The organism is Bacillus sp. BD48 (assembly GCF_046566805.1).
Lineage (GTDB): Bacteria > Bacillota > Bacilli > Bacillales > Bacillaceae > Bacillus > Bacillus safensis.
The window spans coordinates 114,372-172,042 of the sequence record NZ_JANGFM010000004.1; the positions used below are offsets into that span (position 1 = coordinate 114,372).

The window sequence follows — 57,671 nt, forward strand, 5'->3', positions numbered from 1 at the left end:
CTTTTTCATGTCAAAATGGCAGTCATCTACACAGAAACGCTACATAAAATAAAAGAGAAACGAACTGGAGGTGGATGTATGGCAGTGGTAAGAGCGACAAGCTCTGATATTGATTTAATGGCCAGACTGCTGAGAGCGGAGGCAGAAGGTGAAGGGAGGCGAGGGATGCTGCTCGTAGGAAACGTGGGCATCAATCGTTTGCGTGCCAACTGCTCTGACTTTAAAGGGCTGCGTACGATTCCACAAATGATTTATCAGGAGCATGCATTCGAAGCGGTCACGCATGGGTACTTTTATCAACGAGCACGAGAAACTGAAAAAACACTTGCGCGGAGAAATATTAATGGAGAACGTTTTTGGCCGGCAAAATTCAGCCTTTGGTATTTTAAACCGCCTGGCGATTGTCCGGCGACTTGGTACAATCAGCCGTTTGTGGCAAGGTATAAGTCGCATTGCTTTTATCAGCCAACCGCCGAAACGTGTGAAAATGTTTATAACACCTTTTAGCTTGATGAAACGCACAATCCTCTTAGGGTACGAATACAGAGGATTGTGTTTTTGTTTTTTCCAAAATGGGTAACCATTGTGTATCAACAAGATGAAGCACGTGAATGGAGGAAATGATGATGTATCAAGATTTAAAAGGGAAAACAGCCATTGTCACAGGCTCTTCAAAAGGAATTGGACAAGCGATCGCATTGCGGTTTGGACAAGAGGAAATGAATGTGGTTGTGAACTATAAAGGCGATGAAGATGGAGCTGAAGAGACGGTACAAGCCATTCAGAAGCACGGAGGTGGGGCGGTGAAAGTACACGCAGATGTCTCCAAAGAGGAAGGCATCCAAGCCATCATGGATACAGCACTGGAGCATTTCGGTACAGTAGATGTATTCGTCAATAATTCAGGCTTCAACGGCGAAGAAGCGCTGCCGCATGAGATGACGCTGGAGCAATGGCAAAACGTCATCGATGTGAACATAACAGGTGCATTTTTAGGCGCAAAGGCTGCGCTTGCCTATATGATGGAGCATGACATCAAAGGGTCCATTTTAAACATTTCCAGTGTCCATCAGGAAATTCCGCGCCCGTTCAATGTTCATTATTCCACTTCAAAGGGCGGAATGAATATGATGACGAAGACGCTGGCTCTTGATTATGCCGAAGCAGGTATTCGAATCAATGCGATTGCGCCAGGTACCATGGCGACCGAATCAAATGATGATTTGCAGGATGAACAGAAAAAACAAAAGCAGCTTGAGAAAATTCCGATGAGAACCTTTGGTGAACCGAAGGAGATTGGGTCCGCTGCTGCATTCCTCGTTTCTAAGGAAGCGGCATATATCACAGGCACCACCTTATTTGTAGATGGCGGAATGACACTTTATCCTTCTCAAATCAATGATTAATCCGAAAAACATCCGCCTGTTCAGCCGGCGGATGTTTTTTGTTCGTAGCGTTGTGTAGCTTTGGCTGGTTTGCCGAGCAGCATCGGATACTTGCTCAGGAAGGAGATACATGGCACCATGAGCAGCAATGTGCCGATCGTGTAAAAAAGTGTCCAAGAGAGCTGCGCTGTATCTGCAATATTGATACCAAGTCCATAATAAACAAATGCTTTCATGATATCGATGCCGGCAAACTGCAAGACAAGAATGACAATAGAATTTCGTCCTAGATACGTCAAAATAGGGGATGTTTTCAATTTAAAGCTTAAATAAATCACGGCAGCTGAACCGAGCAGAGCACATGCATAGAAAATAAAGAGATCACCGTAGTCGTTGACGCGCATATCGATCCGTGAATTAAAGCTCTGCATGTAAGCCGTCAGTACAAGCAGACCTGTACATAAAAGCAGGGTTGGATCTGTTTTTAATTCCATAAACCACTGCTTTGCTAAAAATCCAATTGAATAAAACACAACAGCCGTCAAGGCAACATTGGCATTCCAAGGAAGACTTTGATCTAAAAGCAAGGTAGTAGCATATCCAGCACCGCCGCAAAGAACAGTCAGCAAGATCACGGCAGCGGGTTTTCCTTTTGTCAGTCGATGCATAAAGAAAAATAAAATCTCCACTAAAAAGAGCGTCGTTAAAAACCAAATTGCAGGGTTATGTGTGAGTCTTGCTTCATCTGCATTGGATATGAAAATACCTGTAAACGGAACGAAAGGGTCAATATCCGTTTGTCCCTTGAATGCGAAAAAACGAGTAACGGAGAACCAAAATACATACGTAATGATGGAGAAATAGAGATAGGGCAAGAGTAAGCTTTTGGCTTTTTTCTGAATAAATGACAGAGCAGGGGATGAGGATGATCGAAACATCATACCTGATAGTAAAAAGAAAAGCGGCATATGAAAAGAGTAAATGAATTGCTTGAGCGAATCTGGAATGGGCACATGCGCCATGACCACGAGCAGAATGCCGATTCCTTTAGCTGCATCTACCCAATCGAGTCTCTTTTTCATGTCCTGTCATCTCCTTCTTTCTCAGCATCGTAAACCGTTCATTGAATATGTACCTCTACTATATAAAAGGTACACCTCTTATGCGTTTACAGTTCGCTAACGATTAGAAGACACATTTGCGATCAGATGACAGACGGAAGGATTTTGACATCTCTATGTTACATTTCCCATTTTTTATGACAATGTAAAAAAGAAGCCTAGAAAGCTGGCTTCAAAATAATTCTGCTATTCGCTTGAAGGAACGTTGTTTTTCGATTGGATCAAAGGAATTGTTGAGAATCATGATGTCATCCGTTTGATAGCGGTCTATCAAGGTCTGTAATTGCTCTTTTACCGTTTCCTTTGAGCCAACAATCATCCGCTGGCGGTTTTGCAGCACTTTTTTCTTTTCCTGTGTGGTGTAGTGATAGGCATTTGCTTCTTCTATAGAAGGAACGCGGCTGTCCAGTCCTTTTTCAACACGCAGCAGCCATAAATCTGTACTGCTAGCGATCCGGTCTGCTTCGTCATCTGTTTCACCGCAGATGACAAAGACCGCAAACATAGATTGTGGCTGCCTAGAAAAGACAGATGGAGAAAAGTGTGATCGATACGTCTCAAATGCTTGTTTGCCGCGTGCAGGATGGATAAAGTGGCCAAAAATATAGTTGATTCCAAGCTCCGCCGCCTGCATGGCACTATTTTCTCCCAGTCCAAGCAGCCAAACCGGCGGATGAGCATCAACAAGCGGAGCAGCTTTCACGCCTGTATGCGGATGATTAGAAGGCAGGCTGTCTGATAAGTAAAAAAGAAGGTCCTTCAGCTGGCGGTCAAACTGAGACAGGTCTTTATGCACACCGTCCGTCAAAGCGAGTCTCGTCCTTTCAATCCCGCCCGGAGATTTGCCGACTCCGATCTCAATCCGTCCAGGATAAAGGGCTTCAAGCTGCCGCGTGACCTCTGCTACTTTAAAAGGACTGTACTGAGGAAGTAAAATGCCGCCAGATCCGGTACGCAAGGTCGATGTATGAGCCGCAATATGAGCCATTAATATTTCAGGTGCTGTACTAGCGAGCCCTCTTGTGCTGTGGTGTTCAGCGAACCAATAGCGCTCATATCCAAGCGTCTCAGCCAGCTGAGCCAGCTGAGTCGTATGAATCAATGTCTCCTGCGCTGTCTGACCTTTAGGAATGGCGACTTGATCTAATATATGAAGTGATGGCATCATCAACATCCTTTCATCAACATGCTGAATATAAGTATAAAGAAATCCATGAATGGAAGGAAACGAAAGGGTTTATCCTTTGATCAGATGCTTTTATCTTTTCTATATCAACATATGAAACCACATCAATACGCTTCTTTTCAGCAAGAGCTGCTCATCGGGAACTTTCGACAATGTTTCACATGAAACAATTCATTTACGACATGAACCATTTTTAATATGCATCTTTCGTTAAAAAAATATGAAGTGTTTGAAACCTATCTTGAACATAGATCGTATATACTAGTAAATAGAAAAAAGAGTAAGAGGCTCCAATGTCATTTCATGAATTTTGTCGAATTTTCATGTATGATGATTTTAATAGGGTCCATCGCTTAATAAATAGATTTTTATTATGCTGGAGGAGTGATTGATTTGGCGATTACATTAGAAAAAGGTCAACGTATTGATTTAACAAAAGGGAAAACAGGGCTAACGAATATTCTTGTTGGACTTGGCTGGGACCCTGTATCACAAGGCGGCGGATTTTTAGGAAAGCTGTTTGGCGGCGGAGGCGGCGCTGATGTTGATTGTGATGCTTCAGTGCTCATGCTGAAAAATGATAAGTTTACGGAAAATAAAGATTTGATTTATTTTGGCAACTTAAAAAGCAAATGCGGCAGTGTTGAGCATACAGGTGACAACCTGACTGGTGAAGGAGACGGAGATGATGAACAAGTCCTCGTCAACTTGAGCAAGGTGCCGGGTAATGTGAATAAATTGGTGTTTGTCGTGAACATTTATGATGCCCTTAGAAGAAACCAACACTTTGGTATGATTCAAAATGCTTACATTCGCATCGTTGATCGTTCAAACAATCAAGAGTTAGTGAAATATAATTTAAAAGATGATTATGCAGGAAAAACATCGTTAATCGTCGGAGAACTTTATCGTCACGAGAATGAGTGGAAGTTTGCGGCTCTTGGAAATGGTACAAATGATGCGAAGCTTGCCGATATTACGAGAAACTATATTTAAACAGAAGGGAGAGGTTCCTAGTGGGAATTTCTTTAGCGAAAGGTCAAAAAATTGATTTAACAAAAACGAATCCGGGTTTAACAAAAGTAGTCGTCGGTCTTGGCTGGGACGTCAATAAGTATGACGGCGGACATGACTTTGATCTAGACGCAAGTGTATTCCTCTTAGATGCGGCAGGTAAAGCAAGCTCTCCATCTGACTTTGTCTTTTACAATCAAACAACTGGCGGAGGCGGCAGTGTCGTACATACCGGCGATAACCGCACTGGCGAAGGGGACGGAGATGACGAGCAGGTCAATGTTGATCTTGCAGCTGTACCAGCAAGTGTGGAGAAGATTTCATTTGTCATTACGATTCATGATGCAGAAGCACGCAGTCAAAATTTCGGACAAGTGTCTAACGCATATGTACGTATTTTAAATGCGGCATCAAATGAAGAACTCATTCGCTATGATTTGGCAGAGGATTTCTCAATTGAGACAGCCATTATTGTAGGTGAATTATACCGTCATGGCGGGGAATGGAAATTCTCAGCTGTCGGATCAGGCTATCAAGGAGGCCTTGCACGTATTGCAACGGACTTCGGCTTAGATATCGGATAACGATCATTTCCTAATATCAAAGACAGGAGAGATACGAATATGGCGATTCAGCTTTCAAAAGGACAACGTGTCGATTTAACAAAAACCAACCCTGGGCTGACGAAAGTGATGATCGGTCTTGGCTGGGATACGAATAAATATTCAGGCGGAGCCGAATTTGATTTGGACGCTTCGGCTTTCTTGGTGGATGCAAACAATCGTTGTCAGCAAGATACAGATTTTGTGTTCTACAATAACCTTCAGCATCCGAGCGGCAGTGTCACTCATACAGGTGATAACCGGACGGGTGAAGGAGATGGAGACGACGAGCAAATTCTCGTTGATTTCTCGAAAATTCCTGCTAACATTGATCGTATCGGAATTACAGTTACGATTCATGATGCAGAGACGCGCAGTCAGAATTTTGGACAAGTCTCTAATGCATTTGTTCGTGTTGTAAATGAAGAGGGCGGGGAAGAATTGATCCGCTTCGATTTAGGGGAAGACTTCTCAATTGAAACAGCTGTTGTGGTATGTGAATTATACCGGCACGGAAGTGATTGGAAGTTTAACGCGATCGGAAGCGGATTCTCTGGCGGCCTTGCAGCTCTTTGTCAAAATTATGGGTTAGAAGTGTAAATAAGAGAAAGAAATCAATTCAAGAGGCGCTGTCAAAAACTCATAAGAGGGTCTTTTCCAAAGTGAGAAAGAAACAGCGATCAAGAATAACAGCAGGCGAAAGCCTGCTGATGCTTCTACACTTATAGGAGGAAAACCAAGTTGGAGATTTTGAAACATATGTTGGATACGTACGCCTCGTTTTTTGATTGGCATATGTGGGCAGAGGTATTAACAGACCCTGTCTCTTGGGGGCTTATTGGGACGCTTGTCGTGCTTGAAGGATTGTTATCAGCAGATAACGCACTTGTATTAGCTGTCATGGTGAAACATTTACCTGAAAAGCAGCGTAAAAAGGCATTAACCTACGGATTAATTGGCGCTTATTTCTTCCGTTTTCTATTTATTGGCGTAGGGATGCTGCTTATTAAGTTCTGGTGGATTAAGGTTCTCGGAGCTGCTTACTTAGCATGGCTTGTTATTAAGCACTTCTGGTTAGGTGACGGCGATGATGAAGCGAAGGAACTGAAAAAAGAAGGCTGGTTGATTCGAGTCTTTGGTGTGTTCTGGGCAACTGTTATTTCTGTTGAAATTATGGACCTTGCCTTCTCGGTTGATAGTATTCTTGCAGCATTCGCTGTATCTGAGGAAGTATGGATTCTACTATTAGGCGGAATGCTTGGAATTCTCATGATGCGTACAGTCGCACAGTTATTCCTTGTTCTCATTGACCGTATCCCTGAGCTCGAGAATACAGCGTTTATTCTCATTGGGATCATTGCCATCAAGATGGGCTTGAGTGCTGCTCACATTGAAATTCCGCATCTTGTATTCTTTGCGATTATTATCCTAGCATTTATCGGAACGTTTATTGTTCATAAAATCAATAAGAAGAAACATCAAGAAGTAACAAACGAAGCTGCGGCTTCAAAAGAAGAATAGGACGATCAAAAAGGAATGGAGTTGATTAGCGGCTCCATCCTTTTTTGAATCATCAAGTCATTTGTTCGATTTTCTCTCAACAACAGGAGGTGGCACAGCATGCGGTATTTTCAGTTTTTATCAGAGGCGAGGCAGCACGATATTTTTTTCAAACGGCCCGGGGCGATGCATTTGATGACCCCAAGGCACATACTTGCGCATGCATTAGGTGCTACTTTGTATATGCCTGCGACAAGACAGGATATAGCAGACATGCTGCTGTCGCAGAAATATGAAGCGCTTTGCTCTGTTGTATTTTGTTTAGAGGATGCTATCGGTGATCAAGAAGTGGACATGGCTGAACAGAATCTAGTAGTACAACTCGCCAAACTGTCGGATAAATTGACGCATACACCTGAAATGGCTGAACAAATGCCGTTTTTATTTATTCGGGTTCGTTCGCCGAAGCAGCTGCTCAAAATGGCAGATTTGCTTGGTTCATCTCTTCATTTATTGACGGGTTTTGTATTTCCGAAGTGTTCTATTCATAATGCGGAGGATTATTTGGACAGCTTGAAACAGGCGTCAGCACAAACGAAGACAACGCTGTACGGTATGCCCATTTTGGAAACACCCGATTTATTAGAAAAAGAAACGAGATATACGGTGCTGTCTAAGTTAAAGCAGATCATGCTGAATGATGAAGAGTATATTTTGAATATTCGTATTGGGGCAACCGATCTTTGCGGCTTATATGGCATTCGCCGTGATCGCGACACCACCATCTATGAAATCAGATTGATTGCTGATTTGATTACAGATATTATCAATTATTTTGGCCGTTCCTTTGTTGTATCAGGTGCTGTATGGGAGCATTTTGGCCCTGCACGAAAGGAACAAAAACCATTCATCCGTGCGCTTTCTAAGGGCGGTGAGCTGTCCTTATCTGAATTCGATGACGTGCAAGGTTTACTCAAGGAAACAAGACTCGATGTAGCCAATGGCATACATGGAAAGACAGTGATCCATCCAACACATCTCAAGCCAGTGCAAAGCATGTACGTTGTGACAAAGGAAGAGTACTTGGATGCATTAAGCATTTTGGAACATGCTGACGGCACAGTTGGTGTGATGAAGAGTGCCTTCTCTAATAAGATGAATGAAACGAAGCCTCATTACAGGTGGGCAGAGCACATTTTAATTAAGTCAGACATTTACGGGGTGTTTCATGAAAATAGAAGCTATATCGACATACTCACAGAATCAGAAGCGGCATACACTGAACATCTTGGAACATATGGAGGTTGAGCTTGACCTCAAAGAAGGTGCGCTCCAGCTTGAAAAAGAGCATCTTTTTGAGATGGCAGCAAGGGTGAACAAAAAAAGAGCCTTTTTATTCGTTAGTAAGGTGCTTGGAAAGCATATTCCTGTTCATCCAGTGAAACCGCTCCTTGTCTCGTGTCTTTTAGCGATGGCATATGCCAAAGAGCAAACGGGAAAGACGCCCCCGCACCAAGATCTTATCGTAGAGGCACTCAAGACGGAAGATCACACGGTGTTAACGGCAGCCTATGAAACACTCAAAAAAGAAAAGCTTTCAGCTGGCAATGAGCCTGTCGTCATCGGCTTTGCGGAAACGGCAACAGCCCTTGGTCATGGTGTGTATGATGTGATAGAAGGCGCATCTTACATTCATACGACACGTGAACAGCTGCTGGATCTTGATCCTTCGTTGGTGTTTGAAGAAGAACATTCGCATGCAACAGATCAGCTTTGTTATGCAGACGAAGCATTACTTCGCACAGACCGCCCCATCGTGTTAGTAGATGATGAAGTCACGACAGGCCGTACAAATATCAACATCATTCGTGACCTTCATGCAAAGTACCCGAGGCATTCTTATACCATTCTTTCCATTTTGGACTGGCGGACGGAGGAGCATGAGAAAGCCATGTGCCAGCTTGAAGAAGAGCTTGGAATTCACATTACATCTTTGTCTTTATTAAAAGGGCAGATGGTCTTTCGAGGCAAAACGCTCGATGAGCCAGCTTATTCGTATGAGATTGCGGAGCAAGAGAAGCGGCCAAGTCTCTCTTTTCACTCTCTTCAATCTTTCTTTAAGCAAGTGCCGTATTCACTTTCTCATGCAGCAAATTCTGCTGGTCATTCGCCATATATACATGAAACGGGTCGTTTTGGTTTAAATGCGATAGATACGGTAGCGCTTGACCAAGCAGCTGCTGAAGCGGGATTGAGGCTGCGGCAGGAACGCAAAGGAGAACAAACACTCTGCTTAGGGACAGGTGAGCTGATGTATGTGCCGATGAGATTGGCTGCACATATGGGGGAAGGCGTTCTCTTTCATTCGACGACGAGAAGCCCCATTCACCCAGTCGAAGAGGATGGGTACGCTGTTCAAAATGGGTTTACCTTTATGAATCCAGAGGATGCCCGAATTCAGCACTACGTGTACAACATTCCAAAAGGTGAATATGATGATGTATTTCTCTTTTTTGAGAAAAAGGTTTCTCAGGAGGCATTGCTTCCACTTGTTCACTTATTTGCTGAGCGGCATGTGAAGCATGTGCATATTGTGACTTTATCAGACGAGGTGAAGGTGAATGGCTAATGTGTATACAAAGATGGGGAGCTATCCAGAGCAGGATGTAACCTTCTTACTCAAAGATTTATCCTCTATTGAGATGGAGAAAAGTACAGAAGAGCGGGAGCGTTCGATTCAGAGCGGTGCGCATTATTCAGAAATGCTGCCAATTGAGTACAAACCAACGGCATCTTATATGAATTTATTCTATCAATCTCTTGAAGAAAGTAAGGAAAAGGTAGCAGAAGCAGTAGCTGTTGTAGCAGAACAGATTGTGAAGAAGCGAGGCTTCCAAACCGTGCTTTGCAGTTTGGCGCGTGCGGGAACACCGATCGGGGTGCTGATCAAACGATATATTCGAAAGACATATGATGTCGATCTACCCCATTACAGTATCTCTATTATTCGCGACCGCGGAATAGACGAGAATGCACTGCATTATATGCTGAAAGAACATCCAGGCTTTGAAATTGCTTTTATCGATGGATGGACTGGAAAAGGTGCGATTTCGAAAGAGCTCCAAAAAGCTGTGCTTGATTTTGAAAAAAAGTATGGTGTACGTCTCTCGAGTGAGTTGGCTGTACTGGCTGACCCTGGCTATTGTACACATGTATACGGAACGAGAGAGGACTTTCTCATTCCGAGTGCCTGCCTGAATTCGACGGTGTCTGGACTTGTCAGTCGTACGGTACTAAACAACCGCTGGATCAATGCCGATGATTTCCATGGGGCCAAGTATTATAAAGAGCTGCTTGATGAGGATGTGTCCAATCTGTATGTGGATACAATTGAAGAAGCATTTTCCAGCCTTGAACCAAATGTACAAGAGAAAGCAGAAACCATACTTACGCAAGGGACGCCGGCAGATTGGCGGGGAATGGCATCCATTGAAGCGATTGGTCGGGAGTTTCAAATTGAAAATACCCATTTGATTAAGCCGGGAGTTGGTGAGACGACCCGCGTGCTGCTTAGAAGAATCCCTTGGAAAATCTTGATTCAGCCGGGATCTCAGGAAAAGCTGAAGCATATTTTGCTTTTGGCTGAGGACAGAGGAGTTCCTGTCATTGAATATGCCAATATGTCCTACACGTGCTGTGGGTTAATTCGCCCGCTGGAGCAAACGTCATGAAGACATATGCATTTGCTAGTGATTTAGACCGGACACTGATTTACTCACATCGAGTGCTTGAGCAGTATGCGTATGAGGGAGAGTACGATTTAGTTGAGGTGCTGGATGAACGGCCACTTTCCTATATGTCTGTTGAAACGAAAAAATCCTTGCAGACGATTCATCAATCAGGCTGGTTCATTCCAGTGACGACAAGAACAACTGCACAGTATGAACGAATCACCTTCTTTGAGCAAGAGCTTAAACCGGAGTATGCCGTCACAACAAACGGGGGCTGTATTCTTCATCATGGCAAGCCGCTTGAGGATTGGCAGGCTATTGTTGATGAGAGACTTAGAGAGTGTATGCCAGTCAGAGAGATGCTGAGGGCGATCTCCGAGCTTCCAGTTGCGGCATGGGTGAAGCGTACCCGTACAGCAGAGGGAAGATTCCTTTATTTGATTATGAAAGAGGAGTATCTATCTCACATTCCGCTTGCTGAATTGAAGCTGTGGGGTGAGGAGAGAGGCTGGCAGGTTTCTCTTCAGGGACGGAAGCTTTATTTTATTCCACAGCCGCTTAATAAGTGGGATGCTGTTGCTTTTCTAAAGGACAGGCTGCAGCTTGAATACGTCTATGGTGCGGGTGATTCCCTGTTAGATGCTGGGCTCATTCGGCAGTCAGACATGGGCTTTGCCCCAAGGCATGGAGAAGTTCTCGACTTTGACCCATCACTTGAGCCGACATCGGCATCTGGCATGGCCGCAGCGGATGAAATCTCCGCTTGTGTCATCGAGCAGATGACGAACGCAAAAAAGACTTCGATTCGATAGCAGAAGTAGAAGGCTGAATGATATGATAGTAGTAGCTTTAGAGAAAATATAGGAGAAAGGAAGGAGCGGCGTGAGTTATAAAGAAATCAATGTCACCCATACACGGGCGGAGCAGGAAGCCTGGAAAAACGTGCTGAAAAAGCCGCTCCCTGAAAGAGACGGTTATGTAAAGGACGAGCATACGTTGTCCTTGCCGCGTCTCGCCGCCCGAGTCCTTGGAACTCCGCATGATGCAACCGATTATTTTATTTATTTACATGAATTATACGAAACAGACGGCATGCATATTTTAAGTGAAACACTCAATCGTCATATTGAGCCGGAGCATTTTCAGGCGCTTCAGCGTATTCATTTGATTAACCAAGAAGAAAAGGGATTGTCCGTGAATCGCTTTGTGGCTTTTTTAGATGGTGAACAGCTGATTGTACGCCATCCAAACCCTGTAATGAACCGGCATATTCGTCTTTCATTGATCAAGGTGTTTGAGCATTTCAAGCAGCTGCATGAAGGTGGATTTCAGCATCCTGATTTCCGCCGGGTCCTCCTAGATGTCGTGAAGTTTTCAAATAATCATTTAGGTCCATGGCTGAAGGAAGTCAATATAGAAGAAAAAATGCCGGCTGTCATTTGGTATGGAGAGGCGAATAAAAGTCAGCTTTATTTTCTTTACTATGTCATGCTGATTGGCTGTGATGTTGTGCTATTTCATCCAGAAGGCGAGGATTCGTTCCGCGAATTAGATCCAGAAGAAAAGCTGACTTTTATTGATCAGTACCCGGGAACTTCAAAGCTTGAGCCGTTCCCTACTGAAAAGCCCGAGAGGAAATCAACGGTGGCGTACCGCTCGACAAGAGAGCTTGAAGAGGTGCTTCACACGGAAGATTCAATGCTGTATAAGCCGTGGCAATTCAGAGATCATACTCCTCATTCCATTACGCTGAAGACAACGTATGATGAGCTGTTTTTAATTGCAAAGGAACGGTCCTTTATCCGCCCGAATTTCAAAGCAGACCGGGACACGATACAGATTCCAAATCTTTTTGCGAAAATGATGGGTGTCACACGAGACAAGCGTGAATACTGGGATCGTATCCATACGTTAATGGAAGGGAAAGAGACGAAGACCATTCGCCATTTTCCTTTTACGAAAGAAGTGACTTCGAATTATCAATTTCATTATCAGCATGCACTTTCTTCTGCTGGAGAGATTGACCCTGAATTATTAATGAAAAGCAATGTGTGGCAGTTTTCTCATCTATATGAGGGCGCGCAGCGTGCGATAGCAGAGGCGATATCTCGAATTTGTCAGCATCCGAAGCTATTAAAAGAAGGCAATGAGACCGAATTAGATGTACGCATTTATTTATTCAAGCAGGTTCTGCATTTGAGCCAGGACCTCGTTGAACTAATTCAAACCTTTGATTATGCACAAACCGTGCCGAAAGTGATTTTATACCATACGGAATATAATGGTGAGCTGACACGTTCTGATGCGGCCGCCCTGATTTTCCTAAATGAAATGGGTGTGGATCTCTTCGTCTATCATCCCGCCGGCTATCAGTGTATAGAGCGGTATATAGACGATCAATCATTTGATACACATTGGCTTGATGAAATGGTCATGAACCAAGAGTTTAAAGAGCCGTCGATTGTGAGAAAGTTATTTCAATCCATTAAAAACCGATAAGGAGATCAAAGCTTATGACAAATACAAACGGAAATGACATCATTTCAATTGATAAAGAGGAAATCACGATTGAAAAGGCAGACGATATTCGCGTTCAGCTGCGCAATGAACCAGAAGTCCAAAACATTGCGAGACAGATTGATGCCAAAAATCAGCTTGAACTGCTTGAATACGGAAAACAGCCGGCCGTTGAAATCTCTAAGTTCTCTGATCGTATCCTTTCAATGATGCGTTCAACAAGCGTCACTGACTCAGGAACAATGCTGACGCAGCTTGGCAAGATTATGGATCGCTTTGATAAAAATGATTTTGACGAACCGAAGGGTGGTTTGTTGTCAAAAATCTTTAAGCGCGGCGGCAGCATGATTGAAAAGATTTTTAGTAAATATCAAACCCTCGGTGCAGAGATTGAAAAAATTAATGTAGAAATTAGTAAATATAAAGATGAAATGACCAAATCGACTGTGACGCTTGAAGAAATGTATGAGCATAACATTCAATACTATATGGAGCTTGAAAAGTATGTCGTAGCTGGTCAAATGAAAATCGAAGAATTAAAGCAATTGGTTCCTTCATATGAAGAAAAAGCAGCTAGTGGAAACCAGCTGGCACAAATGGAGCTTGATACACTTCGTAATGGCATTCAAGCGCTTGAAGAGCGTGTATATGACCTTGATATGGCAAGAATGGTGGCGCTTCAAACAGCACCGCAAATCCGTTTGCTTCAGCGTGGGAATACGAAATTAATCGGGAAGATCAACTCTGCCTTCATCATCACCATTCCAATTTTCAAAAATGGGATCATTCAAGCTGTTACAGCGAAGAGACAAAAGCTTGTGGCTGATTCTATGAGTGAGCTGGATAGAAGAACAAATGAAATGCTGAAACGAAATGCTGAAAACATTTCAAGTCAAAGTGTGGAGATTGCCAAATTATCGGGCCGTCCAAGCATCGACATTGAAACGATTGAATCTTCCTTTAATACAATTGTACAAGGGATGAAAGAGACGAAACAGATCGAAGAAGAGAATAAGCGATTACGCGAAGATGGAACAAAACGTATGCTTGAGCTTCAAGATAATATTAAGCGGGCTGCCCTGGAGTCCTAAAACACAAGCTGTCTGTAACTAAAGTTGCAGACAGTTTTTTTATGAATTTAATTTAAATTTAAGAAAAAAGGTTTTTATGTGACCATTTTCGGGTAAATCCTGTTCAGGGGAATGGTTCGCCCATGATTCAAAAAATCCGCTATGACGAGGATTCGGTTTATTTTTTAGCACAATTAGGAATTTCCAGTAAAATATTGTCTGATGAGAGGAAATACCCCGTAAAATATGTAGTTTATGAAGCATTCTATAGGATTTACGAGTAATACGGCGTATAAACTCTAATGACCAGACCTCTATATGGAATTCATACATATTGTGGGGAAATAAGCGAATTCTAAAGATTGTTCGCATCATAACGCTTATGTTACGGTTATAAAGATGCTAATTTGGAGGGAAAATATGAATTCTGAAGAGAGAAATATCAAAATCAAGATAAATAATGTATCTAAAATTTTCGGTAAAAATGCTAAAAAAGCATCTCAAATGCTTGAAAAAGGGAAAACAAAAAGAGAAATCCTAAAAGAGACCGGCGCAACTGTTGGTGTCAATCGAGCAAATTTTGATGTTTATGACGGCGAGATATTTGTCATCATGGGGCTATCAGGGAGCGGAAAGTCCACACTTGTGCGGATGCTAAACAGGTTAATCGAACCAACCTCCGGTGAAATATATATTGATGGGGATATGATAACAAATATGTCAAAGGATCAATTGCGTGAAGTCAGACGGAAAAAGATCAGCATGGTTTTCCAAAACTTCGCATTGTTCCCGCACCGTACAATTCTTGAGAACACAGAGTATGGTCTTGAATTGCAGGGTGTAGATAAAGAAGAGCGCAGATCAAAAGCACTTGAATCTTTAAAGCTTGTTGGACTTGAAGGCTTTGAAGAGCAATACCCAAATCAATTAAGTGGTGGTATGCAGCAGCGCGTTGGATTGGCACGTGCTTTAGCAAATGACCCTGACATTTTATTAATGGATGAAGCATTCAGCGCACTAGATCCATTAATTCGTAAAGATATGCAGGATGAATTGCTTGAGCTTCATACATCTGTAGGAAAAACGATCATTTTCATTACCCATGATTTAGATGAGGCGCTTCGTATTGGTGACCGCATTGTACTCATGAAGGACGGAAATATCGTTCAAATCGGAACACCAGAAGAAATTCTGATGAATCCATCGAATGAATATGTTGAACGCTTCGTTGAAGATGTTGACCTTTCTAAAGTATTAACCGCTGGTCATATTATGAAACGTGCAGAAACAGTTCAGATCGATAAAGGGGCACGTGTTGCGCTCACGCTCATGAAAAACCTTGGGATTTCATCTATCTATGCAGTAGATAAGAAAAAGCATTTATTAGGTGTCATTTCTGCCCAAGCAGCGAAAAAGGCAGCAGAAACGGGAGCGTCGCTTGAAACTGTTCTTGATAAAGAATTTACCACAGTATTGGAATCAACGTATTTAACAGAAATCTTTGATGCAGTGTCTGATGCGGCAAACATTCCAATTGCAGTTGTAGATGAGAAAAACAGAATGAAGGGCATTGTGGTCAGAGGTGCATTGATTGGTGCATTATCAGGGAATGATGAATATATCAACATGTCTTCTAACAAGCTAGAGGAAATTAAGACACAAGAGCCTTCTGCACAGGAGGTAGAATAAGATGTTTAGTATGAGTGATTTACCTAGAATTCCGTTCGCGGATTATATCGATCGATTTGTTGACTGGTTAACATTAACGTTTGGTGGTTTCTTTGATGGCATCACAAATGGATTAGCTGGAACAGTAAATGGAATTGTAGCTGCACTTGGCGTCATTCCATCCATTATTTTAACCCTTATCTTTGCCGGCATTGCTTGGTGGATCAGTACAAGAGGAGTTGCTCTTTTCACACTTATTGGATTTTTACTGATCGACTATTTAGGCTACTGGCAGCCAATGCTTCAAACACTTGCGCTCGTTCTGACCGCTGTGGTCATTTCTATCGTGATCGGGGTTCCGATCGGTATTTGGGCATCACAGAAGGAAACGGTGCGTAAAATTGTGACACCTATTTTAGATTTAATGCAGACAATGCCTGCATTCGTTTATCTATTACCAGCGATCTTCTTCTTTAACATTGGGGTTGTTCCTGGGGTTGTGGCATCGGTTATTTTCTCCATGCCGCCAACGATTCGTATGACCATTCTCGGTATTAAACAAGTACCAGCGGATTTAATTGAAGCAACAGAAGCTTTTGGTTCAACGACATTCCAGCGTTTGTTCAAAGTTCAGCTTCCACTTGCAACAAAAACCATCTTAGCTGGTATTAACCAAAGTATCATGCTGGCTCTATCCATGGTCGTTATTGCGGCAATGGTAGGTGCACCAGGACTTGGTTCAGAAGTATATAGTGCGGTAACGCAGCTGAAAACAGGTATTGGTTTTGAAGCAGGTATTGCCATTGTTATCGTGGCGATTACACTTGACCGTATTACACAAAACATTAAAACGAAAAAAACCAGGGGGAATGCTTAATGTGGAAAAAGTCTCTCTACATTGGGATGACCGCCCTGCTTGTCTTTTTACTAGCCGCTTGCGGCGCTCAGACAGATTCAAATGCGAGTGCAGCACAGCAGGTCAATAAAACGATTATTGGGATTGATCCGGGTTCAGGTATTATGGCCTTAACCGATCAGGCCAAAAAGGATTATGGCTTAGAGGATTGGACGGTTGTGTCTGCATCAAGTGCAGCCATGACTGCAACGCTTAAAAAATCTTACGACCGTAAAAAGCCAATCATCATCACTGGCTGGAATCCACACTGGATGTTTTCCCGCTATGATTTAAAATATTTAGATGATCCAAAAAAATCTTATGGTGAAGCGGAAGAAATTCATACGATTTCACGTAAAGGATTTGCAAAGGATCAGCCGGAAGCAGCCAAAATGCTTAGTCAGTTTAAATGGTCTCAAGATGACATGGGCGAAGTCATGATTGATATCCAAGATGGTGTGAAACCAAAGGATGCCGCCATAAAATATGTGAAAAAACATAAAGACCAAGTGGCGAAATGGACAAAAGGCGTGAAAAAGTCGAATGGTGACAAAATCAATCTTGCCTACGTTGCCTGGGATAGTGAGATTGCAAGTACCAATGTCGCGGCAGAAGTATTGCGTGAACTCGGGTTTAAAGTGACTTTGACTCAAGTTGAAGCAGGTCCAATGTGGACAGCAATTGCAACCGGAAGTTCGGATGCATCTTTATCCGCGTGGCTACCAAATACGCATAAAACGTATGCAGCAAAGTTTAAAGGAAAATATGATGACCTTGGTACAAGTATGAAAGGTCTTCGAATGGGGCTGGTCGTTCCAACATATATGAAGAACGTAAACTCCATTGAGGATTTGAAAAAATAGCCAATGATGTAGTGGTTCCCTTATAATAGAAGGGAGCATGTTGAAAAAGCAGTCTGCTCAAAAAGCGGCTGCTTTTTTCTTATATAGAAGGATGGAGTTGTCGGGCGATGGATAAATCAATCATGATTTTTCTGCATGGTGGAGGAGTAAGCAGCTGGATGTGGCAGGAGCAGGTTGAAATATTTAAGGACACGTATGAATGCTTTGCCCCTGATCTCATTGGACACGGGACAAGAGCAAAAGAACAGATATTTTCAATGAATGAAAGCACCCAAGAAGTTATCTCATGGATCAAGGAAAACGCGAATGGCCGTCAAGTGATTCTGATTGGATTTTCTTTAGGTGCGCAGATTGCTGTTGATGTGTTATCAAGAGAGCCAGATATCGTAGACATAGCAGTTATCAATAGCGCTCTTGTGATGCCTTTGCCATGGCTGCACTTCATGGTGAGACCCCTCTTGCCACTGACGTATCCATTATTAAAGAAAGATTGGTTTATCCAGCTCCAAGCCGAAAAGATGGGGCTCCCGCAACATGTACTGCATCATTATGCGGCGGAATCGAAACATCTGCAAAAGAAAACCCTTCTTACGATGTTTCAAGAAAACCTCCATTACAAGCTCCCAGACACGTTTCAGCAAGCGAAGGCACGCATTCTTGTCACAGTGGGAGAAAAAGAAAAAGGCATCATGAAACGGTCAGCCAAAAAAATAACGAATTCACATCCGAAGACAGCAGGCGTCATCGTTCCCGGTATTGGACATACATTTACTTTTGAGAAGAAAGAACTTTTTACAGAAATGATCAAATGCTTTATAGAGGCACGTGCATTACCAGCCGAATTAAAGGAAATCCAGTAGCCGTTCCAATTATTAAGTGAAGACGAGCATAAAAGGGGCGGTGGTCTCTTAAAATCTGTATGATATAGGTATCAAACGCTTTCAGTTTGTGTGCCATAGAAGGAGGAGCTATGAGTAAAAACTATATCATATTCGGTGCAAGTCAAGGATTAGGAGATGCTTTTGTAAAGGGTCTTCCTTCAAGTGGAGATACAGTTTGGATTGTGTCGCGAAGTGAACCAAGCAGTTTGAACATAGATGACGGTGTACATAGAATTTGGCTGAAAATCGACTTATCAAGCCAAACGCATATCCCTTATATGCTCGAAGCTCTGGAGAACAAGACGATTGATGTACTCATCTATAACGTCGGTTTATGGGAAAAACGAGGTTTTGAAGACGATTATTCCTTTGATCACGATCAGCCAGAGGATATTGCACATCTAATCAATGTGAATGTCACTTCAACCATTACGTACATCCAGGCACTGCTTCCGCACGTAAGGAAATCGGAGAATGGAAAAATCATCGTCATTGGCTCAACGGCGGGTCTGGATCATACAAACCTGCCGCAAGTCTCGTTTGTTGCATCTAAATTTGGCCTGCGCGGAATTGTGAATGCACTGAGAGAGCATGTGAGAAAGGATAAAATATCTGTCACCTGTATCAATCCAGGAGAGCTGGCGGCGGAGGTCCCGTATGAAGATGGAGCCGAAAAGGCCATCACTCTATATGATGAAACGAGAATCCCTGTCCAGGATATTGTGGAGCTTGCCAGATGTGTGATTCATTTATCTAGGGTATCTTGCGTGAAAGAAATCAATGTTCCAGCTATGACAGATCTGAATGCATAATATAAAGCAGACCACCCGCCCTGAAGAGAAGGCGGGTGGCTTTTTTATTTTATGATGAATGCTGATCGAGTGTTTGATAGACAGCCTCAGTCAAAATCTCAATGCCGGTAAAGATGGCAGAGCGGTCGAAGGTCATATACGGATGATGAAGACCGGGCTTTAAATCACAGCCTAATCCGAGCATCGTGGATTTGATATGCGGAAGCTTTGCTGCATAAAAGTGAAAGTCCTCTCCACCGGTTGTGACGATCGGGGGATCAAGCTGCTCTTTGCCTAAAACCTGTTCAATCGCATGTGACATGATCTGGACAGCTTCTTCATTTAAGGTGGCGGCAGGCAGGCGATGGTCTGTTGAAAGTGTAATGGAAGCGCCAAAGGCATCCGCTACAGCATGAACGGCTCTTTCAATTTCTTTTTCTAGTTCATCCATCACTTCGTTTGTTTGTGCCCGTACATCTAATGTAAAAGAGGCTTTGCCTGGGATGATGTTTGAGCTGCCCCCGCCAGCATGTAAATTGGTCATTTTGACAGAATGAGCGACTCTTGGATCGACATGGATATGCGCGAGTCTCTGCACGAGGGTTGAAGCCACTTCTATGACGTTGACGCCAAGGTGTGGACGTGCACCGTGCGCTTCCTCGCCAATAATGGTGCCGACGTAATGATTACTTGATCCGTGCAATATAGCAGGAGCGCAGCGTCCATTTAATGTTTCTTGGATTGGGCGCACATGTACGCCATATAAGTAATCGACATCTGCGAGCACACCTTTTTCAATCATTTTCAGCGCACCGCCGCCTCTTTCCTCGGCAGGCTGAAAGATGAAACGAATTGTGCCGTTCGGGCGTTCTTTTTCCTTTAATGCCATGAAGGTGCCGAGAGCCATTGTCATGTGTGCATCGTGGCCGCATGAATGATTGGCTTGAAACTCACCATCTACTTCCTGCCAAAGTGCATCAATATCGGCTCTCACAGCGACCACTGGTGCGCCTTCTCCAATCTCACCGATCACCCCTGTACAGTCGTCAAATGTTTGAGTTTTGCAGCCCAATTTTTTCAATATATCTTCAATATAAGCAGTCGTTTCTGTTTCTTCCCAGCTTATTTCTGGGTGGGCATGCAAGTGTTCAAAGATGTCTGTCACGGTTTGTTTCATTTCGTTTGTCAAAGTTGTCATGAGAAGCCTCCTTGCTGACAGATAATCTGCCAAAACATTATTTTAGTGAAATAATATTGATCTTAAATATCAACAGTGTTTATAATATAACACATCATTTGATTATTCTGAAAATTAAGTGAAATTCCGATCGGGACAAAGGGGTTTTGGCACATGAAAACAGCGACAGTATCAGCACCAGAGAAACAAAAACGAAAACTTCAAATGCCGGATGCGTATGTTCTCTTATTTATGATTGCACTGATTTGTACGATAGCAACGTATTTTGTACCAGCGGGTGAGTTTGACCGAAAAACATCTGGGGAGATCACAACAGCCGTTCCTGGCAGTTATCACCGCATTGATCAATCACCAGTGAGTCCAGTTGGATTTTTCACAGCGATACAAGAAGGAATGGTAGGGTCCTCTTCTATCATTTTTCTGATTTTATTTACGGGCGGTACCATTGCTATTTTGGAGAAGACAGGTGCTATTAACGGGATGATTCACCATGTCATCAGCCGGTTTCAAACGAAGCAATTATTGTTTATTTGTATTGTTGGGGGATTATTTTCAATCCTTGGAACGACCGGAATTGTCGTGAACTCTGTCATTGGGTTTATCCCAATCGGCATCATTGTGGCACGATCCTTGAAATGGGATGCTGTGGCAGGAGCGGCGGTCATTTACATAGGCTGTTATGCAGGGTTTAACGCAACGATTTTATCTCCATCTCCATTAGGTTTATCACAAACGATTGCAGAGCTGCCGATCTTTTCTGGCATTGGCCTTCGTGTCATTATTTATCTTTGTTTTCTTATTTCTAGTATTGTGTACATCTATTTCTATACAAGGCGGCTGAAGAATAAAGAAAAGGGAAGCATTCTTGGCGATCAATGGTTTCCTGCTAAGGGGCTTGGCGGAGCCGATGCGGAATCTGTGGACAAGCCTGCATTTACTGGGAGACATAAGCTGATTTTAGCGGTGTGCGGATTGTCACTTGGAGGTTTCTTATATGGCGCACTTCAGCTTGGCTGGACCGATAAGGAAATGGCGGGCGTGTTCATTTTTATGGCTATCGTTGCTGGACTGCTCGGCGGATTAGCGGCCAATGATATTGCGAAAACGTTTATTATCGGGTGCCAAAGCCTTGTATACGGCGCACTTATTGTTGGGATGGCACGCTGTATTTCGGTCATTTTAGAAAACGGGAAGCTGCTTGATACAGTGGTCAATGGCTTGGCGAGTATGCTGACAGGCTTTAGTCCAATCGCTGGTGCGATCGGGATGTATATTGCAAGTGCGCTTCTTCACTTTTTGATTTCATCAGGATCAGGAGAAGCCGTTGTCTTTATCCCGATTCTTGCGCCGCTCGCTGATTTAATGGGCATCACAAGACAGGTAGCTGTAGAAGCGGTAATGCTTGGCGAAGGGGTGGTCAACTGTATCAATCCGACTTCCGGTGTGTTGATGGCTGTGCTTGCTGCAAGTGGTATTCCTTATGTAAAGTGGCTGCGTTTTATGGTGCCGCTTGCCCTCATTTGGTTTGTCATCGGTCTTGTGTTTATTTGTATCGGGGTCATGATCAATTGGGGACCTTACTAATGATGTATGAAGCTGCCGAAGAGCGTTTGGCAGCTTTTTTCTTGTGGAAATATGTATGGAGGCATTGCTTTGAAAGCACAATAAATGTGTTCACAAATTCGCTACATATATTTTTTGAGCAACCCCCTTGCGAAAGTTTGTGAAGTATTGCACAATAAGAATGTGAAATACTTCACATAAGAAAAACAGCCTAGTTTTACTCAGGAGGATGAGATAAATGACAAACGAAAAAGTAAACAAAGTAGCCCTTATTGGAGCAGGTTTCGTCGGCAGCAGTTATGCCTTTACATTAATAAATCAAGCGATCACAGATGAATTGGTTGTCATCGATTTGAATCAAGACAAAGCAATGGGTGACGTGATGGATTTAAACCACGGAAAAGCATTTGCCCCGCATCCTGTGAATACATGGTATGGAGATTATGAGGATTGTAAGGATGCAGATATCGTCTGTATCTGTGCTGGTGCAAACCAAAAGCCAGGTGAAACAAGACTTGACCTTGTTGAGAAAAATTTAAATATATTTAAAGGCATTGTAGAAAACGTAATGAAAAGTGGATTCGACGGTATTTTCTTAGTTGCTACTAACCCAGTGGATATTTTGACATATGCGACTTGGAAATTCAGTGGTCTTCCAAAAGAACGAGTGATTGGCAGTGGTACGACGCTTGATACGGCAAGATTTAGATACATGCTCAGTGAGTATTTTGAAGCAGCGGCACACAACGTGCATGCGTACATCATTGGAGAGCATGGAGATACAGAGCTTGCTGTTTGGAGTCATGCGAATATCGGAAGTGTACCAATTACAGAATTAATGAAGAGAAATGATCAATACAAACAAGAAGATTTAGATGAAATCATGGAAAATGTCCGTCATGCCGCTTACCAAATCATTGAGAAAAAAGGTGCCACTTATTACGGCGTAGCAATGAGTTTAGCCCGCATTACAAGAGCGATCCTGCACAATGAAAACAGCATTTTAACTGTCAGCACTTACTTAGATGGAGAGTACGGAGCAGAAGATGTCTACATTGGTGTACCTGCCCTTGTGAATCGAAATGGCGCAACAGAAGTGATGGAGCTCACACTGAACGACACGGAGAAAGAAAAATTTGCACACAGTGTGAATGTGTTAAAAGAGATTTTGGCTCCTCATTTTTAATCAATCAAAAGCAACCTATCTGAGCAGAAAAGGATGAATCACTATGTGGCAGCAAATATATGATCCGTTTGGTAATGAATTCGTCAGTGCATTGGTGGCAATGCTCCCAATCTTGTTTTTCCTTCTTGCATTAACCGTTTTTAAGCTAAAAGGTGTTTTAGCCGCTTGTTTTACCTTAATCGTCAGTTTTGTAACAGCTGTTTTCTTCTTTCATATGCCAGTTGAAAAGGCATTATCTGCTGTGCTGCTCGGTATATCTAATGGGCTGTGGCCGATTGGATATATCGTCATCATGGCGGTATGGCTCTATAAAATTGCAGTGAAATCTGGTAAGTTCGATGTCATTCGTTCTAGTATAGCAGGAATTTCTCAAGATCAACGTCTTCAGCTCTTATTAATTGGTTTTAGCTTTAATGCATTTTTAGAAGGAGCTGCTGGGTTTGGTGTACCGATTGCGATCAGTGCTGCTCTCTTAACAGAGCTTGGGTTTAAACCGCTGAAAGCTGCGATGCTCTGCTTAATTGCCAATGCTGCATCTGGTGCATTTGGTGCTGTAGGCATCCCAGTGATTACAGGGGCGCAAATGGGCAATATGACGCCGCTTGCGTTATCTCAAACCCTTGTATATACGATCCCGTTTATTTCATTCTGTATACCGTTCCTCCTCATTCTGATTGTAGATGGCTTCAAAGGAATCAAAGAAACTCTGCCAGCCTTGCTGGTTGTGAGTGGAACCTATGCCATTTTGCAAGCTGTCACAATGGTGACGATGGGTCCTGAGCTTGCCAATATTATTTCTGCCTTGGCAAGTATGGGAATTTTGGCTTTATTTCTTCGGAAATGGCAGCCAAAACACATTTATCGTGAAGAAGGAGCGCCAGATATTGAACAGAAACAAACGTATCGCGGTGTTGAAATACTGAAAGCATGGTCTCCGTTCTATATTTTAACTGCTGTTATTACGGTATGGAGTCTGCCAGCATTTAAAGCGTTGTTTGCTGTAGGAGGACCGCTTAACTGGACGACCATTTTAGTGAAAATGCCGTTTTTACATCAGCAAATTGTGAAATTACCACCAATTGCCCAAACGGAAACACCAATTGATGCGATCTTTAAAATTGATGTCATCAGTGCAACGGGTACTGCCATTCTGATTGCGGTCATGCTGACTGGACTGTTTAGCAGACATATTACATTAACAGAAGGCGCTGTCTGCTTAAAAGCAGCGGTGAAAGAGCTTTGGGTTCCTGTTCTTACTATTTGTTTTGTCATGGGCTTTGCCAACCTGGCAAACTTTGCTGGACTAAGTTCAGCCATTGGACTTGCTCTTGCCAAAACAGGCGATTTGTTCCCGCTTGTCAGCCCGGTGCTTGGCTGGATCGGCGTGTTTATTACGGGATCTGTCGTGAGTAACAACGCCTTATTCGGTAACCTTCAAGCGGTCACTGCTTCTCAAATCGGCTCACAAGCAGGTTTGTTAATTGGGGCGAATACGACCGGTGGTGTGATGGCAAAATTAATTTCTCCACAATCTATCGCTATCGCTACAGCCGCTGTTGGAGAAACAGGGAAAGAATCTGAGCTCTTCAAAAAGACCGTGAAGTACAGCTTCATTCTGCTCGGTATTGTATGTATATGGACATTCATTCTTGCTCAATTTGTATAGGTTGATAGACTAAAAAAGACTGAGAGAGATCTCAGTCTTTCAGCGTGTAGACAAACCCTCGCATTCTTTGTCAGTCCTGCGCGCTGGTGCTCACGAATGTCAAATTCGCTCCGCAAAAGTAGCCGTCCTTCCTAGACTGCAAAGGTTTTCTATCACGCTGAAAAGAAGACAAAGAGCTAAAATAAAGATCATTTTAGCCCTTTGTCAACAACAATCTGAAAGACTGAGAGAGATCTCAGTCTTTTTCTTTATGTAGATTCTCTTGTCACGAGCCGGGTAGGCAGCTGGATATGTTCACGCTGCAATGGTTTTTGGTCTTGCAGGAGTGCGATCATTTGCTGTAAAGACCGCTGGCCAAGCTCTACGATCGGTATGTCAATCGTGGTGATCGTTGGAGCTGTCACCTCACATATGTCTTGGTTGTCATAGCCGATGACCGCTAGATCCTTGGGGATTTGATAGCCATATGAAATGGCCTGTTTAATGAGCCCAGCTGCGACTTGATCATTGCCGGTGAAAATGGCATCAGGCGCATTCGTCATGTGATGGATGACATCCATTAAGCGAAAGCCGTCTTCAATGGTAAATGCCTCTCCAAACAGCCAATCGTCTTGCAGCGGCAAACCGTGAGCAGAGAGTGCATCAAGATAGCCCTGTTTCCTTTGTTTCTGCGCTTCACTGCTTTCTGTATCAAAGCAAAACCCAATCGATTTTCGCCCCGACCGAATCAAGTAGTCCACCGCTTTATAGGCGGCTTCCCGTTCATCGTAACCAATAATCGGGATGTTTGCTGTTTGATGATATTCATTAGCCATGACAATGGGGCCGTTTGTTAAAAATGGCTCGATCTTTTCCCACTGATTTTCTAATGCCCCCAATATGACCCCATCTACTTCTTTTCTTTTTAATAATTGAAGCCCTTCAAGCTCCAATGCTTCTTGATAAAACGTCTGAAGCACGATGGCTTTATATCCTTGATCCAATGCTTCCTTTGAAATGCCTTTAATCAATTGTGCAAAAAAAGGATGGTCCACAGCTGGAACGGACACAGCAATGGTTTTTGTCTGATGTGATCTTAGTGTGCGAGCTGCTGAACTCGGTGTATATTCCATTTCCTCCATCACCTGTAAAATGAGCTGCCGCTTTTCTTCTGACACATATGGGTGATGGTTTAGCACTCTGGAAACGGTGGTGGTTGAAACCCCGCAGCGTTTGGCAATTTCATAAATTGTACACATATTAACAAATCCTTTACACAAAGTTATTGTTCTGAAATCGATAACATCATTTACAATGTGAAACAAGTTAAATATTAACAAAAGGAATTGATTAATTGGAGGGAATGGAATGCAAATATTGACGAAGATATCAGGTAAAAGCAAGGATTATCTTCCTTTGCTGGATATGATCAATCAAGGTGTTCAAGTAAAGGCCGATTCAGTTGAAAAGCATCTAGCAAATGAAAAGCTGGTGACGTTCCTTGAGCAAGATATAGAGCGCACAGGTTTGGAAAAAATTCTCTTCCATTATAAACAAAATAAGGAAAAAAAGATACCGTTTCTGCCAGTTGACAAACTGATTTCAGAGGATGAAATCGATGATATTATGCTGGTGCTGAAGGAAGTATTGAGCTCTGGCCGTTTTACTTCAGGGCCATATATTCCGACGTTTGAAAAGGCGATTGCTGAGTACTTAGGGAAAAAATATGTCATTGCCACGTCAAGTGGAACAGATGCATTGATGATCAGTCTCATATCAGCAGGTGTCCATCCAGGAGACGAGGTGATTTTGCCGGCCAATAGCTTTGCTGCAACAGAAAATGCAGTGCTTGCCATTGGGGCTGTTCCTGTTTATGCCGATATCGATCCAGAAACCTACTGCTTGGCACCAAGTGAAATAGAGAAGCATATCACAGATAAAACGGTATGCATTCTACCGGTTCATTTATATGGAAAGCAAGCGGATATGAAGGCGATTTCGGCGATTGCGAAACAGCATGGGTTGAAAATCATTGAAGATGGCTGTCAAGCGATTGGCAGCAGCGGACTTGGTGCTTATGGAGATGGACTTGTTCTCAGCTTTAATCCATACAAAAATCTTGGGGTCTGCGGAAAGGCAGGAGCCATCGCTACAAATGATGAGGCCCTAGCGGAAAAATGCATGGAGATCAGCTATCACGGATTTGAAGCTGGAAAGAAAAATGTCAAACGCAGTGACTACGGCTTTAATTCCAAAATTGATAATTTGCAGGCAGCGATCGGACTCGAACGAATGAAGTATTTAGGATTGCAAAACTTTAAACGTTTTTACTTAGCCAAGCGATACATTGACCAGCTGCAAACGCTTGAGGATGAAGGATACATGAGGCTTCCGAAGCTGACGGATGATCATGTATGGCATCTATTCCCGATCAGAGTACTGAAGGGAGACCGCGATGAACTGGCAGCGAAATTGCTGGAAATGGGCATAGAGACGGATGTTTATTACCCGATTCTATCTCATCAGCATCAAACCAATCTTGTTTCTCAAAAATATAGACAAACGACACTTCCACACACGGAAAAAGCAGCGCAGCAATTACTTCACTTGCCGCTTTATCCAGGAATGCCGCTGCAAGATCAGGAGAAGGTCATCGAGGGGGTTCAACATGTTATCAAGTCTTCCATTCAATAAAAAACTGCTGAATCAGCCGAAGAATCCGCAGTGGATCGTCTTCTGTGACTTTGATGAAACCTATTATTCTCACGGAATGACAGAGGAGCAGAGAGAGGATATCAAGCGGCTGGAAACCTTTGTAGCAGAAAAGAGTGAAGCGGGACAGCTCTTGCTGGGCTGGGTGACGGGAAGCAGTCTTGATTCTGTCACGAGCAAAATGGAAAAGGGTGGTTTTCATCAATTCCCGCATTTCATTGCGTCGAACTTAGGGACTGAGATTGTATATACGTCGGATGCTCATTTTGGACAGCCAGATGCAGAGTGGATGAAGAGGCTGGATGCGCAGGGCTTTTCAGATGAAAAAATCGAAGACATCCTGAAAACAATCCGAGAAAAGGGAATTTCCCTTAGGCCGCAAACGCAGCTGGGCAGCTCAGGGTATAAGAAGAATTTCTATTATCAGGAGCAGGATGAGCGGACGGATCTTCATCATCTATCATTTATCCAAACACTGGCTAAAGAGCGAGGCGTGGCGGTCAACATCAACAAATGCAACCCGCTTGCAGGAGATCCTGCGGATTGCTATGATGTCGATTTTTTACCAGTCGGAACAGGGAAGGATGAAATTGTCCGCTTTATGCTGAACCAATATGATTTATCGAAAGATCAAGGCTTTGCCTTTGGTGATAGCGGGAACGATTTGCGGATGCTTCAATCCGTCACACACGGTTTCCTTGTCCAAAATGCGACAGCCGAAGCCAAACGGCACCATCACCAAATTTGTCATCATGGGTATGCAAAAGGAATCTATGAAACACTGAAAACAGTGATGTATAAACATGAGGAGGCACATTCATGAAGAAAATTGGAATTGTTGGAGCAGGGAATATTGCAAAAGCACATGCAAGAGCATTATCAACGATTAAAGGTGCAGAATTATCCGGTGTCTATGATTTGCATGAGTCGGTCGCACAGGGATTCATTAAACAGTACGGCGGACGTGTGTATTCAAGTATTGAGACACTGGCAGATGCATCTGATGGGTTGATTATTGCTTCTCCTAATTTTTGTCACAAAGACCATGCCCTTCAGTCACTAAGAGCAGGACAGCCGATTTTATGTGAAAAACCGATGGCTGTGTCGCTGAAGGAAGCGAAGGAAATGGTGGAGACAGCCAAACAGTTCCAAGTTCAAGCCAGTATGGGCTTTAACTATCGTTATTTATCCTTTGTGAATATATTGAAGAACTTGATTGCTAACGGTGAATTAGGACGCATTTTGACCGTCAGAACTCATTTTAAGAAAAACAGTGCCCTCAGAAGAAAGACATTTTCATGGAGAGACAGCGGCGAAAGTCTGCGTACGAGCGGTGCGCTAGGGGATCTTGGCATTCATTTGATTGATATGCTGTGGTACTTGTTTGGCAGTGAAATGAAGAAAGAATCTCTTAACACCAAGATGCTGACACATGTAAAAGAAAAAGAAGAGAAAAAGGTTCAGGTGGATGATCATACCGAAATTTTCGGGCAGATGGAGAATCAAGTGTTCTTTCATTTGGTGACATCCAAAAGCACGCAGCCTGAAGAATGTGGATTTAGTGTAGAAGTCGTTGGTCATGACAAGGTATTCAAATACCATACGAACATGAAAAACGAATATGAGATCAGTGATGGATTGTGTGTGGAACGTCATCAAATGCCGCAAACTTTGCTGACAGATCCGCCAAATGAATTTTACGGATGGTCCGATACATTCCGCGATCAGCTGATGCATTGGGTGAATACTGATCCATACCCATCTCATATGAAGGTCGCTGATTTTGAAGATGGTTATCGCGCACAGGCTGCGCTCAATACATGCTTTGAGAGGGAAGAGGCAGTCGTCTCTGCCCAGGCATATTAAAGAGGTGGAGCGGAGGATGTCATGACTCCGCTCCTTTTTAGAGGAAGTGAAAAGATGAAAAAGGTATTTTATTTTGGCTGTGTCTTTTATTTTTTTATTGGGACCATTCATGTGTTTTTTGGCAGCTTAACGCCTTATTTGCTGTCGAGTTACGATAAGGGTCCCGGGGAATTATCATGTTTAATTTTTTTTCAGTTTATTGGTTTTTTGAAAGGTGTTCTGCTATCTCCCATTCTAGTGAGAAAAAAAGGCTATGGCGCTGTTCTGACCATGGGTCTTTTGCTGATGATCGGCTCACTTCTGCTGGGGCTATTGGTGCCCGGATGGACAACGCTTGTGCTGGCAGGTTTTTTTCTTGGGAGCGGCGCAGGCAGTCTTGAGACAACAGCCGGAGCGTATGTCATTTCGATGGCTAATAGTGCAAAGCGAATCAGTATCATGGAGGTCTTTTTTGGATTAGGTGCGCTGTTATTCCCGCTAGTGATTCTGCTGACTGTCACAGAACAGACATGGCAGTATGTGTTTTTATTTCAGGTGGGTGCGCTGACATTTTTCCTTATGCTTTGGCTTGTTTTTATGAACAAGCTGCCTCATGGGCAGATGGATGCTCCTTTAACAGGAGGGACGAGGAAACCGTCCTTGCTTGTTGATCGAAATAATCGAATGATTGTGGTGATCATGATTTGCTTTGCCTTTTTCTACGCAGGGATTGAAACGAATTTTGCGAACTTTTTGCCGTCGATCATGCTGGAAAAAGGGGGAGAAAATTGGGGCCTCTTTGCGGTCTCTACTTTCTGGACAGCGATCGTCATCGGCAGAACCGTGATTGCGAGAAAAGCCGATCAACTGCATCCGCTGCGTTTTTTAAAGCTAAGCGCATCTCTGATGATTCTGCTGCTTGTGATATTTGCTCTGACAACCCACATCGCCGCGCAGCTGATCCTCATCTTTTTCATCGGCCTTTGTGCAGCTGGCATGTTCCCAATCGCACTGACAGCATCTGCTTTAATGATTGAAAATGCCATCGATGAGGCGACGAGTTATTTTATTGCAGCCGCAAGCTTAGGCGGAGCCTGCTTGTCCTTTTTGATTGGATTTAGTCTAGAATGGGCAGGAGCTGCAAGTGCCGTCTTTGTATTTGCCTTCTTAGCTGTTCTTCTGTTTACAGCTGCGATTCAAATGAATCGTTCTAAGAAAAAAGAAACGGTACATGCGCAGCAGTCGGCACTGAAAGCAGATCGCTAAGCGGCTCCCCGTGGTCCACCTGAAATGATGACAAAGGACTTGTACTAAAACGCAGAAAGTTTGAATAACATGTACAAGTCAGCATCAAAAGGAGGACGTCTATGTGGCAGTGTTTTTTGGTTATATCTTTTTAGGGTTGTCACTTTCAGCGCCTGTTGGGCCAGTCAATGCAGCCCAAATCGACAGAGGGATTAAAAGTGGATTTTGGCATGCGTGGATATTTGGTGTGGGGGCTATGGCTGCGGATATTGTCTATATGCTTCTCATCTATTTTGGTGTCGCCCAGCTTTTGACTGCACCTCTTGTAAAGACCTTTTTGTGGCTGTTCGGCTTTTTCGTTCTGACCTATACCGGCATTGAAAGTCTGCGTAAAATCAATTTGCAGGAGAGTCCGAAAAAGCATAGCGGAAACACTTCATTTGGCCAGTCGTTCATGAGCGGATTTATCATTTCTTTATCTAATCCGCTCAGTATTTTGTTTTGGCTTGGCATCTATGGCAGCATTTTAGCCAATACGATCGAAAAGTATGGAGCTTCCCAAATGCTCATGTACAGTATGGCTATTTTTATCGGCATGCTGATCTGGGATTTCAGCATGGCGCTGCTTGCTAGTTCGTTTAGGCGTTATTTAAGTGAACGTGTTTTACATGGCTTATCTGTTCTGGCAGGTCTATCTTTACTTGGTTTCGGCGCCTATTTTGGGTATCAAGGGATCATGGCGTTGATTGGATAGAAAAACAGACTGACACATTCAGTCTGTTTTTTGTAAGGATTGACAGACATAACACATTCTTGAATAATGGTGGAATATTAAATGGTTTGAAGGAGCTTCTGCTATGCGTATGTTTCTGCCAGTATTCAACTATGTGTGTATGCTGATTTTATCAGTCATCACTGCAACATTCGTTTATATGTTATTATTCATGCAGCCTGAAGTGGGCTTTAGTTATGTGGAGATGACCAGTCTGTTCATTTTGCTCGCTTATGTCATTTTTGCTGCACCGATTCAGTTTGTTTTACACCGGCATCCTAAGAGGTTTCGAAGCCGTGACTTACTGATTTATTTTATTGCGGCATGGGTGGTGTGTTCGGCTTTGGCTTTATGGATTGATTATGGGCTTGTTGTGTTCATGAGCTATAAAGTCTATCTGTTTAGCTTCTCAGCCGCCCTTATTTATTGGGTGCTGGATTCCGTCTTTTTGATGAAGAACCGATCATAGGATGACGAAAGGCGTTCTATTAACTTTCACTAGTTTGTTCATACATAATAGAATTAAAGAAACAAATACCTGCTCAATTTGAACGGAACCCCCATCCTGACATGCACAAGGAAAGTCGTGGAAGGACAGTCACCACAGCCATTTCCACCTCATAGGCTATGAAGAAGACGCTAAAACGAGGTGGAAGGAAATGGCCCAGCTGTATGCAAAAAGTTGCCTTGATCAAAATCTACGATCACTAGAAGAATGGAAGCAGGACGCTTTCACAAAATTTGGCGAGATGGTAGGAGATGAAGCAGATACATTCCCTTGTGTACCCGGAAGACAGGGATTTTTTCTCGATCATTTACGCTATGGGTTTGTCGGTGACCCTAGGAAAGAGGAAGCGGTTGATGAATTAGCCCATCTGCTGAGAGAATATCAAGGCTGTGCGAAAGAAACCGGTCAATATGCTTCATTTATCTGTTTTTTTGAAACACCGCAGGACTTAAAGGAAAGTTCGCTTGAAGAGTTTGAGCAGCAGTTTTGGTCGCTGCTTCAACGGCTGCATCATAAAGATGAAGAACCGTGGCCTGAGGAAATCCCGCTAGATACTCATCATCATGAGTGGGAGTATTGCTTCCATGGAGAGGCGTATTTTATTTTGTGTTCCACACCTGCTCACAAGCTTAGAAAAAGCCGCCACTTCCCTTATCTCTTGATGGCGTTTCAGCCTAGATGGGTGTTTGAGAAATTGAATGGGTCGACCAAGTTTGGACAAAAAATGAGCCAGCTCGTTCGCAAGCGGCTCAAAGCATATGATGAGGTCAGTGTTCATTCATCATTAAAATGGTACGGTGACCCGGCCAATCATGAATGGAAGCAATACTTTCTCCCAGATGAAGAGGCGGAGAAACCAGCCTCCGCCAAATGTCCATTTACTGCATTAAAAAACATGATGAAATTATGATGCGGTCTGATCCTGCTTCCACTTTTTCCTCATAAATAGCACCATGATGGCAATCACTGCAATGATCCCTAGGCTGATAAAAAAGCCAGGTCGTCCGCTTGCCTCTGTTAATGTGCCTGAAACGGCGGCTCCAATTAAGAGCAGCGCAAGAATCATTTCGCACGTTTGGCGAGTGGATGGCTTGGATAACTTTTTACTTGAGAACAGAATAAAGATCCATGTGTACAGCAGGGTAAGACCAGCTGCTGTTGTGAGATGCTCGTAGATGTGTTTTGACAAAAAGAGTGCAAGCAAAATTGAGACAATTAAGCCAGCAGCAGTTAAGATAATCGAAGACCACCTCACATGAGATGGGTCTTTTTGTTTAAAGCAAGCAGGTGCATCTTGATGCTCTGACATTGTGCCGAGCAGTGTTGTGACCGCATAGAGAGAGGCAACCAATGTCGAAAAACCGGCAATGATGAAAATGCCATTAAAGATATGAAGAAAGATTGATAAATGAAACGGCTCTAATGATGTAATAAATGGACTGCTGTTCTCATTAAAGGCTGTCACTGGGACAAGCAAGAGAGCAAGTCCGATTGAGACGATATAGATGACCGCTAGAATGATCAGCATGACACGTCCAGCTTTTGCCGCATCCTTCGGGTCTTTTAAATGAACCGCCATCAGCCCCATGACTTCAATTCCTCCAAATGCATAAAACGCGTAAATCAATCCATTCCAAAGACCAAGCGGCCCAAGCGGCATCCATTCGTGATCCTTGTTAGGCAGATGCAGGGTCGGTTTATGTTCTGTCAAAATGCCGAATAACACAAGCACCGCAAGAATCATAAACAGAAAAATCGCCGCTGTTTTCAGTACCGCAAGAACATTTTCTGTCTTTTGAAAAGAAGAAAGCCCGATGATAATGACGAGCAGGGCAAGAGCGGAATAAATCGCAGAAAACACCCAAAGCGGAACAGAAGGAAACCAGTGGCGGGTAAATAGAGAAATGGCTGTCAATTGACTCCCTGTAATCAGCATTTCTGCAAACCAATATACCCAGCCATTGCTAAACCCTGCCCAGCGTCCATATGCTTTACGAGCATAGGAACAAAACGACCCTTTATCAGGGTTATCAGCTGTCATCGCAGCCAAATGTTTAAAGACGAGATACGTTCCGACCGCAGCAAGCAAAAAGGAAATGCAGACGGAATAACCGGACTTTGTAATGGCGATGCTGGAGCCAAGGAAGAACCCAGTGCCAATTGTACAGCCGACTCCGATGAGAGAAAGCTGCCACCAAGATAAAGATTGTTCTTCTTTCAATGCAAGTGCAACACCTTTCTATTTCAATGACATTAGCTTGTGACCGCCTCTTTTTTTTATACATGATCAAGGGGACATTTTGGGCATACTGTCATGGAAAGGAGTGCATGTGATGAACGGAGAATACGTCATTTTACCAAAGGGTAGACTCGGCTTTCGTTTAGGAAAAGGCCAATGTATGCGAGTGGTTGATGTCGAAGGCCAGCAAGTAGCAGATGTGATGGCCTATCATGAAAAGGATTTTTATGAAAAATTTGACCAAGGTGCGACAATGGACAGCCTATTTTCATCCAAAGTGAAAAAAGGTGATAAGCTCTATTCTAATTTATATAAACCGATGTTTACGATCATTGAAGATACAGTGGAATGCCATGATTTATACATGCCCGCCTGCCGCCAAGAGATGTATCAGCTTTTATACGGCAGGACGCACTTAGAGGTCATGCATACATGCTACGATAATTTGCGGACTGCCTTTGAGCCCTTTGGGATTCCAAAGGAGGATATGTACTATCCTTTTAATGCCTTTATGAATACAGTCATTGATGAAAAAGGAAAGCTGTCTGTGGAGCAGCCAAAATCGCTGCCCGGTGACTACATTCGCCTTCGGGCTGAAATGGACCTCATTGTGGCCGTGTCTGCATGCCCTGCTGATATTGGGAAGTGCAATGGATCAAGCTGTACATCCATACGGGTAGAAATCGATTAAAAAAGAAAAGGACCAGTCAATCAAGACGTGGTCTTTTTCACTTGTGAATGTTTGATCATCTCAGAAATAGGGGAACGTCTAACAAAATGTTCTTGATGAAAACATGGTATAATGAAGATTCAAAAAACGTTGTTAAATCAATGAATTGTGAGTAAAACCTGTTCTCTTCATGTAGAGGATGCTTAGGAGGAAAAGTGTATGAGTTTGCAGAAAAAGATCAGCCAAGAGTTGCATGTGCAGCCCTCAATTGACCCAAAGCAGGAGATCGAAAAACGGGTTGGATTTCTAAAAGAGTACTTGAAAAAAACCGGGGCAAAGGGATTCGTACTCGGCATTAGCGGCGGGCAGGATTCAACGCTTGCCGGACGTCTTGCGCAGCTTGCTGCATCTGAGCTTCGTCAAGAAGGAAAAGAGGATGCAGTCTTTATTGCGGTACGCCTTCCGCACGGTGTGCAGCAGGATGAAGATGATGCGCAGCTCGCTCTATCATTTATTCAGCCAGACAAGTCATGGAAATATGATATTGCACCTGCCGTGTCAGCATTCAGTGATCAATATCAAAAGGAAACGGGCGGACCATTGTCTGACTTTAATAAAGGGAATGTCAAAGCACGCATGAGAATGATCGCGCAATATGCTGTCGGTGGTGAGGAAGGATTGCTTGTCATCGGTACAGATCATGCAGCTGAAGCAGTAACCGGCTTCTTCACGAAGTATGGTGATGGCGGTGCCGATGTTCTTCCGCTCACAGGTCTGACAAAACGCCAAGGCCGGGCGCTTTTAGAAGCGCTAGAAGCACCGGAACGCCTGTATTTAAAGAAACCAACAGCCGATCTGCTGGACGACAAACCTCAGCAAACGGATGAAACAGAACTCGGTATTACGTACAGTGAAATTGATGATTACTTAGAAGGAAAACCAGTGTCAGATCAAGCAGCAGAAGCGATTGAAAAGCGCTATGTTCAATCAGAGCATAAACGCCAAGTACCCGCTTCCATGTTTGATGACTGGTGGAAATAAAAAAAGACCTCTCCAGAAGATGGAGAGGTTTCAGGCTGTCGAGAAAATCTCGACAGCTTTATTTTTTTCCTTAAAGTTTCCATCTCCAAATTTTATAATAGAGATAAGTCCCACTAAAGGAGGTGTTTTTTCTTATGTTGTTGCTTAACAGTAATTTTTAAGGTATTTTTACAGTATATGCTAAATCAACAAACATAATATTTACGCCTACATCAACTTTCTTATATTTGTTTTTAACTGCCCATGCAACAGCACCAGAAGTTCCAGCAGTAATAGCCGCAGCGGCTCCAGCACCCCATGGTCCAGCAGCAGCAATTCGACTTGTGTACCAACCGATATATCCGGCTGCAAATCCACCTGCTACTATGGCATTCATGCTTCTAACTTTCGGTCCTAATTTGAGGTGTAAACCTACAAAACCTAATGTCTGCATGTCACCTTTTTTCTCATTCTCTTCAAAGCTAAATTCTTCTGATTTCATTGAAGTCATTAGTAGACTGTCGTGTTCTGAAATTCCCATTTCCATAAGGGTTTCTTTATCAGCTGTAAAATGAATATTTCCATCCTTATCTAATTCGAAGTAATTAGATAGTTTCTCTGCTAATTCCAATTGTTTTTTATCTACACTGACTGGAGGGGTCTCATTATTACCTTGACTGGCATGACTAATCATTGGAGAAGAGAAACCAAATGTAATAGTAAGTACACATAACACTACTAGAAATTTTTTAAACACACGTACCACTCCTATTTGTTTTTTGGGTAACGCATACATGATATTTCCTTCTATTGGGGTGGAATACTTAGAGGTTAAGGAGATTAATAAAATGTATTTATTCTTATTCACTTTGATTTATTGTGTAATCACACAGATGTTGAGTTTTTCCTTTGAGATGTCTTTTGGTGTGTACTTGATAGGTTTAGCTTTAATCAAAGGACTTTCCAGTGGGGAAATTAAAGACATCTTTAATTTCAAAAAGACAAGGGACGTGTTCAAAGAAAACAGATTTATAGATTCTTTGATGGAATTGTTTTCTTTGGTAATAGTGTTTATTAATGCATACATAATTGATTATGAACCATTCTCTCCCTTTGAGTTTGTTTATACTTTTTTCTTGCTTGTAGTTCTGTACAGGTTCCTATTTTGGGGGATCATAAGAGAGTCTAAAAAATGGTTGCATAAAGAGTCATAAGAGACATGGGCTTATAAAAATCACTCACTTTCTTTGATATATTCCAATGCTACCATTTATTTCTTTATAATTGGAAATATGATGGAAATTTTATTTTCCAGTTGCGGTGTCCGCAATTAAGGTTCTTTTAATTGGGAGGAGAAATTTCGAATAGAGAAGAATTAGATTGTCAATTATCGTTAATGAACAGGCTGGAGAGCATGTTTTTTTGTTTCTTAATATTTTGTTTTTGTTGAAAAAATTCCATTTTGCTTGCGGTGTCCGCAAGCATTTTTTTTATTTTTCAGTGCTTCATTTTGACGGATTTTTTTTGTGATAAAATCCAGTCACTGCGGAGGTGAATCATGTGAAGGTAGAAGTAGGAATAAACCTGTTTGAGATAGGATTACTCATTCTAGGTGTTTCAGTTTTGTTTTTAATCAAAGCTAATGAGGAACGAAAACGAAAAAGAAAGAGCTAGGCTGCTTCTTGAAAGGCGCTTGACGGAAATCAAGAGATTTTAACACTCACATAGAGGTTTACTTAAAAATTTCAGTTGAGATCGCTCAGATTTGATTCTGATCGCTTTTTTTGTTTAGGTATTAAAAGTAGGGGTAGTGTGTCAAAAACGCTTATAAGGGCTTTAAATGTGTTTTTCGTTTTGGCTACTGAAATCAGTTTGAAAATCTGTTTGCGAGATACCGAAAATTTTCAAAATTGGAACTAAAATGGGTTTTGGACGTATTTCATGTGCTAGGATTTAACATAAAACGGCAAAAATTGAGGGGGATGAATAAATGGCAGCTGTATCTTCAGCGAAAATCGGTCAGAAGATTAATGAATGGTATCAGAATATCAAGAGGCTGAATGTAACAGATGCGGAAATGCTTCGGAGTGAGATCAGAAGGGATTTAGACATCATGGAGGAAGATGAGCAAGCTGTTCTTTATTTTCAGCTTATGGAATTCCGCCACGAACAAATGCTTGAATACATGAATCTAGGAGCTCGGAAATTAAACAAAGCGGAGTACCTGCGATCAGTTGAAGGGCAAGGGCGGAAGCTTACTGGAATCTTGGAATACTATTTTAATTTTTTCAAAGGGATGTATGAGTTTTCGCAAGGTGATTACATTACTGCGATTACTTTTTATCGACAGGCAGAAAAACGATTGGATCGAGTGGCGGATGAAGTTGAAAGAGCAGAGTTTTACTTCAAGATGGCAGAGATTTTCTATCACATGAAGCAAACTCAAATGTCTATGTATTACATCATGCTAGCCCTTGATACATATAAGGCGCACCCGACTTATCTTGTCCGAGAAATTCAGGCTCGTTTTGTTGTTTCAGGAAATTATATTGATCTTAACAGTTCTGAAAAGTCTCTCCCGCATTTAGACAAAGCATTAGAAAAATCACATGCGATTAAGGATGAATTAATGATTGGTATAAGTTTGATGAACTTGGGTCACTGTTATTCTAGTTTGGAAAAATATCAGTTGGCATTAGATCATTTGGAGGAAGCTGAAATTTATTTGAAACGTCATTCTCACATACGAGCAGTCCTTTATCAGCAGACTCTGATCCATTTTAAATTGGGTAACGATGAATTGGCCAAGGAATATTTGCAGCGTGGCATAGATTATCTAAAATCAAACCCTGATCAATTATTCGAATCTTTGTACGATTTTCTTGTAAACCTATATATAAAGCCACTTAATCTTGATGATCTCAAGGATATTTTGAAACGATTTGATAACATTAGGGGTTATCCATATTTAGAAGAACTGGCATTAGAGTCCGCAGAATTTTATACTAAATGTGAGCGTATGGAGGAATCTGTATATTTGTATCAGCAAATGGTGTACGCTCAAAAACAAATTCGAAGGGGCGACTGTTTGTATGAACATTAGAAAAAGCTTTGTTTTAGCTGGTCTTGCGATCATGATGTTGGTTGGTGGTTCATATCTGAATCATACCGAGACTGCTATGGAGTTGGCTATTCGATTAGGTACATGAAAAATGGCAGACCTTTTGGGTCTGTCTATTTGGAAATTCTTCTGGAACAACGCCAATGCACTAACAGACACTCAGAAAAAATCCCTTCCAATTGGATAGGGATTTTTTGAATAAGCTGCGATCTAATTCAAAGTTGCATAACCCTAATCAACAACAAACAGTACGGCCGTTCCATCTTCGTATTCATTTAGTTGATGGGACACCCAAGATCCCGCACCTTGATTGTCTGAAGGAGATAGGTATTCTATATCGGCACCTTCTTTATCAATCGTGCAAACGGCAGAAGCACCCTTTTTTATAGCATTTTTTATGTGTCGTGCTGTTTCTGGATACTTATCAGTCGGAAACTTCAATTTCACATCATACTGAGACCTCTCCATCATCTGGAGAGGTCTTTTTATGTCGAATTTCAAGCGGGTTTGACAAAATAACCAAAATTTCATTAAATTAGTAGAACGATCTACTTAAGTCCATTTAACTAAATACCGATTTCTTTGATCAAAAAAAGCAAACATAATTAGTTCGATTCACTTAATTTCATTTCTGTTGACAGTATTTTCAGAAAAAATGATTGACGAACAAAAAGAATGCGCTTACAATGAAACCACATTCCGAAAAGTGAAATTAGATTCCACTGGATGGAATAAAGGGGTGATCCACCTCCAAATAAGAAGCTAAAGGAATGATTCACACAATGAAAAATCGAAGTGCACTGGAAATTTACAAAGAGGGAGGCGCTTGGTGGGAGACTGAGATTAGTCATATTCAAAAAAATTCAATTGAACTTCGAGGGTATCCGATTGAAGAACTGATTGGTGAATTGTCTTATCCACAAATGCTTTATTTACTGCTTGTTGGTGAATTATTAGATGATTCAAAAGCAGCTCTTTTTGAAAGTGTTCTTGTCGCAGGTGCGGACCATGGACCAAGAGCGCCATCTATTGCAGCAGCCAGAATGGCGGTGACTTGCGGCATTTCGTTTAATTCCTCTGTTGCAACAGGGGTGAATCTATTAGGTGACATTCATGGCGGAGCCGGAGAGAAGGCCATGCGTATGTTATACGAGGCCAAAGCGATCTACGATGATCAAAAGGATATACACTCTGCGGCAAAGCAAGTGTGTCAAACATGGTTAAATCGCAAGGAAAAAATTCCGGGAATCGGCCATCAGCTTCATGATGACGATCCGAGGGTGAGACGTCTATATGAGCTGAGTCACACACATGTCCAGCAAGGTCTTATCAGTGGCACATATTTACGGTTAGCCGAAGCGATTAGACATGAGCTTGAACAACTGAAAGGGAAGAAAATCACGATGAATATAGATGGTGTATCTGCTGCCATTCAATGTGAATTAAACATTCCAGCAGAAGCAGCAAAAGGCATTTTTTCCTTATCCAGAGGAATGGGCATCGTGGCGCATGCATATGAGGAGCTGACAAAGGGAGCCCTCGTGAAGGGACCTTGTCCGAATGAAGAAAGATTGGTTCGTTATGCAGGACATGGAACGCGGCACTTGAAGGAGGGAGAAAAAATTTGAGTGATTTAAAAGCGTTGTCATATATAAACGGCGAGTGGCTGGATACCGGTCGTGTCAAAACAGATATCATCAATCCTTACTCAGGAGAAAGGATCGGAACATCTTATCTCGCCTCATCAGAAGACATAGAACAGGCACTTTCTATTGCGCAGCAGGCTAAAAAACAAATAGCGGAAATATCGGCAATCGAACGCTCAAAGCTTCTAACAAAAGCAGCCACCTTACTTGAAGAACAAAAAGACCATTTTGCAAAACTGATTTCGCTAGAATTAGGCAAACCGCTTAAAAATACAAGAGATGAGGTCTCGCGATCAATCGAGACGCTGGCGCAATCGGCGGAAGAGGCGAATCGATTAATAGGTGAGACTATTCCTGGCAATGTATCATCGCGTGGACAGGGAGCAATGGCCATGACATTTAAAGTACCAGTCGGAGTTGTGCTGGCGATTACCCCTTTTAATGCACCGCTCAACTTAATTTGCCACAAAGTCGGTCCAGCCTTTGCGGGAGGGAATGTCATCATTTTGAAGCCTGCACCGCAAACATCAGCTGTTGCCACAGCGTTTGTCGAACTCCTTCTCGAAGCAGGGTTTCCTGAGGCTGGTTTGCAGCTTGTAATTGGAGGAGTCGACGCCGGGAAACAGTTAGTCACTGATGAAAGAACGAATCTCATCTCTTTTACCGGCGGGGCTGCCGGAGGCGAACATATTACAACCTCTGCGGGATTAAAAAAGGTACTGCTCGAACTCGGAGGGAATGGCGCGACGATTGTTCATCACGATGCAGATATTGAACAAGCCGCATCCATGTGTGCCAAAACAGGCTTTAGTAATTCCGGTCAAAGCTGTATTTCTGTTCAAAGAATTTATGTCCACCAGGAAATTATGCCGTCGTTTACTGAGGTATTAAAACAAAAAGTAGAGCAGCTTGTCGTTGGAGATCCGCTGTCCAGTGAGAGTGATATCGGCTGTATGGTCGATGCACAGGCCGCGCAGCGTGTTGAGGCATGGATACAAGAGGCAGAGAGCATGGGTGCCCAGCTTTTATGTGGGGGAAAAAGAAATGGAGCGAGCATCACACCGGCTATTTTGCTAAACCCTCCGAAACAGGCCAAGGTCGTCTGTGAGGAAGTGTTCGGCCCAGTTGTCAGCATTCTCCCTTATGAGGAGCTGGAGGAGGCAATTAAAGAAGCAAATGATAGTCGATATGGTTTGCAGGCAGGGATCTTTACGAATCAGCTGGATGTGGCATTACACGCAGCAAAAGAGCTTGAAACTGGCGGGGTTGTCATCAATGGGACATCGAATTTTAGACTGGATCATTGGCCTTATGGTGGGATTAAGCGAAGTGGCCTTGGAAGAGAAGGTCCGCGTTTCGCCATCGAGGAGATGACCGAAACCAAAATGGTTGTGCTTCCACAGGGTCTGTGAAAGGGGCGTTTGGATGTGAATGCATTTCAGCAAAAGGTAAAAAGTGTGCAGACAGGCGGTCAGCCAATGATTTGTACGCCGCTCATCGGACAAACAAAGGAAGAATTGTTTCATGAGATCGAGGTGTTAACTGAGAAGAAGCCTGATGTGATAGAGTGGCGGGCGGATTTTTTTCATCACCTTCATGACAAGGAACAAGTGATAGAAACCCTTAAGGGAATGGTAGAAAAGGCAAAGGGCATCCCATTTTTATTCACCATTCGCTCTGAAAAGGAGGGCGGCGAAAGTATATCACTCTCGGAATCTGAGAAGGTTTCTTTGCTTGCCGAGCTTTGTTCCACTCAGCTTGTGAACGCCGTTGATTATGAATTGATGCATGATGTGACACATATACAGCAAGTCAGTCAGGCGGCTAAAAGAAATGGGGTCACCTTGATTGTGTCGTATCACGATTTCCATCGTACCCCTGAGGTAGATCGTCTCGTGCAGCTATTCGTCAATGCAGAATCAGTCGGCGCCGACATCGCAAAGATCGCAGTGATGCCGCATTCCTATGACGATGCATTAACACTGCTCTCAGCGACCAGCCAGGCGAAAAAGCAGCTGTCAATTCCCGTTATTTCGATGGCAATGGGGGAATACGGGGCTTTTACAAGAATGATTGGCGGACTTTTTGGATCTGTTATGACCTTTGCTGTAGGGAAAGAAAGCTCAGCCCCCGGGCAAGTGGCGATACAGGATTTGAATAATGTTCTATCTATTGTGTTTTCAAAGAATAAGTGAGTAGCAGATTCATAGCTGCACCGTGAGAGGAGAGAAACATGAAGAAGAATATTTCTACACAGGTTATTCAGTACTTAGAAAATCGGGGAGTCGAGCATATTTTCGGTCTCTGTGGTCATACGAATATTGCTTTTTTATCAGCGCTTGAAAAAAGCTCGATTCAATTTGTAAATGTCAGGCATGAACAGATAGCGGCACATGCAGCAGATGGTTATGCGCGAGCAAAGAAACAGACGGCTGTTGTTCTCAGTCATCTAGGACCCGGACTCACCAATGCGGCAACAGGAGTAGCGAATGCAGCACTTGATTCCATTCCAATGGTTGTTATTGCAGGAGATGTCCCAAGTCATTACTACGGAAAGCACCCACACCAAGAGATCAATCTTCATTCCGATGCCTCTCAATACGAGGTTTACCGGCCGTTTGTGAAAAGAGCATGGCGAGTCGATATTCCAGAATTATTTCCAGAGATTTTATCAAAAGCATTTCAGTTAGCTGAAAGCGGCCGTCCTGGCCCGGTGCTTATATCTGTTCCAATGGATGTGTTCTCAAAGGACCTAGATGTGTCCCTGTTTGAACAAATCAACCATCATACACACACCATTGAAAAACCTTCTATTGATGATCAAACGGCCAATCGAATATTAGATCGATTGCTGCAGGCAGAAAAGCCGCTCTTATATGTAGGGGGAGGCATTTTACTAGCTGATGCAGCTGAAGAATTAAAGGCATTTTCTGACCATCTAAGTATCCCTGTTGCCCATTCTTTGATGGGGAAAGGAGCTATGCCGGATGATCATCCAATGACCCTTGGAATGACAGGGTTTTGGGGGACAAAATTTATCAATGATCAGTGCAAAGAGGCGGACTATATATTGGCTTTAGGCACCCGTTTTGCTGAAGCTGATGCGAGTTCGTGGGAATCAGACTATACATTCCGCTTCCCATCAACCAAGCTCATTCATATTGACATTGACCCGAATGAAATTGGACGTAACTATCCTGTTGAAATTGGAGCAGTAGCCGATCTTAAGCAAGCCTTGACTGTACTCAATCGAGTCGCGAGAGAAAGACTCCCGAAAGGGCTGAATCGACCTGAATTGAAAAAGGAAATTGCGGCATATCGTAAGGAGTTTCAGGCGGGCAATCTGACGAATGTTCAAGATGAATCCTTCCCAATGAAGCCGCAGCGTATTTTGCAGGAAGTGCGGGAAGTATTGCCGCCAGATGCCTTTATTACAACGGATGTTGGCTGGAATAAAAATGGGGTCGGACAGCAATTTCCTGTGCTCACGCCAGGAACCATTTTAACGCCAGGCGGCTTTGCCACGATGGGATTTGGAGCACCTGCCGCACTTGGGGCAAAGATTGCCCAGCCTGACCGTGTTGTTGTGTCACTCGTTGGAGACGGAGGCTTCGGTCAAAATCCATCCGTACTCGCAACAGCCGTTGAAGAAAACATTCCTGTTGTGTGGATTGTGATGAATAACAGTGCGTTTGGCACAATAGCCGGCTTGCAAATGGCGCACTATGAAACGACGTACGGCACTGTTTTTAGAAAAGGTGGAGAAAGCTATTCACCGGATTTTGCTGCCATTGCGAGAGGTTATGGAATGAAGGGGATTAAAATCACCTCTGCTTCTGAATTCAAAGAAGCCTTAGCTGAAGCCATTGCCTCTCAGGAGCCTTGCGTTATTGATGTAGCGATGAAAAATGATCCTGTTCCTACGGATGGACATTGGAATATTAATGATATTTATTCACCAAATTCAAAGCGCTCACATGTCAGCGTGAATTAAACATAACGAGGGAGGAATTAACAATGAAAATTAAAGTATTGAATCCGTTTCAAGATGGGAACCCATTATGGTTAGGCTTAGAGCGTCCAGAGGAGCAAATGATTCGAAAAGTATTTCAAACCATTACACCAGATACTGTTGGATCAGAGCATATGATGGCGGGTCTCACCATTTTTGAACCAGGGGAAGCAAGTTCAGTGCACAATCACCCGGGTTCAGAGGAATTTGATTATGTGATTAAAGGATCTGGCGAAGTCATCTGTGATGGAGAAAGGCAGTCTTTTAAACAAAATGATTTCATGTTCATTCCAGACGGTGTCCCGCACCAGCATGTAAATACAGGAGATGAACCTTTATGGCTCATTTGGCTCTACACGCCGCAAGGACAGCTTCCAAAAGATTAAAAAAACTGCACCGGAAAGCCCTCCTTTTGAATCATCAGGGCTTTCCGGGTCAATCAGAAAGATGAAAAGGGCTAAAATAGAAATGATTTTAGCCCTTCATCACTTGAATGAAAGGGAGTCAAGCAATGAATATGAATACACCGCTCGAAGGAATAAAAATATTAGACGTCTCTACGATGATTGCTGCACCCTATGGCGCGGTGCTTCTAGGGGATTTTGGTGCAGAGGTCATCAAAGTCGAGATTCCTGGTAAAGGCGATACGCTGCGGCATGTTGGCCCTTTTGCAGATGGGGAACCACTTAGATGGTCAGGTCTCTCACGGAATAAGAAATCCCTTACACTGGATCTGCACAAAGACGAAGCAAAAGACATTTTTAAAAAGCTTGCAGGTCAGGTCGATGTGCTGATTGAAAATTTCCGCCCTGGAACACTTGAAAAATGGGGCGTTGGGTACGATGTATTAAAAGAAATCAACCCTCGGTTAATCATGATTCGTGTATCGGGTTATGGACAAACGGGTCCGTTTAAGGACAAGGCTGGATTTGGAACACCGGCAACGGCGTTTAGCGGCTTTACATATATTCAAGGGTTTCCAGACCGGCATCCAGTCAGCCCTTCCTTTTCTCTCACTGATTATATTGCTGGCATCTATGTGGCCTTTGCTACTGTGACAGCGATGTATTACAGGGATACACATCCAGAAGGAACTGGGCAAATGGTGGATTTGGCCCTCTACGAATCTGTGTTTCGTATGTTAGAGTTTTTGGTTGCAGAATATGACAAGCTTGGGAAGGTGCGTGAGCGTTCACCGGGGCTAAGCGGTCATTCAAGCCCTGCCGGTACCTATGAGACAAAAGATGGGCATTATTTGGTTCTTGTGACGAGTACAGATTCGACCTTCAATCGATTGGCAGAGGCAATGAATCGTTTAGATTTACTAGAGAATGAAAAATTTGCGGTCAATGCATCCAGGCTGAAGCATAACAAAGAAATGGATGCGATCGTTTCTCAATGGATCGCGTCAAAAACAAGGGATGACGTATTAGAAATTTTAGATACACATGGCGTACCTGTGAGCCCAATCTTAAGTATTCGGGATATTTTTGAGCATCCGCAATTTAAAGCAAGAGAGAATATCGTTGAGGTGCATCACCCTCGTCTCGGAAAAGTGAAGGTGCCTGGGATCATTCCGAAGTTTGAAAAAACACCTGGAAGTATCCGTCACATTGCCCCTGATTTAGGAGAACATAATTATGAGATTTTAACAAATATGCTTGGCTTAACAGAAGAAGAGTGTAAGCAGTTAGAAGAAAAAGGGGTTATTTAATACGCTCAACCGAACCGCACGCTGCGGAAACAAAGGAGGATGGTTATGAAAGTGCATTCAGAACTGAAGGGGAATGAATTGCAGCCCGCATATGTGAAACCAACGAAAGCCCGTTTTGGCATATTGATTCTGTTGTTTTTTATTACCGCTATTAATTATATTGATCGAGCCAGTGTGTCCATTGTTGCTCCTGCGATTCAATCTTCATTGCAATTAAATCCTGCCTTATTAGGCCTGATTTTTTCGGCATTTAGCTGGACATATACAGCAATGCAAATACCAGGCGGTTTTATTCTCGATAAATTTGGCTCAAAGGTAACGTATGGGATATCACTCGTTACTTGGTCTATTTTCACAGGCTTACAGGCGTTTGCGAACAGCTTTGCCTTTTTATTCGGCTGCCGTTTGTTTATTGGGATTACAGAATCTCCCGCATTTCCTGCAAATAACCGTATTGTCACCACATGGTTTCCAAGGCGGGAACGGGCTTTTGCAACAGGAGTATATACAGCTGGAGAGTATGTGGGTCTTGCCTTTGCGACACCTCTTCTTTTTTGGATCATGACGACTTTCGATTGGAGAACCGTCTTTATTACGGCAGGTGCGCTCGGTATCATATTTGCTTTCTTTTGGTACAAGTATTATCACGAACCGAAAGAGCATCCGAAGGTCAATGAAAATGAGTTAGATTTAATCCGGCAAGGTGAAGGGCTGACAGTCGCATCACAGGAGAAGCTGAAATGGGCAGACTTTGCCGCCCTTCTAAAATATCGTAAATTAATCGGGCTTTATATTGGCCAATTCTCTGTTGCGTCTACACTTTTTTTCTTTTTAACATGGTTTCCGACCTATTTGGCAGAGGCGAAAAATATGGCGTTTCTCAAGGTAGGTTTTGCTGCTTCTCTTCCTTACATTGCTGCATTTTTTGGCGTCTTGTTTGGAGGTTATGTGTCTGATTGGCTGCTCAAAAAGGGTGTATCCGTTAATGTAGCGAGGAAGCTGCCGGTAGTGGTTGGCTTGCTGATGACGAGTACCATTGTTTTAGCAAACTTTACAACGAATATCCCGCTTGTGCTGACCATTTTATCCATCGCTTCATTTGCGCAAGGACTGTCTAATATCTCTTGGACGATGCTGTCTGAGGTGGCACCGAGGGAAATGGTTGGGCTGGCTGGCGGCGTATTTAACTTTTTTGCTAATTTAGCTGGAATCATCACTCCGCTGATTATCGGATTCATCGTGTCGGCGACAGGCTCATACAACGGGGGGATTTTATTCGTCAGTTTAGTCGCTTTAGGCGGGGCATTGTCGTACATTTTCATTGTAGGTAAAATTGAACGAATTCAATTAAAACCATAGCGAGAAAGCAAAAGAGAACTCAAAGGTGAGTTCTCTTTTTTCATGTATAAAAGATAACAGTGATGATCGCTGCACATGTGATACCCATGCTGATATAAAGGCTAGCAAACCATATATTCCAGCGAGTGATACGGTAAGGGTTGACCTTCATCAAATCAGCCAATAGGGAGACAGAAACATTAAAAGGACTAAACATAACAGTTGATGTTCCAGCAACGATCAGCATGATTGCGATGGGAAGAGCAGGAAGTTCATGGATGACTGGTGCCATCATGCTGACTAACAAAGCAAGTGAGACAAGCGGGTGAAAGCCGCAAAGAGCGGTGATCAGAAAATACAACCCAATGACACAATAAACCCAAATGGCATGGTCAGATATATTGACAATAAATGCTTGAATCGGCTGCATGCTGTTTGTGGCAAGCAGCATATCGACAAAGAAACCAGCACTTAAAAATAGACACATATAATTGGAGAGCTGACGGGTTCGTTCTTTCCAATGAGGAACAGAGACGGCGATATATTGTTTTCTTTTTTTGATAACAGAAGAGAATAATAGAGCAAATGGAATAATCGTCAGTACAACAGCGAATAAATAGCCTTTCCCAATCCATGCATCGACAAGTGAGACGACTGTCATAAAACTCAGCAGCATGAAAGCGAGCTGAAGGGTTTTTCGCTTAATTCGATGAGGATTGGCGTTTGTTTCTGCAGACTGAATGATATTTGGTAATCGTTTGCTTTGACGAGAAAAAAGCATCCAATCTATCGCGAGCACCACGACCATTAAACCAAAAGTAATAGGTGCAATTTGATAATATTTTAGTTTGGTTGCATCAATGGTGACGCTTACCAGCACTTCAACAGGACTCCAGCTTAAACACAATGCATATGACCTTAAGAGGTTGCGTGTATAAAGATGTTGTTTCACTTGTTCTTTTAGGGATTCGAGCGACGGTTTGAGCGATGTATATAGTAAGGGAATCGTCGCGATATTTAAAAACATGCCGAGAATATGAGTGACAAATGAACTCTTGCGATAAAGCTGGTTTGAGCTCGTTGTACGCAGCGTGAGCAGTTTATTTAATTGTGTATCGAAATGTCCAACATGTATGAGAGAATGAATAAAAGGCAGCATGAAAAAGAGAGAAAGCAAGCCCAGCATGGAATGAAAGTGAAGAAAAAACGTGTGCAATGGCTGGCCGGATAAGAAGAATAAGAACAAACCAATGATGAGAAATACAGCACCTGTTTTCAAATAAAGCCCATTTGCTTTCTTAAAAGAAATGGTGAGTGAAGCAGCGGCCAGCAGACCAACAAAATAGGAGAGTATGTAAGCAGGAAATAGTTGATGAACAATATATAAACTAATAAGAAGTGTAAAAACGAGCAGGTACATTCAAATATCTCCTCCATCAAATATCTTCAATTGATTTTATTCCGACTGGTGGAATTTGTTTTCTTTTAGTGGAACGTTTAAAATGGATTATAGCAAAATCGATCGTTGATGTCGATAAGAAATCAAAGGGGAAAAGGAGAAAGTGAACATGGCTGATAAGAAGTCAAAAGAAGAATCAGGACTGCGTACAGTTCAGCGCGCTTTGGATATTCTTTATTGTTTTAGTGAAGAACGTCAAGAGCTGACGCTGACGGATATTTCAAAAGAGATGAATTTAGCAATGTCTACGACAACGAGACTGCTCAAGGCACTTGAAATGAATCATTTTGTGGAAAAGAATCAAGAAACAATGAAATACCGATTGGGTCAAAGGCTTTATCTCCTCGGATACATTGCAGGGAAGTCCATTAAATTGAGAGAACTGGCTAAACCACTCATGTACACACTTCGTGATGAAACAAAAGAAACCGTCAACTTGTATGTGCTGGATTCAACAAGCAGGGTTTGTATTGAACAAGCGGAAGGGCTGCAATCGATTCGCCATCTTGTCAAGATTGGTGAGAAGCTGCCATTGTACGCAGGTGCAGGCGGAAAAGTATTATTGGCATTTCAAAGTGAAGAATTTCAACAAAAAGTATTAGCGTCTGAGGCTGATCATGTGATGAAGGGTGACTGGCAAAAGGAACGTAAACATATTCTTGACACGTATACTTCTTGCAGTATCGATGAACGAGAGGTAGGATCTGCGGCTGTAGCGGCACCAGTCTTTAACATTCATGGGGAAGTGAAGGCTTGTTTATCCATATCTGGTCCAACCCACCGGTTTACTGAAGACATCATTCCCCAGCTGCAGCAAAAAGTGAAAGAACAGGCGCAGAGGCTTTCTGAACAGCTCGGCTACGTCGTCAAACACAATTTTTAAGATTGCCTATCTTTTCGCGCTCCATTTATCATATAATAGAAACATTATGTAGCATTCCTTGTCGTAGGGAGGACGTGTCACGACCATGAAAAACAATAGAGAAATTCCTGTAAGACAGCGGAATATTGTCCTCATTGGCTTTATGGGTGTTGGGAAAACAACCATTGGGCAGCTGGTTGCCAAAAAGCTATATAGAGATTTTATTGATGTCGATCAGGAGATTGAGAAAAAGTACAACATGACGATTCCAGAAATGTTTCAGCAAAAAGGAGAAGCATTCTTCAGGCAGGCTGAAAAGGATTATATCGTCGATTTATGTGAACATACACAGCTCAAGATCGTCTCCCTTGGAGGCGGTGCATTCAAACAGGAAGAAATCAAACGCGCCTGCTTGAAGCATTGTACCGTTCTTTTCCTTGATCTATCGTGGGAGAATTGGAAGCAGCGGCTTGATATTCTAATTGAAAACCGCCCTGTTCTTCACAACCGGACGCTTGATGAGATGAAAGAGCTGTTTGAAGAACGCCGGGAGATTTATTCTCTTCATAACTCCAGAGTGGAAACAGATCATTTAGAGGCTGAGGAAGTTGCCAATTATATTGTCGACACACTCAAGCTTGGCTGGGATTTATATTCGAAATAAAAAAAGTCTACCGTTTAGGGTAGACTTTTTTCTATTGAATTCTTTTCCTTTGTACATATGATGATGCTTTGACAATCAACATTTATTTATCCTTTTTTTGGTGGTGGCTGTTTGGAAAAAGCGGCGATCCTGCTTCAATCAGTTCATGATGATGAGGTTTTTGATATAGATCATTTTCTTTTTCGGAAAGATAAAAAAGTATCTAAATTTTAATAATATTTATTTGAATTATTAAAATTTTTAAAAAATAATGTTGACATCTTCCGTGAGAACATTCTATGATTGTTTACGTAAACGCTTACCGTAAACGTTTACTATAATCGAATGGGGAGGAATTTGTTGATGAAAAACAAAGAAAAATGGAGCGGTGTATTCCCGGCGGTCTTAATTCCTTTTAAAGATGACTATTCAATTGATGAACCTGCTTTTCGTAAGCTTGTTCGCTGGGTGGCGGAGCACGAAGGGATTAACGGGATTGTTGTCAATGGACATACTGGCGAGATTATGACTTTGCTGCCACATGAACGAGCTGAGGCTGTGCGTATTGCAGCCGACGAATTAAAAGGGGAAGTACCTGTCATTTCCGGGGTTTCAGCTGAAGGGACAATTGAAGCAATCCAGCATGCAAAAGCCGTTCAAGAAGCTGGCGGAGAAGGTATACTTCTCATGCCGCCGCATTCATGGCTGAGATTCGGTATGCAGCCTGAATCACCTGTCCAATTCTTTAAAGATGTTGCAGAAGCGATTGACATTTCAATCATCGTCCATCAATATCCAACTTGGACAAAAACCTCATATACAACGAATCAATTACTAGAAATGTCGGAAATTGAAAATGTTGTCTCATTCAAAATTGGTCAAAGAGACATGGCACAATATGAAGTCGATGTGCGCGCATTGAAAAAGCATGCACCAGATGTATCGCTGCTCACATGTCACGATGAATATTTATTGCCAACATTAGTTCAAGGGATTGATGGGGCGCTTGTCGGTTTCGGCTGTTTTGTGCCAGATTTGATCGCTGAACTTGTGAAATGTGCGAGAGAACAAGACCTTGTAGCGGCTAATAAAGTGTACGATAGAATCTTTGAATTAAAGCATGCAGTGTATAAAATGGATGAACCTTCTTCTACCTCTCATTTACGAATGAAGGAAGCGATGTTCCAGCGAGGTTTAATCAGCAGTTCGCTTGCTAGGAAGCCGGTATTACCTTTAACGCAAAAGGAAAAAGAAGAGATTCGCCAGGGCCTTCAAAGTGTTGGTTTGCTTAAGGAAAACGTTAGTAGATAACAGACCATTGATTTCATGATGAAGGTGAGTCAGGTTATAATAAAGAAAAACAACAGACTCCCGGAGGTATGAAATGTGTCAGTAAGTATTAAAGATGTAGCATTGAAAGCTGGAGTATCTATAGCCTCTGTTTCCCGAGTATTAAGTGGTAAACCAGGAGTAGGTGCTCAAACGGCTGAAAGAATTAAACAAGTGATTGATGAGTTAGGCTACCGCCCTAATTTAGGAGCGAGAGGGCTCGTTAAAAGAAAGACAGGGAATATCGCTGTAGTGGTTCCTCGCGGTTCATATATTTTGAATAATCCATTTTTTTCAACGATTTTAGATGGTATAGCGAAGGAATTAGATGAGACCGAATTCAATATGCTGATGTCATTTACATCTGTACAGCAGCAGCGATTACTGGAGACGCAGGCTGTAGATGGTGCGATTTTATTTTCTCCAAGAAATGAAGAATTGAGCATGGATTGGTTAAAAAGTTTGGCTATTCCCATTATCGTTGTCGGAAGTTACTTAGAGGATTCTCCATTTCCATGTGTCAGGCCAGATGATGAAGAAGGTGTGTGTCAATCTGTAACCGCCTTATTTGATAAAGGTCATCGAACCATTGGGCTGGTGAATGGTCCAATGAGTTCGATGCATAGTGTGAGGTATTACAAGGGGTACGAGCGCACACTGAAACGTTTAGGATTACCAATGAACAAAGAGCTTGTGTTTGAGTTAGATGAATTTGATGGGGGAAAAGTAGTAGAAGTGGTTTCTCAATTTCTCCAAGGAAACCAGCACATGACTGGAGTTGTTTGCTCTTCGGATTTTTTGGCGATGGGGGTCATGAAGGCTGCAGATATCGCAAATGTGTCAATACCTCATGATTTGTCTGTCGTTGGTGCCGATGATGTGCCCATTGCAAGTTTTTTAACCCCTTCTTTATCTTCTGTTCATGTTGATTTAGTTGGAATGGGAAGAAAAGCTGTTTCTTTACTAGCACAGCTATTGGAAGGAGAACAGTTAGAGGCGATGGAGCATATCTTCCCCATGTACTATATAGATCGGGGCACCACGGGAACGCCAAAAAAGCAATGATAGATGCTGAAAACTCGTAAGATCGCTTGAGAATTTCTCTTGAGTTAAAATGTAAGCGATTTCTTTAGCGCTCTTTGGCATGTACTTTTGCATCATTTCCTCCAATAAGGAGGAGATACCATGACGTTAGAACTCAGTGGAAATTCAAATTCTCATGATGAACAAGTTATTGATAGAGCTTCACAACTATTGACTAGGATGGAAAGTGTACCTTTTTCGAGATGGCATTTAAAACCTCGAATCATTATGGGATCTGCTACCTTTTTTGATGCTTTTGATGCACTATCTTTAGCGTTTGTTCTCCCGGTCCTCATCGGCATGTGGAATTTATCACCTGCACAGATTGGTCTTCTTATTGGGTCTGGTTATATAGGACAAGCGATTGGTGCTATTTTCTTTGGGTGGTTAGCAGAAAGGCGTGGCCGTGTATTTAGTGCAAAATGGACGGTATTCCTCATGTCTATTATGAGTATCGCATGTGTATTTTCAGGTAATTTTATGGCCCTTTTTATTTTCCGTTTTATACAAGGGATTGGAGTTGGAGGAGAGGTGCCGGTAGCAGCCTCATATATCAATGAGCTGTCCAGGGCCCAAGGAAGAGGAAGATTTTTTATGCTTTATGAGATGATTTTTCCTTTAGGATTAATGATCTCAGCTCAAATTGGGGCATATGTTGTACCTAGCTTTGGGTGGAAATGGATGTTCTTGATTGGGGGCATTGGAGGTTTGATCGTCTTTGTCTTCTTCTTCATGCTGCGTGAATCTCCAAGGTGGCTTATTTCGAAAGGCAGGTTAGATGAAGCCGAAAGAATCATAGAAGAAATTGAAGCTAGTACTGACAAACGAATGCCTGTCGCGAAGCAAGTATCCAGCAGTACTGAAAAAGGCGACTGGAAAGAGCTATTTTCAACTTTTTACCGTAAAAGAACATTGATCGTATGGGGACTATGGTTTTCTGCCTACTTTGTATCGAATGGTTTAAATAACTGGTTACCGAGTCTTTATAATACGGTTTACCATTTGCCAGTTGGAGATTCATTAAGGGCAGCATCTCTCACAAATATTTTACAGACCATAGGGGTATTCGCTTGTGCATTTTTAATTGATAAAGTAGGACGAAAGCGCTGGGCGACCATTGCATTTGTATTAACAGGTGTTTTATTAACGGCTTTATGGATCAGCGGAGCAACTTCACCAGAAAGCGTCATCTATTTAGGGTCTGCTGCTTACGGAATGATGGGGACAATTACAGTTCTTCTCTATCTATATACACCTGAAATTTATCCGACACGTATGAGGGTGATTGGAACGGCATTTGCTACAGCATGGCTTAGGCTGGCCTCAGCGATCGCTCCTATTATGATAGGTTTTATTTTAGAGGTAAGCGGTGTTTCAACTATTTTTATTCTTTTTGCATGTGTGACTGTAGTGGGAGCAATTCTTGCTTTTAAAATGATAGAAACGCGCGAGAAAGTATTAGAGGATATTGCGCCGTAAGTGACGCGTGCAGTGAAGAACTTATTCCAAAAAGGGTAGGTTCTTTTTTTATTCAGAGGATCTAAAATGCCTCACCTATCTTCGTTCATTTATCATATAATAGAAACATGATCTAGCACTCCTTGTCGTGAGGAGAGACGTGTCACGAACATGAAAATCCATCTGTGACACAATGAAGATGTATATTTGAAATAAAAAAAGTCTACCGACGATGGTAGACTTTTTCTATCTGTTTAATGCTTGATTCCTTGAAGCAGTGCAGCTTTTAAACAGAAGGAAATGGGCTGATGCTGTGCATCGAATTGAATCTGAAACAGCTGCTTTGTGTCAGAGTCTGCGGCTTGAAGGTGGGATACGATCTCCTTTTGAACATTCTCTGGTGTGCGTCCACGTATAATCCAGTCCTGATAATCAATATGCAGATCCCAGTAACGAATATCTTCTTTCGTCAAATGGTTGTCAGCGAAGAGCTGTTTCCATTCTGATAACGAGCTTTCCCGCACATGAGAAGGGTCTCTCAGTCTATTTAAGTGATTAATAAATGAATCCTGTGCAGGGTTTTCAGGTGCATAATGATCGACGAGCAGAAATTTGCCGCCTTTTTTTAAGACTCGACTGATTTCCGACATGGCTGCCGGAAGGTTTGGAAAGTGATGAGCAGCAAACCGGCACGTCACGACCTCAAATGATTCATTAGAGAAGGGCAATGCTTCTGCGGCTGCCTGCTCAAAAGTAATATGTTGTAGATGGCGTTCTTCCGCGAGTGCTGCTGCAACCTCGATCATTTTTTGTGTGACATCAATACCGACACCTTTAGAGATAACGTCTGAAAAGGAAAAAACGGTATGTCCTGCCGCACAGCCAATATCAAGTAAATGCTCATGACCCTTCGCATTTGCTGCTATTTTCATCCATTCCAGCTCTTCTCCGGCTGCAAATATAGGTGAATCTCGATAGTTCTCGGCATTTTGTGAGAATTGGTTCTCGGCTTTAGCATATGGATTCATTTCTTTTCCCCCTTTGTGGTCTCTTTATCGTAGAATTCCTTCTGTTATTTGTCTAAGACATAAAAGATATGACATGAATAGTTAAAACCTATGAGGTGATGAAAGTGGATATACGAATGATGGAATATGTCATTGAAGTGTACCGGCAGCAAAGTTTTACAAAAGCAGCGGATCAACTTCATATTGCACAGCCTTCTTTAAGCCAGCAAATGAAGAAGCTGGAAGAGGAATTAGACACACCGCTATTTATTCGAAAGTATGGACAAGTAACGCCCACACCTCAAGGGAGACGATTCATTAAAAGGGCTGAGAATATTTTGAAGGAAAGAGATGATTTGCTGCGTGAAATGGGAGAAGCAGCTTATGAAATCGGGAGAGAGCTGAACATCGGGGTGCCGGCAGTCACAGGGGGATATGTCTTGCCCGGCTTATTAAAAACCTTTTGTCAAACGTATCCTCATGTGCACGTTCAACTGATAGAAGATTCACCTCGTGAGCTCGAAAAACTTCTACTCGCTGGAAAACTGGATTTGGCTATTTTATCTATGCCTGTCGAGCATGAATCATTGAAAACGAGACAAATGCTGACAGAGCCGCTCCTTCTTGCAGTTCCGCAAGCTGCTCAGCCTTGGTTATCAGAGGAATTGAACGAGATCATCAAGCAAGCAGGGCAAAAAGAAATGGTGCCCTTTCAACTTCTTGAAGGTATCCCATTTATTATGCTGAAAGAGGGATACGGTTTTCGGCAAGTGGTCATGGAACTGTGCCGTCATCACGGTTTTCAGCCAAAAGTGGCTTTTGAAACAAGTCATATTCAAACAGCACAGGCATTGGTTAAAAACGAACTAGGTGTGACCGTTGTGCCGAAAATGGTGGCACAAGAGGATAGGAACGGGGTCACTTATTTAAATATTGATTCATACCCAACCCGCACACTTGTGTTTGCATATGTGGAAGAAAGGTATTTAACGAAAGCCGCTCAAGCCTTCATGGACCTTTATCAGGATCAAGGGAAAGCTTAAACAAACGTTTAATTAAACGCAAACAGCAGGGGAGCACCCTGCTGTTTATCTTATTTCTCAGCGTGATAGAAATTCTTTGGAGTCTAGGAAGGACGAGTACCGACGCGGAGCGAATTCTAATATTTGTGAGCAATCTGCTTTCTAATAGACATCCAGACGCTGATCCGTCATAACCGGAATTTGCTGTCTGACTTCATCCACTAGCTGAAGGTCAATTTCCGCATAATAAATGTCTTCGTCATCGTTTGTTTCAAGCAGGATGCGGCCGAGTGGATCAATCACCATAGAGTGTCCAGGGAATTCCGTGTCTCTGCTTGTGCCTGTTCTGTTAACAGCAATCATAAATGACTGGTTTTCAATCGCTCTTGCGATGAGCAGGCTGCGCCAATGGTCCACTCTTGCTGACGGCCATTGCGCCGTATTGACGAGCACCTTCGCTCCTTTGTTCACAAGTGTTCTGGAAAGCTGCGGGAAGCGGAGGTCATAGCAGATCATCGCACCAATCGTTACATCTTCACCATAGTCAAATAAACCAAGCTGATCACCAGCGGTTAAATAGTTATGCTCATCCATTAAGCGGAATAAATGAATTTTATCATAATCTAACAGTAGCTCACCTTGGCGGTTAAAGACATACATTGTATTGGTGATGTTTTCATCTTCTGTCCGCTTATTTAACACACTGCCTGCGATGAGATACACTTGGTGCTTGCGGGCAAAGGAGGAGAAGAGCTGTTTTGTGCGTTCACCGTTTACATCCGCAAGCTGATCGGCTTGTTCAAGGGCGTAGCCGGTATTCCACATTTCGGGTAAAATGATCAGATCAGGCTGCTCGCGGACTGCTTCTTCTAAAAACGCTTCTGCTTTTTTAAAATTTACTTCAGGTTCTCCAATTTGTACGTCCATTTGGACAAGGGCGATTTTCATAAGGGTTCCTCCTTTATTCGCTATATGTCATGTGAAAATCATGAATGTATGTCATGGTTTATTCTAGTCTTCAAGGTCAGTTTCTTTATCATAAAGGTTTCCATCATCTTTGCCAATAGAAATGTCAGAAGGTTTTGTTAAATGACTTTCTCAATCAAGAAATGAGTGGTATGATACTCATAACTAATAAAACAAAGGGGAA

General features: G+C 42.7%; 53 protein-coding genes. 43 read left to right on the forward strand and 10 right to left on the reverse strand.

The features are described 5' to 3' along the window. Nucleotides 1-78: 78 nt before the first annotated feature. Together ACLGGR_RS13095 and ACLGGR_RS13100 are read left to right on the forward strand one after the other, a co-directional pair. A complete protein-coding gene (locus tag ACLGGR_RS13095; RefSeq protein ID WP_024424361.1) occupies nucleotides 79-507 on the forward strand; it encodes a cell wall hydrolase in 429 nt (142 codons plus the stop codon). Nucleotides 508-626: 119 nt separating this feature from the next. After that, nucleotides 627-1,406 carry a glucose 1-dehydrogenase gene (locus ACLGGR_RS13100; RefSeq protein WP_212040274.1) on the forward strand — a complete coding sequence of 260 codons (780 nt, stop codon included), beginning with the start codon at nucleotides 627-629 and terminating at the stop codon, nucleotides 1,404-1,406. Between the two features lie 20 nt (nucleotides 1,407-1,426). Here ACLGGR_RS13100 and ACLGGR_RS13105 read toward each other — a convergent pair whose 3' ends face one another. Both ACLGGR_RS13105 and ACLGGR_RS13110 read right to left on the reverse strand, forming a co-directional pair. After that, on the reverse strand, nucleotides 1,427-2,467 hold the full coding sequence (locus tag ACLGGR_RS13105) for an acyltransferase family protein (protein WP_410973222.1): 1,041 nt from the start codon (nucleotides 2,465-2,467) through the stop codon (nucleotides 1,427-1,429). Between the two features lie 211 nt (nucleotides 2,468-2,678). Next, a complete protein-coding gene (locus ACLGGR_RS13110) occupies nucleotides 2,679-3,671 on the reverse strand; it encodes an LLM class flavin-dependent oxidoreductase (RefSeq protein WP_410973223.1) in 993 nt (330 codons plus the stop codon). 414 nt (nucleotides 3,672-4,085) lie between these two features. Between ACLGGR_RS13110 and ACLGGR_RS13115 the strand changes: the two genes are divergently transcribed. From ACLGGR_RS13115 to ACLGGR_RS13185, 15 genes are all read left to right on the forward strand, one after another. Then, nucleotides 4,086-4,688 (forward strand): TerD family protein, encoded by a 603-nt coding sequence (locus ACLGGR_RS13115; RefSeq protein WP_024427228.1) that lies wholly within the window; start codon nucleotides 4,086-4,088, stop codon nucleotides 4,686-4,688. A 20-nt stretch (nucleotides 4,689-4,708) separates the two neighbouring features. After that, a complete protein-coding gene (locus ACLGGR_RS13120) occupies nucleotides 4,709-5,290 on the forward strand; it encodes a TerD family protein (RefSeq protein ID WP_024424356.1) in 582 nt (193 codons plus the stop codon). Nucleotides 5,291-5,329: 39 nt separating this feature from the next. Next, on the forward strand, nucleotides 5,330-5,908 hold the full coding sequence (locus tag ACLGGR_RS13125) for a TerD family protein (protein ID WP_034664245.1): 579 nt from the start codon (nucleotides 5,330-5,332) through the stop codon (nucleotides 5,906-5,908). 141 nt (nucleotides 5,909-6,049) lie between these two features. Then, on the forward strand, nucleotides 6,050-6,829 hold the full coding sequence (locus ACLGGR_RS13130; RefSeq protein WP_142946507.1) for a TerC family protein: 780 nt from the start codon (nucleotides 6,050-6,052) through the stop codon (nucleotides 6,827-6,829). A gap of 99 nt (nucleotides 6,830-6,928) precedes the next feature. Next, complete coding sequence (locus ACLGGR_RS13135; protein ID WP_410973224.1) at nucleotides 6,929-8,116, forward strand: HpcH/HpaI aldolase/citrate lyase family protein; 1,188 nt, start codon at nucleotides 6,929-6,931, stop codon at nucleotides 8,114-8,116. Next, nucleotides 8,106-9,437 carry a phosphoribosyltransferase family protein gene (locus ACLGGR_RS13140; protein ID WP_410973324.1) on the forward strand — a complete coding sequence of 444 codons (1,332 nt, stop codon included), beginning with the start codon at nucleotides 8,106-8,108 and terminating at the stop codon, nucleotides 9,435-9,437. Before ACLGGR_RS13135 ends, ACLGGR_RS13140 begins: the two co-directional genes overlap by 11 nt. Further along, nucleotides 9,430-10,539: a cysteine protease StiP family protein gene (locus ACLGGR_RS13145; RefSeq protein WP_410973225.1), complete on the forward strand. Its 1,110-nt coding sequence runs from the start codon at nucleotides 9,430-9,432 to the stop codon at nucleotides 10,537-10,539. Before ACLGGR_RS13140 ends, ACLGGR_RS13145 begins: the two co-directional genes overlap by 8 nt. Next, on the forward strand, nucleotides 10,536-11,351 hold the full coding sequence (locus ACLGGR_RS13150) for an HAD family hydrolase (RefSeq protein ID WP_410973226.1): 816 nt from the start codon (nucleotides 10,536-10,538) through the stop codon (nucleotides 11,349-11,351). The genes ACLGGR_RS13145 and ACLGGR_RS13150 overlap by 4 nt, the downstream gene beginning before the upstream one ends. A gap of 70 nt (nucleotides 11,352-11,421) precedes the next feature. Next, nucleotides 11,422-13,038 carry a YceG family protein gene (locus tag ACLGGR_RS13155; protein ID WP_410973227.1) on the forward strand — a complete coding sequence of 539 codons (1,617 nt, stop codon included), beginning with the start codon at nucleotides 11,422-11,424 and terminating at the stop codon, nucleotides 13,036-13,038. A 14-nt stretch (nucleotides 13,039-13,052) separates the two neighbouring features. Next, entirely contained in the window at nucleotides 13,053-14,147 is a 1,095-nt protein-coding gene (locus tag ACLGGR_RS13160; RefSeq protein WP_034283225.1) for a toxic anion resistance protein, read from the forward strand. A gap of 399 nt (nucleotides 14,148-14,546) precedes the next feature. Beyond that, a complete protein-coding gene (gene opuAA, locus ACLGGR_RS13165; RefSeq protein WP_034283228.1) occupies nucleotides 14,547-15,815 on the forward strand; it encodes a glycine/proline betaine ABC transporter ATP-binding protein OpuAA in 1,269 nt (422 codons plus the stop codon). A gap of 10 nt (nucleotides 15,816-15,825) precedes the next feature. Next, the gene (opuAB, locus tag ACLGGR_RS13170; protein WP_142946592.1) at nucleotides 15,826-16,671 is read left to right on the forward strand and encodes a glycine/proline betaine ABC transporter permease subunit OpuAB; all 846 of its coding nucleotides are present in this window, start codon (nucleotides 15,826-15,828) and stop codon (nucleotides 16,669-16,671) included. Further along, nucleotides 16,671-17,552: a glycine betaine ABC transporter substrate-binding protein gene (locus ACLGGR_RS13175; RefSeq protein WP_142946502.1), complete on the forward strand. Its 882-nt coding sequence runs from the start codon at nucleotides 16,671-16,673 to the stop codon at nucleotides 17,550-17,552. Before opuAB ends, ACLGGR_RS13175 begins: the two co-directional genes overlap by 1 nt. 107 nt (nucleotides 17,553-17,659) lie before the next feature. Further along, complete coding sequence (locus tag ACLGGR_RS13180) at nucleotides 17,660-18,412, forward strand: alpha/beta fold hydrolase (protein WP_410973228.1); 753 nt, start codon at nucleotides 17,660-17,662, stop codon at nucleotides 18,410-18,412. A 110-nt stretch (nucleotides 18,413-18,522) separates the two neighbouring features. Beyond that, on the forward strand, nucleotides 18,523-19,245 hold the full coding sequence (locus ACLGGR_RS13185) for an SDR family NAD(P)-dependent oxidoreductase (RefSeq protein ID WP_142946501.1): 723 nt from the start codon (nucleotides 18,523-18,525) through the stop codon (nucleotides 19,243-19,245). Between the two features lie 49 nt (nucleotides 19,246-19,294). Here the strand turns inward: ACLGGR_RS13185 and ACLGGR_RS13190 are convergent, their stop codons facing one another. Continuing rightward, complete coding sequence (locus ACLGGR_RS13190; protein WP_410973229.1) at nucleotides 19,295-20,422, reverse strand: M20 peptidase aminoacylase family protein; 1,128 nt, start codon at nucleotides 20,420-20,422, stop codon at nucleotides 19,295-19,297. Nucleotides 20,423-20,575: 153 nt separating this feature from the next. Between ACLGGR_RS13190 and ACLGGR_RS13195 the strand changes: the two genes are divergently transcribed. From ACLGGR_RS13195 to ACLGGR_RS13205, 3 genes are all read left to right on the forward strand, one after another. After that, on the forward strand, nucleotides 20,576-22,006 hold the full coding sequence (locus ACLGGR_RS13195) for a YfcC family protein (RefSeq protein ID WP_251216828.1): 1,431 nt from the start codon (nucleotides 20,576-20,578) through the stop codon (nucleotides 22,004-22,006). A 217-nt stretch (nucleotides 22,007-22,223) separates the two neighbouring features. Next, entirely contained in the window at nucleotides 22,224-23,171 is a 948-nt protein-coding gene (locus ACLGGR_RS13200) for an L-lactate dehydrogenase (protein ID WP_142946498.1), read from the forward strand. Between the two features lie 43 nt (nucleotides 23,172-23,214). Beyond that, nucleotides 23,215-24,837, forward strand: a complete 1,623-nt coding sequence (locus ACLGGR_RS13205) for an L-lactate permease (protein ID WP_087976277.1) — start codon at nucleotides 23,215-23,217, stop codon at nucleotides 24,835-24,837. A gap of 248 nt (nucleotides 24,838-25,085) precedes the next feature. On the opposite strand, the gene ACLGGR_RS13210 is transcribed toward ACLGGR_RS13205, so the two are convergent. Continuing rightward, nucleotides 25,086-26,075 (reverse strand): LacI family DNA-binding transcriptional regulator, encoded by a 990-nt coding sequence (locus ACLGGR_RS13210; protein WP_142946497.1) that lies wholly within the window; start codon nucleotides 26,073-26,075, stop codon nucleotides 25,086-25,088. Between the two features lie 109 nt (nucleotides 26,076-26,184). On the opposite strand from ACLGGR_RS13210, the gene ACLGGR_RS13215 reads away from it, so the two are divergent. The 7 genes from ACLGGR_RS13215 to ACLGGR_RS13245 all read left to right on the forward strand — a co-directional run bounded on the left by ACLGGR_RS13215 (nucleotide 26,185) and on the right by ACLGGR_RS13245 (nucleotide 32,808). Next, a complete protein-coding gene (locus ACLGGR_RS13215) occupies nucleotides 26,185-27,510 on the forward strand; it encodes a DegT/DnrJ/EryC1/StrS family aminotransferase (protein ID WP_323650031.1) in 1,326 nt (441 codons plus the stop codon). Next, the gene (locus ACLGGR_RS13220; RefSeq protein ID WP_142946495.1) at nucleotides 27,485-28,351 is read left to right on the forward strand and encodes an HAD-IIB family hydrolase; all 867 of its coding nucleotides are present in this window, start codon (nucleotides 27,485-27,487) and stop codon (nucleotides 28,349-28,351) included. Before ACLGGR_RS13215 ends, ACLGGR_RS13220 begins: the two co-directional genes overlap by 26 nt. Beyond that, entirely contained in the window at nucleotides 28,348-29,394 is a 1,047-nt protein-coding gene (locus ACLGGR_RS13225; protein ID WP_024424339.1) for a Gfo/Idh/MocA family protein, read from the forward strand. Before ACLGGR_RS13220 ends, ACLGGR_RS13225 begins: the two co-directional genes overlap by 4 nt. A 54-nt stretch (nucleotides 29,395-29,448) precedes the next feature. Beyond that, entirely contained in the window at nucleotides 29,449-30,639 is a 1,191-nt protein-coding gene (locus ACLGGR_RS13230) for an MFS transporter (RefSeq protein WP_410973230.1), read from the forward strand. 103 nt (nucleotides 30,640-30,742) lie between these two features. Further along, the gene (locus tag ACLGGR_RS13235; RefSeq protein WP_024427245.1) at nucleotides 30,743-31,372 is read left to right on the forward strand and encodes a LysE family translocator; all 630 of its coding nucleotides are present in this window, start codon (nucleotides 30,743-30,745) and stop codon (nucleotides 31,370-31,372) included. 103 nt (nucleotides 31,373-31,475) lie between these two features. Further along, nucleotides 31,476-31,859, forward strand: a complete 384-nt coding sequence (locus tag ACLGGR_RS13240) for a UPF0715 family protein (protein ID WP_410973231.1) — start codon at nucleotides 31,476-31,478, stop codon at nucleotides 31,857-31,859. A 190-nt stretch (nucleotides 31,860-32,049) separates the two neighbouring features. Continuing rightward, nucleotides 32,050-32,808: a YqcI/YcgG family protein gene (locus ACLGGR_RS13245; protein WP_323650025.1), complete on the forward strand. Its 759-nt coding sequence runs from the start codon at nucleotides 32,050-32,052 to the stop codon at nucleotides 32,806-32,808. On the opposite strand, the gene ACLGGR_RS13250 is transcribed toward ACLGGR_RS13245, so the two are convergent. Beyond that, the gene (locus ACLGGR_RS13250) at nucleotides 32,803-34,119 is read right to left on the reverse strand and encodes an amino acid permease (protein WP_034283246.1); all 1,317 of its coding nucleotides are present in this window, start codon (nucleotides 34,117-34,119) and stop codon (nucleotides 32,803-32,805) included. The two genes, ACLGGR_RS13245 and ACLGGR_RS13250, sit on opposite strands and share 6 nt — an antisense overlap. A gap of 112 nt (nucleotides 34,120-34,231) precedes the next feature. On the opposite strand from ACLGGR_RS13250, the gene ACLGGR_RS13255 reads away from it, so the two are divergent. Both ACLGGR_RS13255 and nadE read left to right on the forward strand, forming a co-directional pair. Beyond that, a complete protein-coding gene (locus ACLGGR_RS13255; RefSeq protein ID WP_024427248.1) occupies nucleotides 34,232-34,828 on the forward strand; it encodes a DUF1989 domain-containing protein in 597 nt (198 codons plus the stop codon). Nucleotides 34,829-35,026: 198 nt separating this feature from the next. Then, nucleotides 35,027-35,848, forward strand: a complete 822-nt coding sequence (nadE, locus tag ACLGGR_RS13260) for an ammonia-dependent NAD(+) synthetase (RefSeq protein ID WP_410973232.1) — start codon at nucleotides 35,027-35,029, stop codon at nucleotides 35,846-35,848. 157 nt (nucleotides 35,849-36,005) lie between these two features. Here the strand turns inward: nadE and ACLGGR_RS13265 are convergent, their stop codons facing one another. Next, nucleotides 36,006-36,623 (reverse strand): hypothetical protein, encoded by a 618-nt coding sequence (locus ACLGGR_RS13265; RefSeq protein ID WP_142946491.1) that lies wholly within the window; start codon nucleotides 36,621-36,623, stop codon nucleotides 36,006-36,008. A gap of 1,194 nt (nucleotides 36,624-37,817) precedes the next feature. Between ACLGGR_RS13265 and ACLGGR_RS13270 the strand changes: the two genes are divergently transcribed. Next, nucleotides 37,818-38,930, forward strand: a complete 1,113-nt coding sequence (locus ACLGGR_RS13270) for a response regulator aspartate phosphatase (protein WP_410973233.1) — start codon at nucleotides 37,818-37,820, stop codon at nucleotides 38,928-38,930. Between the two features lie 249 nt (nucleotides 38,931-39,179). On the opposite strand, the gene ACLGGR_RS13275 is transcribed toward ACLGGR_RS13270, so the two are convergent. Further along, complete coding sequence (locus ACLGGR_RS13275) at nucleotides 39,180-39,479, reverse strand: hypothetical protein (protein ID WP_410973234.1); 300 nt, start codon at nucleotides 39,477-39,479, stop codon at nucleotides 39,180-39,182. Between the two features lie 239 nt (nucleotides 39,480-39,718). Between ACLGGR_RS13275 and ACLGGR_RS13280 the strand changes: the two genes are divergently transcribed. From ACLGGR_RS13280 to ACLGGR_RS13310, 7 genes are all read left to right on the forward strand, one after another. Continuing rightward, entirely contained in the window at nucleotides 39,719-40,576 is an 858-nt protein-coding gene (locus ACLGGR_RS13280; RefSeq protein ID WP_142946489.1) for a citryl-CoA lyase, read from the forward strand. After that, nucleotides 40,573-42,006 carry an aldehyde dehydrogenase family protein gene (locus ACLGGR_RS13285; protein ID WP_251216836.1) on the forward strand — a complete coding sequence of 478 codons (1,434 nt, stop codon included), beginning with the start codon at nucleotides 40,573-40,575 and terminating at the stop codon, nucleotides 42,004-42,006. Before ACLGGR_RS13280 ends, ACLGGR_RS13285 begins: the two co-directional genes overlap by 4 nt. Before the next feature lie 9 nt (nucleotides 42,007-42,015). Then, complete coding sequence (gene aroD / locus ACLGGR_RS13290; RefSeq protein ID WP_410973235.1) at nucleotides 42,016-42,789, forward strand: type I 3-dehydroquinate dehydratase; 774 nt, start codon at nucleotides 42,016-42,018, stop codon at nucleotides 42,787-42,789. A gap of 38 nt (nucleotides 42,790-42,827) precedes the next feature. After that, complete coding sequence (locus ACLGGR_RS13295; RefSeq protein WP_251216838.1) at nucleotides 42,828-44,588, forward strand: thiamine pyrophosphate-binding protein; 1,761 nt, start codon at nucleotides 42,828-42,830, stop codon at nucleotides 44,586-44,588. Nucleotides 44,589-44,611: 23 nt separating this feature from the next. After that, entirely contained in the window at nucleotides 44,612-44,992 is a 381-nt protein-coding gene (locus tag ACLGGR_RS13300) for a cupin domain-containing protein (protein WP_142946485.1), read from the forward strand. Nucleotides 44,993-45,117: 125 nt separating this feature from the next. Then, on the forward strand, nucleotides 45,118-46,320 hold the full coding sequence (locus tag ACLGGR_RS13305) for a CaiB/BaiF CoA transferase family protein (RefSeq protein WP_080701232.1): 1,203 nt from the start codon (nucleotides 45,118-45,120) through the stop codon (nucleotides 46,318-46,320). 45 nt (nucleotides 46,321-46,365) lie between these two features. Beyond that, nucleotides 46,366-47,679 carry an MFS transporter gene (locus tag ACLGGR_RS13310; protein ID WP_041116578.1) on the forward strand — a complete coding sequence of 438 codons (1,314 nt, stop codon included), beginning with the start codon at nucleotides 46,366-46,368 and terminating at the stop codon, nucleotides 47,677-47,679. A gap of 40 nt (nucleotides 47,680-47,719) precedes the next feature. On the opposite strand, the gene ACLGGR_RS13315 is transcribed toward ACLGGR_RS13310, so the two are convergent. Continuing rightward, nucleotides 47,720-49,078 carry a hypothetical protein gene (locus tag ACLGGR_RS13315; protein WP_410973236.1) on the reverse strand — a complete coding sequence of 453 codons (1,359 nt, stop codon included), beginning with the start codon at nucleotides 49,076-49,078 and terminating at the stop codon, nucleotides 47,720-47,722. 148 nt (nucleotides 49,079-49,226) lie between these two features. On the opposite strand from ACLGGR_RS13315, the gene ACLGGR_RS13320 reads away from it, so the two are divergent. From ACLGGR_RS13320 to ACLGGR_RS13340, 5 genes are all read left to right on the forward strand, one after another. Next, a complete protein-coding gene (locus ACLGGR_RS13320; protein WP_142946483.1) occupies nucleotides 49,227-50,000 on the forward strand; it encodes an IclR family transcriptional regulator in 774 nt (257 codons plus the stop codon). An 85-nt stretch (nucleotides 50,001-50,085) separates the two neighbouring features. Beyond that, entirely contained in the window at nucleotides 50,086-50,643 is a 558-nt protein-coding gene (locus ACLGGR_RS13325; protein WP_142946482.1) for a shikimate kinase, read from the forward strand. A 342-nt stretch (nucleotides 50,644-50,985) separates the two neighbouring features. Then, the gene (locus ACLGGR_RS13330) at nucleotides 50,986-51,933 is read left to right on the forward strand and encodes a dihydrodipicolinate synthase family protein (protein WP_323650004.1); all 948 of its coding nucleotides are present in this window, start codon (nucleotides 50,986-50,988) and stop codon (nucleotides 51,931-51,933) included. A gap of 75 nt (nucleotides 51,934-52,008) precedes the next feature. After that, on the forward strand, nucleotides 52,009-53,016 hold the full coding sequence (locus ACLGGR_RS13335; RefSeq protein WP_377971722.1) for a LacI family DNA-binding transcriptional regulator: 1,008 nt from the start codon (nucleotides 52,009-52,011) through the stop codon (nucleotides 53,014-53,016). A gap of 120 nt (nucleotides 53,017-53,136) precedes the next feature. Further along, nucleotides 53,137-54,513, forward strand: a complete 1,377-nt coding sequence (locus tag ACLGGR_RS13340; protein ID WP_410973237.1) for an MFS transporter — start codon at nucleotides 53,137-53,139, stop codon at nucleotides 54,511-54,513. Nucleotides 54,514-54,746: 233 nt separating this feature from the next. On the opposite strand, the gene ACLGGR_RS13345 is transcribed toward ACLGGR_RS13340, so the two are convergent. Continuing rightward, entirely contained in the window at nucleotides 54,747-55,520 is a 774-nt protein-coding gene (locus ACLGGR_RS13345; RefSeq protein WP_410973238.1) for a class I SAM-dependent methyltransferase, read from the reverse strand. Nucleotides 55,521-55,636: 116 nt separating this feature from the next. Between ACLGGR_RS13345 and ACLGGR_RS13350 the strand changes: the two genes are divergently transcribed. Next, nucleotides 55,637-56,542: a LysR substrate-binding domain-containing protein gene (locus ACLGGR_RS13350; protein ID WP_410973325.1), complete on the forward strand. Its 906-nt coding sequence runs from the start codon at nucleotides 55,637-55,639 to the stop codon at nucleotides 56,540-56,542. 141 nt (nucleotides 56,543-56,683) lie between these two features. Here the strand turns inward: ACLGGR_RS13350 and ACLGGR_RS13355 are convergent, their stop codons facing one another. Further along, entirely contained in the window at nucleotides 56,684-57,469 is a 786-nt protein-coding gene (locus ACLGGR_RS13355) for a carbon-nitrogen family hydrolase (RefSeq protein ID WP_317222239.1), read from the reverse strand. Nucleotides 57,470-57,671: the final 202 nt, after the last annotated feature.

What these genes read in the sequence shown, in the direction of transcription:
- ACLGGR_RS13180 (WP_410973228.1), top strand. Translation starts at nt 17,660, where the DNA reads ATGGATAAATCAATCATGATTTTTCTGCATGGTGGAGGAGTAAGCAGC.
- ACLGGR_RS13295 (WP_251216838.1), top strand. Translation starts at nt 42,828, where the DNA reads ATGAAGAAGAATATTTCTACACAGGTTATTCAGTACTTAGAAAATCGG.
- ACLGGR_RS13305 (WP_080701232.1), top strand. Translation starts at nt 45,118, where the DNA reads ATGAATATGAATACACCGCTCGAAGGAATAAAAATATTAGACGTCTCT.
- ACLGGR_RS13300 (WP_142946485.1), top strand. Translation starts at nt 44,612, where the DNA reads ATGAAAATTAAAGTATTGAATCCGTTTCAAGATGGGAACCCATTATGG.
- ACLGGR_RS13185 (WP_142946501.1), top strand. Translation starts at nt 18,523, where the DNA reads ATGAGTAAAAACTATATCATATTCGGTGCAAGTCAAGGATTAGGAGAT.
- ACLGGR_RS13210 (WP_142946497.1), bottom strand. Translation starts at nt 26,075, where the DNA reads ATGTGTACAATTTATGAAATTGCCAAACGCTGCGGGGTTTCAACCACC.
- ACLGGR_RS13205 (WP_087976277.1), top strand. Translation starts at nt 23,215, where the DNA reads ATGTGGCAGCAAATATATGATCCGTTTGGTAATGAATTCGTCAGTGCA.
- ACLGGR_RS13175 (WP_142946502.1), top strand. Translation starts at nt 16,671, where the DNA reads ATGTGGAAAAAGTCTCTCTACATTGGGATGACCGCCCTGCTTGTCTTT.
- ACLGGR_RS13145 (WP_410973225.1), top strand. Translation starts at nt 9,430, where the DNA reads ATGGCTAATGTGTATACAAAGATGGGGAGCTATCCAGAGCAGGATGTA.
- ACLGGR_RS13190 (WP_410973229.1), bottom strand. Translation starts at nt 20,422, where the DNA reads ATGACAACTTTGACAAACGAAATGAAACAAACCGTGACAGACATCTTT.
- ACLGGR_RS13150 (WP_410973226.1), top strand. Translation starts at nt 10,536, where the DNA reads ATGAAGACATATGCATTTGCTAGTGATTTAGACCGGACACTGATTTAC.
- ACLGGR_RS13275 (WP_410973234.1), bottom strand. Translation starts at nt 39,479, where the DNA reads ATGAAATTTTGGTTATTTTGTCAAACCCGCTTGAAATTCGACATAAAA.
- ACLGGR_RS13245 (WP_323650025.1), top strand. Translation starts at nt 32,050, where the DNA reads ATGGCCCAGCTGTATGCAAAAAGTTGCCTTGATCAAAATCTACGATCA.
- ACLGGR_RS13320 (WP_142946483.1), top strand. Translation starts at nt 49,227, where the DNA reads ATGGCTGATAAGAAGTCAAAAGAAGAATCAGGACTGCGTACAGTTCAG.
- ACLGGR_RS13215 (WP_323650031.1), top strand. Translation starts at nt 26,185, where the DNA reads ATGCAAATATTGACGAAGATATCAGGTAAAAGCAAGGATTATCTTCCT.
- ACLGGR_RS13140 (WP_410973324.1), top strand. Translation starts at nt 8,106, where the DNA reads ATGGAGGTTGAGCTTGACCTCAAAGAAGGTGCGCTCCAGCTTGAAAAA.
- ACLGGR_RS13100 (WP_212040274.1), top strand. Translation starts at nt 627, where the DNA reads ATGTATCAAGATTTAAAAGGGAAAACAGCCATTGTCACAGGCTCTTCA.
- ACLGGR_RS13280 (WP_142946489.1), top strand. Translation starts at nt 39,719, where the DNA reads ATGATTCACACAATGAAAAATCGAAGTGCACTGGAAATTTACAAAGAG.
- ACLGGR_RS13310 (WP_041116578.1), top strand. Translation starts at nt 46,366, where the DNA reads ATGAAAGTGCATTCAGAACTGAAGGGGAATGAATTGCAGCCCGCATAT.
- ACLGGR_RS13200 (WP_142946498.1), top strand. Translation starts at nt 22,224, where the DNA reads ATGACAAACGAAAAAGTAAACAAAGTAGCCCTTATTGGAGCAGGTTTC.
- ACLGGR_RS13340 (WP_410973237.1), top strand. Translation starts at nt 53,137, where the DNA reads ATGACGTTAGAACTCAGTGGAAATTCAAATTCTCATGATGAACAAGTT.
- nadE (WP_410973232.1), top strand. Translation starts at nt 35,027, where the DNA reads ATGAGTTTGCAGAAAAAGATCAGCCAAGAGTTGCATGTGCAGCCCTCA.
- ACLGGR_RS13195 (WP_251216828.1), top strand. Translation starts at nt 20,576, where the DNA reads ATGAAAACAGCGACAGTATCAGCACCAGAGAAACAAAAACGAAAACTT.
- ACLGGR_RS13105 (WP_410973222.1), bottom strand. Translation starts at nt 2,467, where the DNA reads ATGAAAAAGAGACTCGATTGGGTAGATGCAGCTAAAGGAATCGGCATT.
- ACLGGR_RS13270 (WP_410973233.1), top strand. Translation starts at nt 37,818, where the DNA reads ATGGCAGCTGTATCTTCAGCGAAAATCGGTCAGAAGATTAATGAATGG.
- ACLGGR_RS13220 (WP_142946495.1), top strand. Translation starts at nt 27,485, where the DNA reads ATGTTATCAAGTCTTCCATTCAATAAAAAACTGCTGAATCAGCCGAAG.
- ACLGGR_RS13345 (WP_410973238.1), bottom strand. Translation starts at nt 55,520, where the DNA reads ATGAATCCATATGCTAAAGCCGAGAACCAATTCTCACAAAATGCCGAG.
- ACLGGR_RS13330 (WP_323650004.1), top strand. Translation starts at nt 50,986, where the DNA reads ATGAAAAACAAAGAAAAATGGAGCGGTGTATTCCCGGCGGTCTTAATT.
- ACLGGR_RS13255 (WP_024427248.1), top strand. Translation starts at nt 34,232, where the DNA reads ATGAACGGAGAATACGTCATTTTACCAAAGGGTAGACTCGGCTTTCGT.
- ACLGGR_RS13125 (WP_034664245.1), top strand. Translation starts at nt 5,330, where the DNA reads ATGGCGATTCAGCTTTCAAAAGGACAACGTGTCGATTTAACAAAAACC.
- ACLGGR_RS13315 (WP_410973236.1), bottom strand. Translation starts at nt 49,078, where the DNA reads ATGTACCTGCTCGTTTTTACACTTCTTATTAGTTTATATATTGTTCAT.
- ACLGGR_RS13355 (WP_317222239.1), bottom strand. Translation starts at nt 57,469, where the DNA reads ATGAAAATCGCCCTTGTCCAAATGGACGTACAAATTGGAGAACCTGAA.
- ACLGGR_RS13095 (WP_024424361.1), top strand. Translation starts at nt 79, where the DNA reads ATGGCAGTGGTAAGAGCGACAAGCTCTGATATTGATTTAATGGCCAGA.
- ACLGGR_RS13350 (WP_410973325.1), top strand. Translation starts at nt 55,637, where the DNA reads ATGATGGAATATGTCATTGAAGTGTACCGGCAGCAAAGTTTTACAAAA.
- ACLGGR_RS13160 (WP_034283225.1), top strand. Translation starts at nt 13,053, where the DNA reads ATGACAAATACAAACGGAAATGACATCATTTCAATTGATAAAGAGGAA.
- ACLGGR_RS13135 (WP_410973224.1), top strand. Translation starts at nt 6,929, where the DNA reads ATGCGGTATTTTCAGTTTTTATCAGAGGCGAGGCAGCACGATATTTTT.
- ACLGGR_RS13230 (WP_410973230.1), top strand. Translation starts at nt 29,449, where the DNA reads ATGAAAAAGGTATTTTATTTTGGCTGTGTCTTTTATTTTTTTATTGGG.
- ACLGGR_RS13240 (WP_410973231.1), top strand. Translation starts at nt 31,476, where the DNA reads ATGCGTATGTTTCTGCCAGTATTCAACTATGTGTGTATGCTGATTTTA.
- ACLGGR_RS13110 (WP_410973223.1), bottom strand. Translation starts at nt 3,671, where the DNA reads ATGCCATCACTTCATATATTAGATCAAGTCGCCATTCCTAAAGGTCAG.
- ACLGGR_RS13325 (WP_142946482.1), top strand. Translation starts at nt 50,086, where the DNA reads ATGAAAAACAATAGAGAAATTCCTGTAAGACAGCGGAATATTGTCCTC.
- opuAA (WP_034283228.1), top strand. Translation starts at nt 14,547, where the DNA reads ATGAATTCTGAAGAGAGAAATATCAAAATCAAGATAAATAATGTATCT.
- ACLGGR_RS13225 (WP_024424339.1), top strand. Translation starts at nt 28,348, where the DNA reads ATGAAGAAAATTGGAATTGTTGGAGCAGGGAATATTGCAAAAGCACAT.
- opuAB (WP_142946592.1), top strand. Translation starts at nt 15,826, where the DNA reads ATGAGTGATTTACCTAGAATTCCGTTCGCGGATTATATCGATCGATTT.
- ACLGGR_RS13265 (WP_142946491.1), bottom strand. Translation starts at nt 36,623, where the DNA reads ATGTATGCGTTACCCAAAAAACAAATAGGAGTGGTACGTGTGTTTAAA.